Genomic DNA, 56,500 nt, shown 5'->3' on the forward strand with positions numbered 1-56,500 from the left:
CCCGGCGGAACCTGATGACCGCGGACTCCGGCGTCCCAGTGGTTCTGGTCGACGCCCCGGACCGTTCGGCCGGGGTCGCCGCAGGCGCGGTGCGGACCGCCGTCCTGCCCGGCCCGTTCGAATCCGCCGACCGAACCACGTCGTCCTGGCCGGTGGACGCGGACGCGCCGGCCTACGTCATCTACACGTCCGGCTCGACCGGTACGCCCAAAGGCGTGCCGGTCCGGCACCGCCAGATCCTGGACCTGTTCGACGCGTCGGCCCGCCACTTCACCTTCCTGGCGTCTGACGCGTGGACCCTGTTCCACTCGCACAGTTTCGACTTCTCGGTATGGGAGATGTGGGGCGCGCTGCTGCACGGCGCCCGCCTCGTGTGCGTGCCCGACTCCGCGCGCGTCGTTCCGGCCGGGTTCGTCGAACTGCTGGTCCGGGAACGGATCACGGTACTCAACGCCGTGCCGTCCGTATTCGGCCACCTCCTCCGCGGGACCGACCATGCCATGTTGGCCCTGCGGTACGTCGTCTTCGGCGGGGAGTCCGTCGACCCGGCCGCGCTGGCCGGCTGGCTGGTCCCGGGCGCACCCGAACTGGTCAACATGTACGGCATCACCGAGACGACCGTGCACGTCACCCACCGCCGGATGACGACGGAGGACCTGCGGTTCACGGGGCCCGGCACCCTGATCGGCGTCCCCCTGCCCCACCTGGACGTGCTCCTGCTCGACGTGGAAGGCCGGCCGGTCCCGGCGGGCGCGCGCGGCGAACTGCACGTGGGCGGGTCGGGAGTGGCCGACGGCTACCTGGGCCGACCGGAACTCACGGCGAGCCGCTTCCCCGTGCTGCCGGGCCTGGACGGCGAGCCGTGCCGGTACTTCCGGTCCGGGGACATGGCGAGCTGGTCGGCAGAGCACGGCAGCCTCGTCTACCACGGCCGCCTGGACGACCAGGTGCAGATCCGCGGATTCCGGATCGAACTCGGCGAGGTCGAGGCCGCGTTGCGGGCCGGCACGGGGGTGGCCGGCACGGGGGTGGCCGACGCGGTGGTGGCGGTGGAGCGCAACGACCATGGCGAGGATGTCCTCGTCGCGTGCGTGGTGCCTGCGGGCATGGCACGTCCGTCGGCGCGGGCACTGCGCCGCGAGGTCGCGTTGACGCTCCCCCGGCACATGGTGCCAGAGCGGATTCGCGTGATCGACGAACTGCCCCGCACCGCGTCGGGCAAGGTCGACCGGCGCAACACGGGTTGACATCGACCGGCCCACGACGAGGGAAGGCGGCGCCGCGTTCAGTAAGGGCCCGTGACGGGATCGCTCAGGACACCGGCGGGTCCGTGCGGAGCCGCGCGTGCAGATGTTCGTCGTGTAGTCGCCCGTCCGCGTACCGGTACGAGGACCGGGTCACCCCTTCCAGCGCGAACCCGGATCTCTCCGCCACCCGGCATGACGCCGTGTTGTGGGTCGAGTGCAGCAGACCGATCCGGACCAGGTCCAGCGCGTCATATCCCCAGCGGCAGATCGAGTTCACCGCGGCCACCGCGATGCCCCGTCCACGAGCCCAGGGCGCGACGGTGTAGCCGACCTCAGCCGACTGCTGCGCGGAGTCGATGTGGTGCAGGACGACAATCCCCAGAAGTCTGTCCTCGGTCGCGTTCGACACGATGAACGTCGCCCTCGTGCCGTCGCTCCAGTCAGCCATCCGCTCGCACCACTCGCGGGCCGCGGCCTCGTGCGGGAGTCCACCGATCTGCATGTTCCAGCGCAGGATCGCCGGATCGTCGGCCATCGACCACAGGTCGGCCGCGTCACGGGTCGACGGTGGACGTAGTTGGTAACGACCGGTTGCGATCTCGACGAGGTCTATCGGTGGGTTCGCGCTCATGGATGATCATTGTGCCGGGCGATGAAGCCGGCCGCACCGGCTTTTGACGCGGTCGGAGGCGGCTTGGTCGACTGGGCCGAATGGACGGCCTACGGGTGGATCTCGGCGGCGACGTCGTAGGTGCCCGGCACGAAGCCGTCCACGTGCGCTCTGAGGCGCCCGACGTGCTCGCCGAACTGCGGGCTGGACCGCCACCGGGCGAGCGTGTCGGCGTCGGGCCAGCCGCCGAAGCTGATGTAGTGCTGCGGATCAGCCTGGTCGCGCAGCAGGTGGGCGACGTCGCCCTGCCCCGCGAACTCGACAGCCGTCCAGTCGGCGAACGCCTGCCACGTGGCCACGAACTCTTCCTCATGACCAGGCTTCACTGTCCAGATTCCCACGGAATACACCATCTCATGAGTATTCCAGTCGATCCCGCTCCCAGAAGCCGGTTCTGAGATGCGCTTCTCAGAGGCGCTCACCATGCACGGGGTGGGACTCTTCGCGTGGATGCCACCCCGCGTTCCAGGCCGGGTCACCCGCCCACCGACCGGGCAACGCCGACCTGACGAACAGGCCCGTGTGACAGTGGGTCATTGCCAGTCGGCCCGGTCCGGGTAGAGGGTGAGTCCGCTGAACACCGCTGCCGCCGTGCCCTCCGCCGGCATCTGGCCCGGTTCGCGAGCGGTCGCGAGCACGGTGACGCTCAGACCCCGCACGTCGAACACGGTCACCTGGTCGTGGCCGACGGTCTTGTCCACGGCGCGGTCGGCGCTGGCCGGGTGTCCGTCGACGGTGGTGTTGACCGTGGCACCGCCGTGGCCGGTTCCCGGCTTGACCGTGACGCTGGTGTAGTCCCTGCCGAGCGTTCCGGCCCGGCGGTACAGGACGGTGGCCTGCCACGGGTCGCCCGTGTCGAGTTCCACGGACTCGATCCTCTGATCGGCGAGGGCGGCTGTCACGGGCAGCCGGATCAGCCCGCCGGTGGCGAACCGCGCTCCGTCGGCGATCCGGTGCGCCACCTCCCTGGGGTCGCCGGCCTGTCGGACCTCCACCTGCGCCCAGGCGTGTGGCGCGTACTGCCAGCGCAACCGGGCGGTGTCGCCGCTGTCGTTCGACCGGGTGGCCCAGTGCGCGGCCGCACCGTGCACGGCGGGCGCCGGGGTGGTGACCGGCTCGCCCGCCAGGACGTCCATGGCGTCGCCTGCGCCGGCCGCGAACGCCGTGAACGACATCCGGCCGGCCGGATCGGGGTCAGTGGCAGGCCCGCCGCAGGTCAGTGGACATGTCGGGGGCCGGGAAGCCAGGTGGAAGCTACTGATGGACGCGCCGATGTAGCGGACGGGCAGGAGGTCAGGAGTCCAGTCGAGCTGGGCGAACTGGACCCGGGGATTGAACTCGCCGGGCGCCTCCCGCAGGCTGCGGCCCTCCGCGAACGGCGGGGCGGGAGCGTGGGAGCCAGGCAACCCCCATACCGCGACGGTGGCTGCGACGACCAGGCACAGAGAGGCCGCGACAGTGGCTAGGACGCGTCGGGTTCGTCTCGTGTGGCGGGCGTCATTGACGGCGCGGTCGAGGTCCACGGCGGAAGGTGGCAGGTCGGCCAGTCGGGCCGCGAAGATCTCTCGGATGTCCATTCAGCTCTCCTGGTGGGTCAGATGTGCGCGCAAGGTGGCCAGACCGCAGGCGGTCTGACTCTTGACGGTCCCTTCCGAGCAGCGCAAGGCATCGGCGGTCTCCGCGACGGACAGATCCAGGTAAAACCGCAAGACCAGCGTCGCCCGCTGCCGCGCGGGCACCGCGGCAAGGGCCGTGCGGACCGCCACCCCCGTGGTGGGGTCCGCCTCCCCGACCATCTCCGGCGGATCCGCCACGAGCAGGACCCGTTTGCGCCACCGGGCCCGGCGCTCGCCCAAAAACACCCGCAACATGATCGTGCGGACATAGGCGTCCACACTGTCGGCCTGCCGCGCCCGCCGCCAGTACAGATACAACCGGGTGATCGTCACCTGCACCAGATCATCGGCGTCGTGCCAGTCCGGACACAACAGATGAGCCACCCTCCGCAGCCAGTCCATCCGCTCCCGGACATAGCCCACAAACTCCGCGTCACTCACCGAATCCCCGCCTCTACGCTGCCTCTACTCACCCTGATGGACACGGAGCGCCCCCAGGTTGCACCGTGACAGCACAAGAAGTCACAGGGCTCTCACGCAGTTGACGGGCCCCGACATTCATCGGAGCCCGTCGACCGCGTTGACGTGCACGGCCACGCCTACCTGCTGAGCATGTCCGAAAGGACTTCACCAGCGGTTCGCCGTGGGGAACCTGAATATCACCAGGTCTTGACGTACATCGGATGAACATCAGGTCGTGCCGGGCATTGCCCGGAGTCCTTGGGCCCATCGCGACGCCGGCGCCGGTCTTCCACGTGGTGCTGCCCCAGTTCTGCAGGGCTCCATTTCCCTGCCCACCGCTGTGCGCTGCCGTGGTCACGTAGTCGTTGCCGTCGGCGCTCCAGTGGACTCCGAAACCGGCGGTGCAGTAGTGCGTGAACCCCTGGGTGTCCACTGTCCGGATCAACGCACCGCCGTGACGGATGGTCATGGGTGGGTCGGCTAGCGGCTCGGGAGCGATCTTGGCAGCCCGAACCAGGGGAACACGTCCTTCTCGAACCGGGTCATGGCGCGGATCCGGTCGCCGGACAGCGTGAGGACGAACAGGCCCGTCGCGTGAGAGACACCGCCCTGGCCGCGCACGTACGCCCCAAACGCGGGTTGGCCGTTGGCTCGTGTCGGCACGAGCTCGAACGCCCGGCCCGAGCCCAGGATCAGGGCGCAGAAGCCGGCCACCGCGTCACGACCCTCGTACTCGAACGGCATCGGCGGCATCGACATGAACACGTCGTCCGTCAGGAGCGCCACCAGCGCGTCGAGATCGGCGGACTGGTACGCGCGGACGAACTCTGCCACGACCGCCTCCTCCGCGGGCGAGCCGGAGGCCGGGGGCGGTTCGCGGTCGCCCGTCAACGGGTGGCGGTCCTGCAGGCTTCTGCGGGCACGTTTGAGGGCGCTCTTGACGGACTCCACGGTCGCGTCGAGCATGTCGGCCACCTCCTTGGCGTGGAATCCGAGGACGTCCCGCAGGATGAGGACGGCGAGCTGGCGGGCCGGAAGGACTTGAAGCGCGGTGACGAAGGCCAGGGAGATGGCTTCGGTCTGCTCGTAGCGGGCCTCCGGGCCGGGCGGTAAGTCGACCGCTCCCACCAGCACGGCGTCGGGATAGGGTTCCAGCCACACCACCTCGCCCAGGCGGGTCGGCTCGGGCGGTTCGACCGTGGGGATGTCCCACTCCTTGGCCAGGCGCCGGCCGGCCGCGCGGCGCGCGTTGAGGCACCGGGTGGTGGCGATGCGGTAGAGCCAGGTGCGGATCGAGGCGCGCTCCTGAAACCCGGCGATTCCCTGCCAGGCCGACAGCAACGTGTCCTGGAGAGCGTCCTCGGCGTCCTGTAAGGATCCGAGCATCCGGTAGCAGTGCGCTTGCAGCTCCCGACGATGCGGCTCGGTCAGCGTCCGGAACGCCTCGCCGTCCCCGGCCTGCGCCCTGGGAATGAGGTCGGTTCTCGCCAGCTCCACTGTCACGTCTCCTTCGCTTCGTGCCGGGCCGAGCTTTCATCCTGTATTGACACCGGACAGGGCGCGAAGGGGGCGGATGCCGGCGCGCCCCCTTTTCCGGTGCCGAGGTGTCTACATCGGTGGCAGGTGACAACGCCGACGAAGGAGTATCGGTATGGGAAAGATCGTGATCAGCACGAATGTGTCGCTCGACGGGGTGGTCCAGGACCCGGACGGCAAGGAGGACTTCCAGCACGGTGGCTGGTTCGGCGAGTTCGGCGGGACGGACCTGTCGGAGTGGTCTGAGATCTCCTTCGCCGAGTCGGTGCGCTCCGAGGCCATGCTGCTGGGTCGGCGGACCGACGAGTGGTTCGCGGCTCGGTGGAACGGCCGGACCGGCGCGTGGGCGGACCGGTTGAGCGCCATGCCCAAGTACATCGTGTCCTCGACCGCCGAGGATGTCCGTTGGGGCGGCAACGGGACGGTCCTGAGGGGCGACGCGGTGACGGAGGTGACGAAGCTGAAGCAGGACCTGGACGGGGAGATCATCGTGTACGCCAGCTATCAGCTCGGCCGCACGTTGTTGGAGAACGACCTGGTGGACGAGATCCGGCTGACCGTGTTCCCGGTCGTTCTCGGGTCAGGCGAGCGCCTGTTCGGCGGGACCCGCGACAAGAAGCCGATGCGGCTGCTGGACGTCACGACCGTCGGTCACGGCCTCACCCACCTCACCTACGAGCTCGTCCGGGTCGCACCACGGTGACAGACCCTTGTCACCGGGCCGGCGTGCCTGTCGGCTGGCGCGCCTACTCGGCGAGTTCGGTCAGGATGTCGGCGGCGTCGCCGTTCCCGGTGGCGGCCAGGCGGCGAAGCTCGGTGACGTCGTCGCGCTCCCAGGCGAGTTCCACGAGCTGAGCCGCGGCGTCCCCGCTGCCCGCGCCGGCGAGGCGGCGCAGCTCCGCCGCGTCGCCGTGCTCGGCCGCGCGCTCGACGAGCAGGTCGATGGCGTCGCCGTCCCCGGTCGCGGCCCGGTGCCAGGTGAGCAGCTCCTCGATCGCGTCGGTGACGGCCTGTTCGCCCCGCAGGTGGAGGGTGACGTGCCCTCCGTCGACCGGGCGGACCTCGGCGCGGGGCAGCGAGGCGGCGAAGTCGGTGAAGAGCCGGAACTTGCCGTCGATCTCGCCCTGGAGCAGCGACGCGGGGGTGCCCTGCGAGACCGCGGCCTTGAACGGGTCGACCCTGGTGGACGACAGGATCAGCACCGGGACGTCGGGCAACGCACCCGCGGCGCGGACCTCGGCGTGGAGCTCGTTGACGTTGCTGGCCTCGAGGAGGCCGTTCCTGAGGCCGCGCGGGCTGACGTGGTAGTCGATGAGCGGTTCGCGCACCTCGGCAGGCCAGGCGGCCAGCTCGCGGGCGAACAGGTCCCGGTAGAACCCGATGATCTCGGCGGGCAGATCGTCGAAGGACGCCGCGACCTCGGCCGCGTCGAACCTGTCGTGGATCTCCCGGAGCGCCGCCGGGAGGTAGGCCCGGTAGTCCTCGTGCGCCGGGTCGAGCAGCAGCAGCGCGGCCACCTCGTCGGGGAACCGGATCGCGTAGTGCCGCGCGTAGAGCCCGCCGAGCGAGTGCCCGACGAACAGATAGGGCGCTTCGATCCCAGAGGCGCGCAGTAACGCCCGCAGCTCGTCGGTCACCTCGGTCGAGCTGCGGGGCAAGGGGGCGGGCGCGCCGTCGCCGGTGCCCGCCCGGTCGTAGATCACGCTGGTCGTCAGGTCCGAGGCCGCCCGGTGCACGTTCCAGTAGTCGCGGCCGATCGCTCCGGCGCCCGGCAGGAACACCACTGCGGGCTGGCCGTTCGTTAGCGTTTCCATATTTGGGAACGGTACCAGATGTGGGAAGGTAAGGCCATGGACACCGTCGATCTCCTCCTGCACCCCGTGCGTCTCCGCGTCGTGCACGCCTTCGCGGGCGGGCGCTCCCTCACCACCGCCGAGCTCGGCGAGCGACTGCCCGACGTGCCCAAGACCACGCTCTACCGTCACGTCGGGCTCCTCGCCGACGCCGGGCTGCTGGAGGTCACCGGCGAGCAGCGGGTTCACGGCGCGGTCGAACGGACCTACCGGCTCGACCGGGCCCGGACCAGGATCAGCCCACAGGACGCGGCCGCGATGACTCCCGACGACCACCGGCACGGCTTCGCCGCCGCCATGGCCGCGCTGCTCGCCGACTTCAACGCCTACCTCGACCGGCCCGACGCCGACCCCACCACCGACTCGGTTGGATACGTGCAGGTCCCGCTCTGGTTGAGCCGGGAAGAGCTGGACACCATGATCGAACAGGTCCGCGGCGCACTCCTCGCCACTGCGGACAACACGCCGGGGCCCGGCCGGCGGCTGTACCTGCTCAGTCCGATCCTGTTCCCGATCGACCGGCCCTAGGTGTACCACCCATGAAGGTTGGGGACTGTCAGCAACGCCAGGTTCCGGGACGCAGTCCCCCTTCTGACAGCACTTCCACCCACGGCCCACGCCATCGCCCAACGACCGCGAGCCCAGAGTGCCGACGGTCTCTCCGGTGATGGGAGGATGCGGGAGTGCGGGCACAGCGGTTCTTTGGCGTCCTGTCGGGCCGAGGGCGTGGCGGCGGTTTCATCACCGTTCCCTTCGATCCGGACGTGGTGTGGGGCGTCAAGCCCCGTCATCCAGTGACCGGCACGCTCAATGGGTGCGGGTTTCGTGGCGTGATCGAAGCCGATGCCGAAGGTGTCTGCGGGTTCCCCATCGGGGCGGCCTGGCTGCGTGATTGTGCTGTCAGCGTCGGCGATGCAGTCGACGTCGAACTGATTCCCGAAGGGCCGCAACGGACCGACCTTGACCCCGACGTCGCCGCTGCGCTGGTCGACAGCCCAGAGGCCGGCGCCTTCTTCGACGGGCTGGCACAGTTCTACCGCAAGGCCTATCTGCGCTGGATCGATGGCACCAAGCGGCGCCCCGACGAGCGGGCACGCAGGATCGCCGACATGGTCTCCCTGCTGGAAAGCCGGCACAAACAGCGTCCCCGATAACGTCGACACCATGGGTCCGGCGACGCAGCCGGCCTGAACACGTGTCGCGCGACAATCCCTACCTGACATGCGGCGACACCGCCTCCGGCCCGTGAGCTGCAGCGACCCGGCCGTGTGGCTGTGGTGGTTCTCCGAGCGGCTCGACGGCGCTCGGCCGGAACGCACCCGCACGTTTGCGCCGGACGACGACAGCGTCAGACGGGACGGTGGGAGTGCCTGGACGCTCGCCACGCGGGTATTGATCTTGGCTGGCCAGCCAGGAACGTATTTGGCATAGATGTGGATTAAGCTGGCCAATATGAGGTTGATCGACCGCGAGGCCGGGGGTCAGCCAGAGCGGGTCACTTCCGGGGACCCCGTGGCCATGTCGGGCCGCGGGCATGGAGGGGTCGGCCCGCCGAGCGGCTTCAGGGTCGCGGTCGTCGCCGCGCGGCAGCTCACGCCGACCGTGCACGCGATCGAGGTGGGCAAGCCGGCGACGTTCGGGTTCCGCGCCATCCAGTTCACCTTTCTCCAGGTCCGGACCGAGGTGGGCCTGGACGCGCGTCCGATGTCGCTCGCCACGAGCCCCACCCGCCCACACCTGGAATACGCCGCACGCACGTCCGACTCGCCCTTCAAACGCGCCTTCGTCGCCCTGCGGCCCGGGGACGAGGTGGGCGTCTTCGGCCCGATCGGCGACTTCGTCCTGGACGAGACGCGCCCCGCCGTCCTCGTCGCGGGCGGCATCGGGATCACCCCCCTCAAGGGCATGGCCGAATACGCGGCGGATCTGGCGCTCCCGATCCCGATCCGCCTCATCTACAGCAACCGTAGCGAGGACGAGGTCGCCTACCGGGATGAGTTGGCGACCTTGGAGAACCACAACCACCGATTTCGGGTACTCCATACGCTCACCGGCGCACCCGGCCCCGGTTGGCCGGGCACGGTCGGCCGGATCGACGACCACCTCCTTCAGCAAGCGGCTTTCGACCTGGAAGAGCCGGTCCACTACGTCAGCGGTACCCCCGGATTTGTGGTTTCCGTCTGGCGGCTGCTCCGCGCGGCCGGGATCGCGGCGGAGGACATCAGAGTCGAGGCGTTTCGTGGCTACGCGTCAGCGGGGGTGGGTCCATGATGGCCGGTGACGGCCCCGGGCATGCCGGTGCGTCCGCTTGAGCTCTCCTCACCGATCGCCCAGTTCACGGCTGCCAGCCCGGGAAACTCTGGGGTCCTGGACGATCCCGTGCGGCCCCGTCGGGGGCGGCACAGAACCCCGCTCAGGACGCCGCCCTCCCAGATTGCGGGCCTCGCCGGACACCCGGTCGGCGGTGGCGGTCCACCCGGCGTGCCAGCTGGCACGGCCTAGCCACGTGCCCGGGTCCGTACTCGGCTACACGCAGCCGGCGACCGACAGCACCTGGTACCGGTGATGATGGTTGCGGTGGAACCTGGTATCGGACTGCGGAACCGGGAACTCCTCGTCGTTGACCGCGGTGGACAGCCGGGGAGTGGCCGGATCGAAGTACAGCGTGGTGAACCCCGTGCGCAGGATCGCGTCCCGTTCGCCGTTGGGGTCGCTGTCCGACGCGGTCAGGGTGTTGCCCTGGTGACCGATCACCATCAGCGAGTGCTCGCCACCGGGGAACCCGCCGCCCTCGCCGCTCATCACCCGGACGTGCACCAGCCAACCGGCGTCCAGCGCCGCCGTGATCCTGCCGAACGCCGAGGCCAGGCCGGCGCCGTACCGGCAGACATCGCCCCTGATCACCGATTCGCCACGGACGGTGAACGGACGGGAGTCGTTCCGGAAGCTCTCGGCCACCATCAGTCCGCCGATCCTGGCCTTCGGGTCGGGCTCCGGATGCCCCGCCGCCCGGGCCTTCTTCCGGTACAGATTGGCCAGGAAGCCGGCCTGGAAGCCGCAGACCACGGCCTCGGCCTGGGCCAGGTAGTGCAGTTTGAAGACGTTCAGGTGGGAGGTGAGCAGCGGTTGGGCACCGGTGCCGAGGTAGAGGCCGGCGAGCATGTCGTACAGGCCCAGACCGCCGAGGAACTCCCTGGACCGGCCTTTGAAGATCTTGCGTTGTCCCTCGGGGACCGTCGCGGCCAGCGCGTCCGGTCCGACGAACGAGGCGAGCGCGATCAGCCTGTCGGCCGCCGGCGCGCCCGCGGCCCGGACCGCCGAGACGAAGCGGGTCGCGAGCTGCTGGACCTCCGACGTCGGCCTGTCCCGGTCCCCGGCGACCGACAGCAGCGTGTCGAGCTGTGTGGACAACGGGCGCAGCGCCGGGGTCGTCCGCAGGGCGGCGACGGCCGGCTCGGCCTGCACCGCGTCGAACAGTTCGCCACTCCAGAAGAACTGGCCGCCGACGAACAGTTTCGGATCCCCGAGGACCGCGTCCAGGTCCGCCACGCCGGAGCCGGACAGGAACGCCTTGATGTCGTTGCGTTCGAAATCGAGCAGCGCGGCGCTGTGCACAGCGGGCTGGGCGGCCACGAATTTGCCGAAGTCACCGCCGCCGAACCCGACCGCCTCGATCGCCAGCCGGAGGCGTTCGGTGTTCACGCCGACGGCACTGGTCAGGTGCGCGCCGAGGTCGGCCAGCGCGGTGCGGGCCGGCGCACCCGACGCCGTGCCGACGGGCCGCTCGACCGCCGCGCCTCGGGCGCTCAGCAGGGTGGTCAGGATCTCGGCCATGTTCAGGCCGTTGAGGAACGCGAACGCCTCCGGGTAGGCCCCGGCGCGCACCATGCCGATCAGGCCGCCGCCCATCACCGCGATCCGTCGGGCCGGCAGGCTCGCGCCCTTCTCGGTGCGCTCGGCACGCGCCATCAGCAGGGCCTGGTCGGTCGGGTCGAGGTGGCTCCAGGCGACGTAGAAGGTGGGGTCGATCGGGCCCAGGCAGGCACGCAGCGCGCAGGTGATCCGGTCCCGGCTGGTGGCGGGTAGCGCGCCGGGCGCCGCCAGCAGTCCCCGGGCACCGGTGGCGGCGGCCGGGTCGTCGAACGTGTCCACCAGATCGGCGGTGGGCATCGCCGACAGCGTGGCCATGGCGGCCGGATCGGTGTACGGGGCGGTGAGGTCGGCGGCCCTCGATCTGCGCTGCAGGAACACCGTGGCCGCCGCGTTGCCGACCTGTCGTTGCAGGTGGGTCAGGTGTTCGGCGGTTGTTGGACTGTGGATGCGAGCCGGCCGCGGGGCGGGGCGGGTCGCAGGGGGCGAGCTCCGCTGCCGGCCGGGCGACCCGGCGGCAGGACTGCGCTCGGTCATGGTGGAGATTGTGTGGTCCGGCACGGGACGGTCGCAAGGGTCATGGTGGACGGCGGGAGCGCAGTGGAAAGTGCGCGTTCGGGCAGGTGGTGGGGCCGGCGGCGGGGAGCGGGCGTGCTACGGAGGGTGCGCTGTGGTGCTGTCGGAGTTGTGGCTGCCGGCCCGGCGCGTACCGCCGGTTATGGTTGAATCATGAGTCTTTCGCCGCGGCAAGTCTTCGAACGCTACGCCTACCTCGGTGCCCACCACGACGCTGACGCCCAAGCTGATCTGTTCGCCCCCGATGGTGTGCTGGAGTTGCCGTTCGCCCCGGCCGGCGTGACGCGGAGGTTCGCCGGCCGCGAGGCGATCCGGGAGATGCTGCACCGCTACCATGCCCGCGCCGCCCAGTCACCGGACACGGTGGACTTCGCCGGCACCCGGCTGGCCTGGCACGAGACCACCGACCCCGGCACGGTGATCGCCGAGATCGACACCCGGCTGATCACACCGGATGGCCCGACGGAGCTGACCCTGGTCCAGATCTTCCGGGTCACCGACGGCGAGATCGTCTCGTTGCGTGACTTCTGGGACGGCACCCGCGACTTCGCCAACTGGTTCCGCGAATCCTGAGGGCCCGCTCCTCAGATCGGCTTCCTTGATCTCGCCGTCGAGGTGCCGGATCCGGCGGGCCAGCCGCCGCAGCGCTGTCCCGGTCGCCGCGACCGGGTGGACTACCTCGCAGCCCGGCCTGAGTCGGCCGGGCTGCGAGGGCCATCCGGACTCGGGTCCTCCCGTCTGGCTGGTCGGTCAGGACAGCGCTACGGCGTCAGTCCCGCCGCCTGGAAAGCGTTCTGGACCTGGTTGCGCTGGTTGAGTACCCCGTAGTAGTTAGGGTGCAGGAACGTGCAGGCCTCACCCTTCGGCAGGCCAGCCGGGACCAGGTCTCGGGCCGGGCACTGGTACTCCTTCGGGTTAGAGGGCTTGTCCACCCCCGGAGGCATGGTCAGGTTGGCGAAGACGCCGTACATCCAGCGGTCGGTGCTCGCCGCGCACACCCCGTGACTCTTGCTGGACGTGTAGGTGTCGATGTAGGTCGCCTGGGCTTCCTCGGCGGCGTCCGCGATCTTCTGGTTGACCTGCTGTTGCAAGGTGTTGAGGTAGGGCATGTCGTTGGTCAGCCGGATCGTCCCGAGTTGGTGGAAGTTGCCGTAGCTGCACCCCACCGAGGATGCCGCGATGTTGGGGTAACCGAGCAGGAACACCTTGGCTTCCGGCGCCCTGGCCTGAATGTCGGCGACCATGGTCCGCAGGTCGTGCTCGAGGATCTGCCAGCGCTCGTTCAGCCAGTGCTGCCCCTCCTCCGACTCGTAGTAGGTCTTGCAGTACTTGATCGGCAGAGTCTGGTCCGCGCCGATCTCGAGGCACCTGGTCATGACCTCCCCGAAACCGAAGTCGTTGCCACCGATGCCGACGGTGACGATGTCGGTGTCGGCGCCGACCGCGCCGATCTGCGCCGGCTTGGTCTTCCAGCCGCCATGGTCCCTGCCGTTGAACGGCGGTCCCGCGAGATGGGCTTCCGGCTGCGGCCCCAGGACACCCTCCGCGATCGTGGCGTTGCCACAGGTCTTGTCGTCCAGGTGTACCCAGTCCGGGTGTTCGGAGTTGAGGCTCTCGGCCAGCAGCACCTCCCAGTTGCGCCCCGAACGGCCGCACCCGTCGCTGTCGGCGGGCGCGTCCCACGGCGGGACGAGCACATCAGCACTGTACGAGTCGCCCATCGCCACCCAGTTCAGCGGCTCGCCGCGGCCCGGTTCAGCCCCGGCTGCCGCCGGCACCACCAACACGCAGATGGACAGCACGGCAACACTCGCGCCTCTCAGGACACGATTCATTGACACCCCCGTGAATGTGTGTGAGTTACAAATTGTAGTTTTACACCACAATTCTCATCAGAGTGGCAGGACGGGCCGATCCTCACGCCACCCCAAGATCACCCCACCCCGCCGACCTCGGAGACCGCGAGGGCCTCACCTCCGGCACCTCGGCATCCCGGGTAGAGGTGGCGGGGCCGGTTGGTGGGTGGCTGGCGCTGGGACCAGACTGCGTCCATGGGAAACGCACACATGTATCCGCTGCTGCACACCACCGATCTGGACGCGGCTTTCGACCTGGCCCAGCGACTGGTCGCGCTCGCCGATCGCGTGCAGGAGGTCAGCGTTTCGGCGGTGACCACTCCTCAGGGACTCCCGCGCTACCTGCCGCTGCCAGAATCCGCCGGACGGCCCATGAGCACCCACCTGCGCGTCCCTGCAGAGCGGGCGGAAGTGGTGTCACGCCTGTTCAAGGACCTCCCCGAGGACCGCTTCAGCTGGTATCCCAGCGGCACCGGCCGGGTCTGGGACCTCAAGTCCACTGAGGCGGAGCTCATCGAGGCGGTGCCAGATCTCCTGGTGGACATCGACATGGATGCCGTTGAGCCGGGCAGGGTCGAGGAGCTGTTCATCGCGACGGTGGGGCGCGACATCGGCGAACTGGGCTGGTCGGTGGTCTGGCCATCGGCTCCGGAGGAAGACCTGTGGTCGGTCCCGAAGTACGACGGTGTCGAGCTCGTGGTCCACGAGACAGGCTGGTGCAGCGAGGAGTGGTCTCCCACGCACTCCGTCTGGGTGTGTGGACGCAGCGAGGCTCGCGCGGCGTGGGCGGCCCGGGCCACCGGGCGCACCGTCGTCGGCGAGATGCAGCTCGGCCGGTAGCCCTCAGGCTCCTGTCAGTGATTCGGCGGCAGGGCGGCTCCCGGGCCGGACTCCTCGTACTCAACAACCTGGACGATTCCCTAGCCCGGCTCGACGAGCTATCGAACCCGTCCTGACCTGCGAACAAGAACGTACGACCCCACCGAGATGACAGAGCTCGCGTTCCGCGCGGATCGTGGCAGGGATGTGACCGGTCAGCCCGTCGAGGCGATGGCGTCCCTGATCGCTTGCGCGTCGCTGTCGAGGAGTGACCTGTCGCGTTCCGGCGAGGCGGCCTTGAGGGTCCAGCCGTCTTCCGCGTAGCGAGGGATGACGTGAAGGTGGAAATGAAAGACCGTCTGGAAGGCGGCCTCACCGTCACAGACGAGGATGTTATTCCCTCGCAGCCCATGCTTGAGTGTCGCAAGGCTCGTGCCATGTCATGACCGACCGACCAGACGTGAGCGCTCGTGGCCTCGTCGAGGTCCTCGAGGCCCACCGCGTGTTCGCGTGGCACGACGAGAAGGTGGCCGGGCGTGACGGGGTTGAGGTCCATGAAGACCGTGACGGTCTCGTCCTCGTGCACCACACTGGCCTCGGCCTGTCGGGCCACGATGGCGCAGAAGACGCACCCCCGCGCCACCGCTGTCGCGTTCTGTGTCATGCGCGCAATAGTCCCAGCGCGCACAGGTCGGCGCTACCCAGTTGATGCCGGCGCTGGACCTGGGGGGCCGGGCTGCGCGTGTCAGTCCGGCCCTGTCAGGTTCGGGGAGCGTCGTGCCTAGCTGACCGTGAGGGCCGCGTCGTCGACGACGAAGGACGTCTTCAGAGTGGAGTCCTCGACACCGGTGAGCTTCAGCGTGACGGTCTGGCCCGCGAACGCCTTCAGATCGAAGGTGCGCTGCGTGTAGCCGGTCGCCGCGTTGGTGTTGCTGTAGGTTGCCAGGGTCGTCGTGCCCGCCATGACCGTGAGGGTGTCATAGGCGACGCTCTCGGTCTCGTCGGTGTCGATGTGCAGCCAGAACGACAGCGTGTAGGACGCGCACCCGGCCGGCAGGGTCACCGACTGCGACAGGGTGTCGGTGTGTGCGGAGCCGTAGCCGTCCAGCCACGCCTTCCACGAGCCCGAGTGCGCTGGCTGGGTGGTGCCGTTGTCGAGCACGCCGGCGCTGGCGGTCCACGGCGCGGCGGTCCCGGTCTCGAAGCTGGGGTTGCCGAGCTTCTGGCCCGGGTTCGCGCACCCCGACGTGGAGGTCGGGGACGGGGTCGGGGTCTTCGTCGGGCCGGGCGTCGGGCTCGGTGAGCGGGTGGGGCTCGCGCTCGGGGTCGGCGACGGGGTCGTCGTCGACCAGATGTCGGTGATCGGGGTCGCGCTGGCGGCGTTGCCGAGCGCGGACAGCCCGTAGGCGTCCTCCAGGGTGCGGAGGACGTTGTAGTGGTTGATCTGCTCCGAGTAGGCGCCAGGAACGACCTTCTGGCCGACCATGATCGTGGCGATCTGGTTGACGGAGCTGAAGTTGTCCTCGTCGAACGTGGTGATCAGCAGGCTGTTGTGCGTCTTGGCCCACTGGGCGTAGCCGTCGAGATTGTCGCGCAGCCAGGTGTCCCCGGTCTGGATAGGGCAGTCGTGGATGTCGTTGCACATGTCCGGTACCACGTAGGACACCGTCGGCAGCGTGGTGTAGTCGGTCGGGAACGCGCTGAACCGCACGTTGCTGGCCGCCGGCACGTTGCTGAAGTCGACCCACGGGTTGTGCTTGCGGGCGTAGTTGCCGCTGGAGCAGCCGGTGTAGCCGTCCGACGGCATCGACTCGGAGTACCCCTTGAAGGTGAAGCCGGCGCCGATCAGCTGGCTGCCCAGGTTGGCGACGTTGCCGAGGTTGCGCGGGCAGGTGTCGTCGGTGACGCCCTGCTGGGAACCGGAGAACATCGCGACGTAGTTGCCCTGGCTGGGATGGGTGACCCCGAAGGACTGGGTGAAGCTCGCGCCCTGGCCGGCGAGGGAGTTGAAGTACGGGGCGCTGGGGTTGCCGATGATGTCGGCGTAGTCGGTGTTCTCGAACACCACGATGACGACGTGGTCGGGACGCGGGACCGCCGCGACAGCGGCGGCGGTGCCCGTAGGGGGCTGGGCCGCCATCGCCACGCCCGCGCCGACGGTGGCGAGGGCGGCGACGGCGGAGGCCACGAAGGCCACCTGTCTCCTGAACATGTGTACTCCTGAGGGGTGAGTGGTGCCGCCGCCCGACCACCCCGGGCGCGTGGAGGTGGCCCGGGGTGACACCGGACGAACGGCGGCCGGTGAGCCCGAGACTGGCCCTTCCGACCCCGTTCCGGGAAGCCCTGACGGCCCCCTGGATATTCAGAACCATGCGGTAACACCTCGCGACCACACCACCAGACACCCGGGCGGCCGAAAACGCGGATTCGCCCCACGGTCCCGACCTGCTCGACGACACTGGTCAGATGACGGTGCGGCGGGTGGCGCGCCGGCCTGACGATGTGTGCTCACGCATCCCGGAGGTCGGACCGTGAGATCTCTGGGATCGCGGTATGTGCTGCTGGGGATCATCGCCACCTACGTCCTGATCATCCTCGGCCCGGGCGAGAAGGCGTCAGCTCCCGCGCGGTTGGCGATCCTCGGCGTGCTGCTGGCGATCTCGCTGCGGGCACGCAAGGGGAACCGGGACTGGGCCGGGGTCGCGCTGGGACTGGGCATCGTGTTGTGCGGAGCGACCGTGCTCGTGGGCCTGTCGGGCAGTGGCCGGGCCGCGGCCGTGCTGTCGGGGGCTGCGACGATGGTGCTCGTCGCCGTCATGATCGTCACCATCGGACAGGCGGTCCTGGCGTCCAAGGCCATCGACGGCGTCGCCTTGCGCGGCGTGTTGTCCGTGTACCTACTGCTGGCGCTGCTATTCAGCGCCGCACACCAGGTCGGCGGCCAGTTCGTCGAGGGCTACCTCAACGGTGTCCACGGGCGCCCGGACTCCTCGACGGCGCTGTATTTCAGTGTCATCACCCTGACCACCATCGGGTACGGCGACATCTCGCCGGGGTGCGACATCGCCCGCGCGGTCGCCGTCACGGAGGCATTGGTGGGACAGCTGTACCTGGTGTCGGTCGTGGCCAGGGTGGTGTCGGGGTACCGGCCCACGGGCCACCATTGACAGGCTCGACCGAGGAGGATGGTGGGCATGCAGCGACGCGCGGGTGGCGTGATCGTCCTACTGGTTCTCCTGATCGTGCCCACCGCCGCGCTCGACCGACTCACGTCCTCCAGCGTCGCCGTCGCGTTCCTGCTGGGCGTTGTGCTCTTCGGACCCGTCCGGCTGCGGCACGGGCCCCGTGCGGCGCTGGTCACCGGCGGGGGCGCGGCGCTCGTCGTCACGGTCGCCAACCTCCTCGGCGGGCACCCCTGGGCGTTGGCGGCGCTGGTCGCGCTGGCCACGTTCGCCGCCGGGCTGTCGGCGCGCTGGGGACTGCACAGCGCTGTCGTGCTCGTACCCGTCGCGGGGGTGGTCCTGCACGCACCCACCTCGCCCCGGCACGCGGTGGGGCTGGGTGTGGCCCTGTTCGCCGGGGCCGTGTACGGCATCGTCCTGCTCGGCGGACTCCACCTCCCCGCGCCGGCACCCGACCAGGCGGTGACGCTACCGGGAGCCGCCGTGTTCGGTGTCGTCCTGGCGATGCTCACTGGCCCGGCCACGCTCGTGACGACGGCCGCTGGCGTGCCGCACGGCTACTGGGTCGCGTTGACGATCCTGATGGTCGTCCAACCCTCCCTCGAGGCCTCCAGGAGACGCGCTGTCGAACGCATCGTCGGCAACGTCCTCGGCGCCGTGGCCGCCGCGGTGACGACCACGGTGATCACGAACAACGAGGTGCTCCTCGGCCTCGGCCTGCTCCTCGGTGTGGCCTCCGCCGGGGTCGCCGGCAGCTACACCCTCCAGAGCACCCTGCTGACCATGTCCGTCGTACTCCTCGTCGGCGGCCACGACAGCGGCGAGTCCACCGCCCTCCTCCGCCTCGCACTCACCGTCACCGGCGGCGTCGCCGTTCTCGCCGCATGCTTCGTCCTCCCCAGGGTCCTGCGACTGGTCAGCCCCGGCCGGGCGCCCGACAACGAGACCGTGTGACACGCGTCCGCCACGGTTTCTCGCCTGGCGTTCGACGGCCGGCGCGTGGGGAGCACGCGCCGGCCGTCGGACCTTTCCGGGGTGGTGCCTAGTCGTCGCTGAGGTCGTCGTGGTTGCGGCCGTGGTGGCGGCCCAGCGTCCAGATGCCGCGGCCGTGGGTCGCCAGGAGCAGGTAGTCGCCGTCGGGTGCGACGGTCAGCTGCATGGACGCGGCGTTGGGCAGGAGGATGCCCAGCTGGTACCAGGATCCGGGTGCGCCGTCGAGGCTGGCGTACACGCCGGCGTCAGTGGCGGCGATCAGCTTGCCCTGCCAGTGCACCACGGAGATGGTGGGCAGGTCGGGCAGGTTGCCGGTGACGTCGATCCACGTCGCGCCCGAGTCGGTGGACGTGAACACGTGGCCCTTGCCGCCGCCGGCGGTGAAGGCGTCGGTGTAGCCGCCGTAGGTGACGGTGACGTTGGCCGGGTGGGCCGGGTCGATCAGGAAGGACGTGACGTAGCGGTTGGGCAGGTTCGGGGTGGCCAGCCGGTGCCAGATGCCGCCGGCGTTGGTGTCAATGCCGGACTTGTAGGGCGTGCCCTTGAGCTGCCAGCCGGCGTAGGTGACCCCGCCGGCCGTGGCGACCGCGGTGGTCTGCGCGCCGGTGTCGTGCACCATCGTCCAGTCACAGGCCGCAGCACCGCAGGTGCCGGTGAAGCCCTTGGTGTTGTCCCAGATGTAGCGGCCGCCGGCGACCCAGTGTTCGATGTTGCCGGGGTCGGCGGCGAACGGCGCGATGAACAGGGTGTTCGGGTCGCACAGCGCGGGCAGGTCACCCATCGGGTTGCCGCACGACGGGCTCATCGTCGTGAACGCCTCGCCACCGGTCGACTTGCCACCGGTGGTCGTGTAGTACGTCGTCAGGTTGACGTACTCGTTGACGGCCCGGTTGCCGTCGTGCGGGTCGACGATCACCTGGCCACCGTCGCCGCCGGATGGGGAGACCTGCTGGGCCGCGCCGGGCAGGAGGAGGGAGTTGCCGTTGTCCTGCAGGCCGCCCCAGACCGCGTCGCCGCCGGCGACCTTGCCGACGCCGACGGAGTAGTACTGCAGGGCGTGCAGGGTCTTGTTGTGGTTGTCCCACTTGACGACCCGGCGCAGCGAGGCGGGCCGGGAGTACACGCCGCCGTCGTTGCCGAAGTACGCGGTGCCGTCGGGGGCGACGGTGACGGCGTGCTGGTCGGCATGCGTGGTGGGCGGGCAGGTGTTGAGTGTGGGGTCGGCGTTCCAGCAGGGCAGGCCGAAGTTCCAGTACGGGCCGATCACCTGCCAGGTCGCGCCGCGGTCGGAGGACTCGTAGATGTCCTCCAGGCCCATGTACAGGTGGGCCGGGTCGGCCGGGTCGACGCCGATGTACTGGTCGTACCAGCCCTGGCAGCCCCCGCAGCCCTGCGCGCCGGCCGCGGTCAGCGACGCGGTGTCGGCGACCTTCGTCCACGGACCGGCCGGGTCGCCGGAGACGGAGCGGAACACGCCGGTCAGGGTGCCGGTGCTGGCCGGGTTCTGCACGACGGCGTAGAGCGAGACACCGGTGGCGTCCCAGGAGAATGTCGTGCGCCCGATGCCCGCGTTGGTGAGGTCACCGGTGGTGGTCTGCTGGACGAACGTCGCCCCGCTATCGGTGGACTGCCAGAAGCCGTTCTGCGGGCCGGTCCGCAGGCCGCGCGCCGCGATGGTCGCCACCACGGTCTTCCCAGAGGTGCCCGGGCGGACCCGGACGTCGGTGGTGAAGGAGGGCCGGTCGCCGGTGCCCGGGGCGAGCACGGTCGTCCACGGGGTGGCGTAGCCGGACAGGTCGTGGCGCAGCAGGCCGAAGCTGGTGCCGGCGTAGACGTGCCCGGCGCCGTCGAACACGATCCGCGAGGTGCGCAGCCCGAAGTAGGAGGCTCCGACCCGGTCCCAGGTGCGGCCGTAGTCGGCGGAGCGGTAGATGCCGTCGCCACCGTAGGTGTCGCCGCTGTTGTTGGCCTCGCCCGTGCCGACCCACACCGAGTGGTCGACCGGGTTGACGGCGACCGCGCCGATGGCGAGAACCGACTGCTTGTCGAAGATCGGAGTCCAGTTGTCCCCGTGGTCCCGCGAGCGCCACACGCCGCCGTCGGCGGCACCGGCGTACACGTAGGCACCGTCGGTCGCCAGGGCCGAGATCCGCCCGCCCACGAAGCCGGAACCGGCTCCGGAGTTCGACCAGTTCGGGTCGCGGTAGTCGGGGCTGTCGCTCTGGTAGGGCATGTCGGTCAGTTCGTTCCACACCCCGCGCAGGGACGGGAGCTTCTGCCCGGCGGCCTGGCCTGCGAACAGGGCCGCCTCGTTGACCGTGTCGCCGGGGGCGGCGCGCATCGTCTGGAACTGGTCGGCCGCCATCACCTTGTCGCCGGTGGCGTCCTCGGGGTGGTGAATGCCGCCCTCGTCGTCCTCGGCGTGGGCACCGGTGGCGCCCAGCATCGCGGCGGCGAGAGTGACGCCGAGTACCACGGCGAGACGGCGGCGTGAAAGTATCCGCATGTGTTGGTCTCCCTCCATCGGCGCACACTGCACCAGACGCGGGAACCACAGGACAAGGTCCCTTTCGGATGACGTTCCGCTTACGTTGTGGCGGCAGTCCCTGACCTGTACGGATAACAGGCTCCGTTAGCCGTTCGGCGGAGTGGTATATCAAATTGCAACGGTCGATGACACTCTCTTATGGAACCGGTAACGTGGGCCGGGAGCACGCTGGTGCCTGTGGAGGTCGCTGTGGGTGAGGTGCCCGGACAGGGGAACCGCCATGCGGACCGGGGAGTCCAAGGCGGTATGAGACGACTGCTCGCCCTCGCCGCCGCGACGCTCCTGCTCGCCGGATGCGCCAACAGCACGCCCGCCGGTGCCGGCAGCCCGCGAGCGGCGACACCGTCCGCCCAGGCGCACAGTGCCCCGAGCCCGTCCGGACCCACCTCGCACTCCAACGCGACGGAGGAGTCCCCAAAACCCGAGGCCGGCCGATCCGCGCCGGCGAATCCACCGGCCGACCAGCCGACGGGCGATCCTCAGCTCGTCGACCCGGTCGGACCGCCGCGTACCCTCACCGGAACCGTCTCCTCGATCGCCGGGTGCCGGGTCCTGGACGCCGACTCCGGCCGCTGGGCCCTCCTCGGAGCATCCGCCGGTGAACTGCGTGACGGTGACCGGGTGACCGTGCGCGGCCGGCCCGCCAAAATCCCGGCCGGGTGCATGGTGGATCACGCGCTGACCGTGCAACTCGTCACCCGCTGAGGCAATATCCGTGGCGGTGTCCCAAGGTGTCAGTCGGGCGCCCCGATGGGGCGGCGTGCGAGGTCCTTCGGGGCGGCAAGGTGGTGCACGCCGACCTGGAGCCTTTCGAGCGCACAGGATTCCGGTGGGGCAGGGACGTCTTCCCCTGCGCCCATGCCGCCGCCTGCAACGTGTGGAGGGGCAGCACCTGACCACACTTGAACGTCGTTTGCGCACGCCAGCTGACACCTCTTAATCGCTGGTGGGATCGGGGTGGCGCGACGAGGATGGTGGCATGGTGAGGATCTGGTTGTCGTGAGGTTGCCGCTCCAGGGCGGGATGCCGCCGGCCACTCCCCTGGTCGGGGACGTCGTGGAGATCGCGTGTGACGAGTCCGGGTTCTCCGGCACCAACCTGCTCGACCCGGGCAGCCCGGTGATCACGCACGCGAGCGTCGACCTGGCCACCGGTGAGGCCTCGGAGCTGATCGCGCGGCTGCGGTCGCGGTTCGACTTCTCCCCCACCGAGCTCAAGTCCGGACAGTTCCGCCGCGGCCCGGGAGCCCCGCAGGCACTGGACTGGCTGCTCACGGCGCTGGACGGCCGGGCCCGGGTACACCTGGTCGACAAGGAGTTCTTCCTCGTCACCCGGATCGTGGACCTGCTGCTGGTGAAGCCGACGTACGCGGCCGGTACCCGGCTGACCCAGCGGCATCGGCCGACCGCCGTCAGTCTCTACCGGGCCGGGCGATCGGCCGGCCCGGACTGGGCGGTGTTCCTCACGGCCTTCGTCGACCTGGCTCGGACCAAACGCCGGCGGCAGCAGCCGGCCGCCGAGGCCGTGGACGGGTTCCTCCGCGCCCGCGACGCGCTGGCCGGCACCGGACTCGAACCGCAGGCCGCCGCCGTCCTCGACCGGCTCAGCCGACCTCGGGTCCGGGCGATCGTGGACCGGTTGCGCGCCGGCGACCCGGCGATCCCACCGCCGCTGGAGCCGCTGCTGCCGGCGGTGGCCGAGACCGTCCTGACCTGGAGCGACGGACACCGGCGGGTGCTGGTCGTCCACGACGAGCAGAGCGCGCTCACCGCCGGCCGCCTCGGCCGGCTGCAACGGGTGCTGGCCGTCGGCGCCGGGCCGTCGCCGCTGGCCGGGCTGGTGATGGCGGACTCCCGGGACGATCCACGCGTCCAGGTCGCCGACCTGTTGGCCGGGATGGCGCGGCGGATGCCTGCGGACGGCCACGCCGGGCCACTGCGGCCGTTCTTGACCCCGACGTCGCTGCGCGACGCCGACGGCTGACGCGTCCGGCAGTCAGCCACAATGGTCAGCAGGCTGACCACCGCGCTCAACCCGATGCCGCCCCGTCGCGGGGCAGCTGCGTCAGCGGAGTCGCGGTCCGCCGGCTCGCCTCGCTGGCCGAGCCCGACGTGTGAACCTGCTCCGCCCACCGCCTCACACACCACTCGCCTGATACCTTGAGTAACAGAGCAGCCACGCTATGCGATGATCGGCGAGGTGGTCGGCAGCGGGCCGACTTCGGGGGAAGGTGTGTGTGATGCCCGAGTTCGACGAGTACGCCGACGATCAGCAGGATCTGGTCATCAATTCCGTCTCCGGCACGGAAGGCGAGGTCGCTGAGGGAGCGCCCGACACCGACGGGCCCACCGCCCAGCCGCGGGGGCTCATGGACGAAGGGCAGTCCTAACCGGCTCTGTGCGACCTATCCCCTTCGAGTAACAGAAGTTGCCAGCGTTCACCATCGGCGCCACTCGGCACGCCGGGTTCGTGGGTTGCCCTCGGGCCCGGCGAAACGACAGGCGATCGCAGACCATGAGCGTCGCCCGCGAAGGTTGGACTGCGCTGGGCATCGGGATCGGCACGCCTAATGCGATGTCAGACCCTCGGATTAGGGTCGGCTCATGAACGATCCGATGGCGAACGTGCCCCTGCCCGGCGGAATGGACGAGTCGACAGACCCCGAGACGCCGTCATTTCCGGAGATCGTCGTCACCGACGCGCCCGACGCGGGCGATGTCGCGCTCATCGCGGACTCGCTCACCGAATTCAACGCGCAAGTGACTGGATTCAACGATCACCGCCCATTGGCCGTCCTGGTCCGGGACCCGCAGACGCACCGCGTGCTCGGAGGCCTGACCGGGCGGACCTCACTGGGCCTGCTTTTCGTCGACCTGTTCCACCTGCCGCGAGAGCTTCGCGGCTCCGGACTGGGTGGCGAGATCCTGCGGCGTGCCGAAGCCGAAGGTCGCCGGCGCGGCTGCCGGTCCGCCGTGCTCTACACCATCAGCTTCCAGGCACCCGACTTCTACAAGCGGCACGGCTGGCAGGTGTTCGGCGAAATCCCCTGCGACCCACCCGGCACGACCCGCGTGTTCATGACCAAAGACCTGAGGTAGCCGAAAACCGGGCCGCCGCCAGCCTCACAACGCGCGGCCTCCCCGCATCCGATATCGAGCCTGACAGGTCATCCCCCCGCGCGGTGATGACCACACACCCAGCGACCCCGCGGTGGCGTCCAGTGCGACGCGAGTGGCAACGGAGGCGTGCCGCAGTACGGCATCACCTGGAGCCTGGGCGCGGCCTACAACAACCGGGGGCCGACTCGGCCCCCGGCCCCACCAGGCTCCGGGCTAACGGCTCGTGGCCCGACGGGCCGGGAGGCTCAGGGCCAGGTCACCCGCTGTCGCCAGCAGGGACAGGTGATCCAGGATCGGTAACACATGGTCGCCGAGCGCGCGCAGCTCCGCGATCGGCGCGGGCTCCCGGGCCAGCCGGAGTGCGGCGAGCAGCGGCAGGTCGGTGATCCGATGGTTGCGGGCGGGCGCCGCTCGGGCGTCGTGCACCAGGGCGAAGTCGGGTCCGTGCCGGAGGTCCAGTCCCTCCGGAACCCACGCCCACATCGGCCGGCCGCCCGCGTCCAGCGGGGGCGACAGGTGACGCAGCGGCGCCACGTGAAGATCGCCGGCGATCGCGCCGTGCCACCGGACCACGACCCGCCATGCGGCACAGTCGCGGAGCAGGCGCAGCACACGGAGGTACCCGTCGGGCTCGGCGCGATCGAGCACCACCGACCCGGTCAGGGTGATCTCCCGCAACCCGGCGAGTACCCAGTCGCGCAGCTCGTGCTCTGTCGGCGGCCGGTCGGAGGAGCAGACCCGGGCCGAGGCCGGCACCGGTGGCGGGTCCGCGGGCTCGGCCCGCGCCACGGTGATCACGGCTGGCCGCCCAGGGCTTCGACCTTGGGCCGGCCGCCCGGGGTCCCGCCGGCCTGCCGGTGGTCGTACACCCCGGTGGCCAGGGCCACGTGCCGGCCGCCCTCGGTGAACACCAGTCCGAGCTCGGCGAGCCGGTGCCAGACGGCGTCGTCGGCGGGCACGGCCGCCCGGGACCGGGGCCGGCCCAGCGCCTCGTAGCACCGCGACTCCGCGATGGACAGGACGTACTCCTCGTTCCGGCCGGCGCGGGTGTCCACGATCAGGGTGCGGTCCCCGGCGGCGTACTTGCGCAGGCTCGCCGTGTCGTGCCCGGCCCGCCAGGCGCTGACGGCGGCGCCGAGAGCCGTCACCGGCTCGCCGGAGATGCCGGCCGGGACGCTGGCGAAGTGGTAGACCATGCGGGCGAGCTCGTCGGCCGGTACCGTCGGATAGATCTGGCGGAAGATCCGGCTCGGGCCGAGGTTGACCAGGCCGAGTTCGGGATCCGTGAAGTAGGGGCTGAACCGTTCGAGCTGGACCCTGGCCGCGCTGATCGGCGGTTCGAGGTGGTGCAGGTCGGTCAGCCGCTCCACGATGGGCACGTAGTCGTCGTCGGACTCGCCGGGGAAGCCGAAGAGGTAGTTCCACCGGACGGTCAGCCCGAGGGTCCGGCAGTCGCGGAGCAGGGCGACGTTCTGCGCGCCGGTCACGCCCTTGCGCATCAGACCAAGGACCCGGGAGCTCAGGTTCTCGATGCCGGGCTGGATCTCGTGTACGCCGGCGCGGAGCAGCCCGTGCAGCTCCGCGTACCGCAGATTGGCTTTGACCTCGAAGAACATCCGCAGGTCCCAGCCGAGCTCGGCGATCTCGGGCAACGCGGCCCGCAGCTGCGCCACGTCGAGGATGTTGTCGACGAAGGTCACGTCGAGGACCTTGTGCCTGCCGACGGCCCGGGTCAGCTCGGCTACCACCCGGTGCGGCGACTTGGCCCGGTACGCCATCGTGCTGCCGTTGAGGCCGCAGAACGTGCAGTGGTGTTTCGCGCCCCACCAACAGCCCCGCGAGCCCTCCAGGACCAGAGTCGGCCGGATCTCCCCGGCCAGCGGCGAGCGGGCCAGCCGGTCGAAGTAGGCGGACTGGTCGGCTTCGGGCAGCTCCGAGATCGGCAGTACCGGGCCGGGCGGGTTCTCGACCAGGGTGCCGTTGGCTGCACGCCAGCACAGGCCGTCCACCTGGGACAACGCCTCGGGTTGGCCGAGGGCGCGCAGGATGGCGGGCAGGGCCCGCTCGCCTTCGCCGCGCACGACGAGGTCGAGGAAGTCGAACGCCCGCGCCAGGGCCGCGCCCTGCTCGCCGTCGCAGTTGGCGCCGCCGAGCGCGACCACGATGTGCGGGGCGGCGCGTTTGACGGCCCTGGCCAGGGCGAGCGAGGCGGTGTTCTGCATGAATGTGCTGGTCAGTCCGAGGAACACGGGATCGGCGCTGACGATCTCTGCGGCGAGTTCGTCGATGAACTCTGTCGCGGTCGCGAACAACGCCTCCGGATCGACCCCGTCGGCGGCGGGCGCGGGCAGGAACCGTTCGACGGTGCCGTGCAGCGCGCCGGCGAACACCCAGTCGCCGAGGCCGGCGAAATAGGAGTCCGCGATCGTGTTGTACTCCGCCGCCGACAGTCCGACCCGCTCGGCCCAGTCCAGGTTGGCGTACCGGACGGTCACGTCGTGTCCGTCGACCAGCGGCGCCAGGGTGCTCAGCGCCATCGACGGCGCGCTGAGCGCCGCCCACGGCATGCTGACCAGCAGCACGCCGCCGGTCATGCCGGGTCGCCGATCGCGCGCAGCAGCTCCAGGGCGTCCTCGCGCTTGGTGTCCGGGGCGCGGGTCCTCAGGTGCTCGGCGAGGGCGGTGTGCTCGGCGGGGGCGAGCTCGTCCGCGAGCAGTGCCAGGACGGTGCCGGTGCGGCGTTGCGGAAAGTACAGTTCCTTCGCGACGGCGAGGAACCGGTCAGCGACGATCCGGGTGGTGGTGCCCGCGGCTACCGCGTCGGCGACCGCGAACCGCAGGTTGACCAGCGGCTCCGACACCGGGCGGCCTGTGTCGGGGTCGTAGGCGATGGCCACCTCGTCGTCGGCCTCGATCCGGCCGGCGGCGTACTCGGCGTAGATCCGGCCCACGCCGACCATGCCATACGGCGCGCACTCCACGGCCCGCAGTGCGCCCATGCTCGCCGCGCCCCACACCCGCACGCCCCGGTCGAGGGCGCACAGCACCTCCTTCGGCGAGATCGACAACCGCTGGAAGAACGCCCCGTCGACGATCCCGATCCGATCCGGCGGCCGTTCGCGACCCAGCAGGGCGTCGATGTCGCCCCGGCCGACGGGCGGCAGGTACTCCGCGTCGCACAACCCCGCCGCCTCCGCCGGGTCGAGGCTGGGGCCGAGGAACACCACGGGCCTCATCGCGCCGCCTCGTTCCACGCCCGGGTGGCGCGCGTCCCGATCTTCGACCGGTCCACGCTCCACGATTCCAGCCCGGGCACGATCACCCTGGCCACGTGCACGGGCAGCTCCGGCGGGGACAGGTCGACAGCGACCGCCCGGTCCAGCCCGCACGCCGCCAGCCGGTCGAGCATGAACCGGGTCTGTCCGGCCAGGTCGGTCACCGGCCCCCGGGGCAGGTCCGCGAAGTCGACCACACGGCCGGCCGGCCGCCAGGCCCAGCCGGTGCGGTCGATCGTGGCGGCGCGCCTGGTCGCGGCCCGGTGCGCGGGCACGTCCTCGTCCGGCAGCGCCAGGTCCTCGCGCATCGCCTGGATGTCGACGGCGCGGCCCTGGGCGCACTCGGTGAGCGCGCGCAGCAGGGCCAGCTCCGGGTCCGGGTCGGTGCCGAAGCCGCCGTGCGCCTTCGCCGCCGACGGGCCGTTGTCCTCGGCGCAGGAGGCCATGATGGTGGGTACTCGCAGGTCCGAGTCGAGGTACACGAGCGTCACCCGCAGTCCGGCGGCGGCGAACCGGTCGAGCAGGGTCTTCGCCGACGCCGGCACCGTCGCGGCGTCGATGTGCGGGTTGCGGGCCCGCAGCTGCGTGGCGCGGTCCGGCAGCCGCGCCGCCAGCCGGCTGCTGACCAGTTCGGAGATGGTCATGCAGTCGCGTTCGATCACCTCGCGCAGCGCGTGCCCGACCGCCTCATCGAGCGTGTTGCCGGAGGCCAGCCCGGTGGTGTGGGTCAGCCGCAGGCACGGCGGCGCGCCAGGGTCGCGCCCGTAGACGGCGGCGCCATGTGGCACGAGGACGTCGGCGCCGGTCACCAGGTCGCGGCCGGTCACCCACCAGATCGGCCGGTCATCGCGGTACTGCGACCGCAGCGCGATGCTCAGTTCCCCTGGCCGGATCACCGCCCGCCCCTCGGCGACGAGGTCGTCGTGGCTTGCCACGGTGGTCGGGCGCAGCGGCAGCCAGGCCGCGTACCGCTCGACGGCCTCCATCACCGCCGACGTCCGGGCCGCCTCGGGCGTGCCGCCCTTGCCGCTGTACACCGACAGGACGTCGCGGGACCGGGGCATGATCGCGTTGTACACGGGGATGCCGATCCGGTCGAGGCCGGTGATGTCGGCGACCCGGGTGATGCCGATGCGCCCGAAATGGGGCCGCACCCGAGCGAACGTGTCCTCGGGCCGGCACACCCGGGTCGGATGCACGAACTACTCCGCGGTGTCGGCGGTCGCCGCGATGAAGGTCGTCAGACCGGTGTCGCCACCGGCGGACGTGACCCGACTTTCCAGTAATGACTGCAGCTCAGCGGCCGTCAACTCCGTGTCCTGGTTCATGGTGGAACCTCCTTCGCCCCGGCCACCGTGGCCGGTTGGCCGGAGCGTAGCCACCCGTCACCGGGCGGTGTAGCCCCCCGAATTGGGGGCAGCGAGATTACTTGACAGCGGCGACCTGGATGCGAGCAGAACGAGTTCACACGCCGCGCGGACCACCGGCCATAATGGACGTATGGCCGATCCCGTGAAGCGTTTGGGCTCACGCCGGCTCCTGTCCGACGTCTACGGACCGGGAGCTCAGGCCGGCAACAACGGGGCACCCGACGCCTACGTCGGGCAGCTGCGCTTTGACGCGCTGCTCGCCGAGACGCTGGTGCTGCCAGACAGCTGGATCCTCGATGGGAGATTCTTCCTGGGAACCGCGCCGGCGGTGTTGCTGGATCTGGTTGGGCGGGGCGCGCACCTTCGACGCCTGCCGCTGGAGGTGCGCACCCGGTCCACGGCGCGTCCCGGGGGTCGGTTGGCCGATGCGCTCCGCGCCAACCTGCTGCCCTCCGAAGGCAAGACCACCCTGAATCCCTGCCAGCAATGGGGGATCAGCGACACCGGTCTGCGGACCGGCATCGCGGCGGCTCTGGGGCGCACTCCGGAGCGGTTGCTGCGCCCGCGCCTGGACCGCGCTTCAGATCTTGAGGTGCCCGGCGTGCTTCGCACGTTTCTGTCCGAGCTGTCCGGCGGCGCGGCGGACGAAGACCTGGGGCTGATGGAGACTGGCTGGCGGCGGTGGATCGAGGCGGAGCGTGCCGGCGTGCTGCGGGTCGTGCCGTGGGAGGGGCGGCTGCGCATCGGGCATCCCGACCTGTCGCTGCCGGCTGAACGCCTCGTTTCGCATGAGGGTCGTGAGCTCCTGCGGCGGATCGAGGATAGTGGGAGCCGGGACCTGCGTACCTCCGCCATCGCCAGGATGATCGCCGCCACCGAGCTTCCGTCCACGGATGCCGACACTCTGGGCCGCTGGCTGCATGCCGCCTGGCACACGGCTTCGGCCCGCCAGCACCATGCGGATGTCGCCTACACGGTGCCCGCAGGTGGTCGGGCCCTGAATCCGTTGGAACACGCCCTCGACCACGACGAGCCAGACATAGTGCTCATCGACGACCTCCTGCCGGCGCTCAGCGCGCTGGACGGCGCCGGGTACGGGCGCTTTACCCACCTACACGCCCGCCGACTGGCCCGGATCTGGAACGACGGCGACGTTGGCGACGTGCGCAGGCTCGTCGCCGACCTGACCGAGACGCTCACCAGCGTGCGGAACCCACGCCGGACGGGCAGCCGCGCCTGGGCCGCCATCAGCCTCGCGGCGGGCAGCTCGGCCGTGGCGACCGCGCCACTGGCCGCCCAGGGCCCCGTGGCGGTGATCGCCACGACAGCCCTGGCCACGGTCGCGTCCCTCAGCGCCGGCGTCCTCAGCTACTCCCAGCAGGCCCATGGCGGTGCCGGCCGCCGGCGGGTGCTGCGTTACCTGCGCCGACGCGCGCACCCGTAGGAAATCTTGGTGAGGCCGATTTCGTGACGGCAGACGAATCAGCTCGACGACTCCGGCAGGCCGGCTCCGGACATCACCGATCCCGCTACCGGCTGTGCCCGCCAGCTCGGCGCGATGGCCTCCCGCCGGTGAAGCGCCCCGGCACGCCAGGTCGCCGCCTGCCCCGAGCACAGCTCGCTGACCGCGAGCTGCGGGCGGCGTCCTGGCGTACCGCGAACATGGCCCCGCGATCGGCACCCGGAGTTCGGCTGGCTCCGCCCCGAACTGATCCGGCTGGTCGCCGGACACCTTCCGTGGGCTGCGGGTCGCGCGCGATGCCGGGGACCGCGTTGGGCAGGCTCGCGACTACGTGTAGTTCCTCAACCATCCGTCGGCACCGGTGCACCCGTTGACGATCGTCATGTGGTATCTGCCGTGCAGCCCGTAGATGGTGCCGGCCGCCGTGGCGTTCTGCGGGACGGAGCCGGAGGCGACCACCGCGCCGTTGTCCCCGTCCACGATCCGCCAGTCCGCGCCACACAGCGAGCCGGAACCCATCCAGTACCGGATCCAGTGCTGCGAACTGTGCGAGGTGATGTCGCCGGACCGGCAGCTGGTGAAGTGGACCCGGCAGTAGGCGGTGTCGAAAGCCGCCTGAGCCGGACTCGCGGTGAGGCCGAGGGTGGCGACCGTAGCCGTCGCCGTATCGAATCCCCTGCCCACTGTGCTCTTCATCGAGTGTTCCTCACTTTCTTCGATGGGTGCGGTCCCCGCCGGCGCCGCGCGCGACCGCATCCGGTTCGCGGCGCCGATGCGCGCCTCACCCGGACAGCGTGCGGGCCGCCGGTAGCAGTCTGGTAGCGGGCGCTGTTCCTAGGGCCAGGTCAGCTCGGGCAGCCAGGTCACCGGGTGGGGTGCGGCACGGTGGCCGGTTTCGGAGAGAGTCGCTCGCGCTCGCTCGGCCAGCGTCCGGTCGTCGCGGACGGCGGCCAGAACCAGGCCCGCCTGCCCCTCCAGGAGGAGGAGTCCGTCAGCCACGGCGCGGTCGTGGGCCCGCTGCGCGTACAGCCCAGCGGACGCACGATCGTCCATTCCGAAGAAGATGATGGCGTGGCACAGTTCGCATTCCGTGATGTAGTTGGAGTTCTGTAGCCGGGTCGCGACGTCCAGCGCCGTGCCGAGTCGACGCAACGCCGCCTCGGGTCGACCGGTTTCGGCGAGGATCGTGGCCTCGGTGAGCCAGGCATGGACGCCGGACAGGTCGTCGCCGGCGTTCTCGAGCGCCTCGGCCGAGGCCGCGGCGATCGGCAACGCCCCGGCGTAGTCGCCGAGATCTCGCAGCGCCTTGGCCACCTGGATGTCGACGATCGCCCGCGCGTGCGTGGCGTGGACGGAAACCAGCAGGTCGTGGGCCTCGCGGGCGTGGCTCAGGGCCGCGGCGGCATCCCCCCGCAGCCGCCTCGCCCAGGCGAGCAGGCTCAGGTCGACGCTGACCGGGTACGCGCCGGCGTTCGCGTCCACGGTGCCCGCCAGCGCCTGCTCCAGGTACTCGGTGCCACCGACCAGGTTGCCCCTCAGCAGGCACACCGTGCCCAGCCGGTTGAGGATGGTGGACTTTCGCATCGCCACCGGCTCCTGGTCGTACACCGTGAGCGCCTCGACGAGGTGGTCTTCCGCCTCCGCGAGCCGGCCGAGGAAGAAGCACGCGGCCCCCAGGTTCGACAGGAACCCGACCCGGGCCTCCGCCCAACTCGCCTGCTGGGCGAGGCGGCTTCCGCAGGTGCCCGGCCCCAGGACGTCCCGTGGACGCCCGGCGAACAACGCGGCATTGGCCAGACCGTAGTGCAGGGCCGCCTGGGCGCGGACATCGCCGGCGGCCTCGGCCAGGGGAAGCGCCATCCGGGACAGCCGGCTCAGGTCGCCGAGTTCCCGCTCGCCACAGAGATGGGCGCGGATGGCCACGGTCAACAGCCAGGCCATGGACCGCGGGCCTGTGGCAGCGGCGTACTCTGCCGCGGCGATGACGTTGAGCCGTTCCGCCACCAGCCACTGGCGGGCCGTCACGGCGTCGGGGAACGACGCCGGCGTGCCGGCCGCCGGGAGGCTCAGCGTCTGCGGGTGGGTCAGCTCCGTCGCGGCCTCGACATGCCCGAGATAGAACGCCATCAGCCGGTGCACGGCCGGGTCGACGTCGCCGGCCAACTCGGACGCGTACTCGCGCAGCAGGTCGTGCAGCGTGAAGCGACCGGGGGCCGGTTCTATGACGAGGTTCGCCGCGACCAGCCGGTGCAGGGTGGCCGCGACCAGTTCCGGGGCGAGTCCGGTCAGAGCGGCCACCGCCGGGACGGTGAAGTCGGCGCCGGGAGCGGGACCGAGCATGCCGAACACCCGCCGGTCACCGGGGTTCAGCGACGCGTAGGACATGTCGAACGCTGCCCGTAGTGTGCTGGCCGGGTCCTCCGCGATCTCCAACCGGGAGAGCCGGCCGGGGCCGGCGAGCAGGGCGAGCTGCTCGGCGACCGTCCGGTGCGGGTTGTCCGCCAGAACGGCGGCCGTGATCCGCAACGCCAGCGGGAGGTACCCGCACGCGCGCACCAGGTCGGCGGTGGCCTGCGGCTCGGCGGCGACCCGCGTGTGGCCGGCGATGCTCGCGACCAGCTCGACGCTGTCGGCCGCCGACAGGACGTCGAGGGTCAGGCGGCGTGCGCCGTCACGGACGATGAGCCCGGTCAGCGTGTCCCGGCTGGTGACCACCACGAGACATGTGCGGCTGCCCGGCAGCAGGGGCCGGACCTGTTCGGCCGAGCGCGCGTTGTCCAGAACCACGAGGACACTACGGTCCGCCAGGAGCGTCCGGTAAATGTCCGCAGCGGATTCCTCGTCGTCCGGGATCCTGTCGGCGGGTACCCCCAGCGAGCGCAGGAACCGTCGGAGCACCGCGACGGGGGCTGCCGGCTCCCGCCGGTCGAATCCCCGCAGGTCGGCGAAGAGCTGGCCACCGGGAAACCGGTGCCGCACCCGGTGCCCCCAGCGCACGGTCAGGGCCGTCTTCCCCACCCCGGCGATGCCGGTCACGGAGTGGATGACCACCGGCGGGTTGGCCGCGCCCGGCTGCGGGAGGTACGCGTCGAGCTCGCGCAACTGCCCGTGCCGGCCAGCGAACGGTGCGATGTCAGCCGGCAGTAGTGCCGGTGCCGTCCCTCCCGCGACGCTGTCGGCTTCACCGTGCAGGACGACATGATGCGCCTGTTGGAGGCCGGCACCGGGCTCGACGCCCAGCTCATCGGTGAGGAGGACGTAGGCGGCCCGGTAGGCGGCCAGCGCGTCGGACTGCCGCCCGGAACGGTACAGCGCGAGGATCAGTCGCTCCCGCAGCGGTTCGCGGTACGGATGCCGCTCGATGAGGTGCGGGAGCTCCGCGACCAGTTCGGCGTACCGGCCGAGTCCCAGGTCCGCCCCTGATTTCTCCTCCGCCGCGGCGATCCGCAGTTCCTCGAGCCCGGACGCGGCTGACGCGGCCAGCGGCATGTCGAGGACGTCGGCGTACGCCGCCCCGCGCCACAGCGCCAGCGCCCGCGCGTACCCGGTACTCGCCGACACCAGGTCCCCGGCCCGGAGGTCGGCCAGCGCGGCGAGGCGCAGCTCGGTGAACCTGTGCGCATCGAGCACGCCCAGGCCGAGGTCGACCACGTAGCCGGCCGGGGTGTGCCGCACGAGCTGCGGCACGCCGAGGGCGCGCCGCAGCCGCATGACGTAGACCTGGAGGGTCTTTCGGGCCGTGGGCGGTGGCTTCCCGTCCCAGATGGCATCGGCGACGACGGCGGCGGGCACCGCGCGCCCCTCGTGGCACAGCAGCACGGCGAGTGTCCGCCGCACCATCGGGGTGCCCAGCTCGAGTCGCGTCTGTCCGCGCGTCGCCATCAGGGGACCCAACACCCCGAACTCGATCACCGGTCAAGCCTAGTCCACTACGGACGGTGCCGGGACTGGCCGTTTGATCTCGTCGGCCACCAGATGCGGGATCATCACCTCGCGCAGATTGCCCAGATGTACCGGCCCAGACGGGCTCAACCCCGACGCGCACACGATCGGCCCCGCCACGCCGCGCTGTGCCGCCTCGGCGATCACCTCATCCGCGAACCGTGAGACCCAGTCACCCTCGCTATCATGTGGTGCGACGCCCGCCGCGGCACCGAGTTCGGCACCACAACGCTGGACGCGGCCGAACTCGTCCGCTACCGCCACACCGGAACGGGCATGCGCGCTGAAACGCTGCACCGCTCAGTGCTCCGCGTCGTCTGACGGGGCGCGGGCGCGCCGGCGATCGCGACGATGGAGACGCCCTGCCCTCCGGCCAGCGTGACCACGGCCGTTGAGCGTGCCGGGGCGGCGGTCGGGAAGTGTTCGGCCCAGGTGGTTTGATGGTGGCGAGGTTGTCCCAGGATGGCGTCGAAGATCTGGGCGAGATCGGCAAAAGCGGCGGTGCGGACGGCGACGGGCGGGGAGGCGACGTGAGTGCCGGGTTCGCGGCGGGTGAGGACCGGTGGCGGGCCCGTCTGGGCACGCTCCGTCAGGTTGTCCGCCAGGAGCTGGTGACACGACAGCTCGCGGTTCACCTGCCGGATCTGCCGCTTCGGCGAGTCCTTGACGTCGGATGCGGCCAGGGCACCCAGGCCCTCGCTCTGGCACGTCGGGGTCACCTGGTGACCGGGCTGGACTCCTCGCCCCAGCTCCTGGACGACTTCGCCGCCGCCGTGGGCGCGCAGGCTCCTGAGGTACGCGCGCGGGTGCGGATCGTGCTGGGGGATGCCGAGCGGCTCGGTGAGCTGTTCGGGCCGGCGAGCTTCGATGCCGTTTTGTGCCACGGCGTACTCATGTACTTCGCCGATCCGGGGCCGCTGCTGAGCGCGATCGCGTGGCTGCTGGTTCCAGGCGGGACCGTGTCACTGCTGGTGCGCAACGGCGACGCCCTGGCGATGCGGCCCGGACTGCTGGGCGACTGGGCGAGCGCCGAACGAGCGTTCGAGGGGACCTCCTACCTCAACCGGCTCGGAGTGAACGCCAGAGCCGACCGCCTGGAGGACCTGGTAGCAGAGCTTGCTCGTAGGCAACTGTCCACGCAGGAGTGGTACGGGGTCCGGGTGTTCACCGACGCCGCCTCCGCCGAGGCCCCGCTGCCCGATCCCCAACAACTCGATGCTCTCCTCGACGCCGAAGAACGCGCGGGAAGAACCGACCCCTACCGCCACGTCGCGTCGCTCCTTCATGTGATCGCCTTGCGCGGTGAAGGGTGAAGGCTACGCCGGCTATTCGGGGCGAGGCGGCGGGGGAGCAACCTGCGCCGCCTCGCCCCGACCGCCGTTACGGCTTGGTGAGCAGGCAGCCGCTGACCGTCAGGTTGATCCGCCGGCTGGCGTCGAGGCAGGTGGTGAACCAGTAGGTCTCCTGGCCGTAGCTCTGCCCCAGGTACGCGTGCGTGGTCCCGTCCGCGTCGACCTCGCACGGGTTGTTGAGCGTGCACATCGCGCCGTCGTCGTTGCCGGTGTTGTTGATCCCGACGACCTGCCCGCTGGCCGTGTCCACGATCGGCGAGCCGGACGTGCCGTGGATCGTGTTGCAGCCCGTGTTGTAGCGGATCGAGTCGTGCCAGGTCCACTCGCCCTCGCGCAGGGTGGGCACGAACCCGTTGACGGAGCAGGTCCAGACCTGCTTCCAGTACCCGGACGGGATGAACATGCTCGAACCGTTGGCCGGGTGGCCGGCCGACAGGGTCATCGCGGTCACGCCGAAGGAGCTGCGCAGCTGGGCGTAGGTGCGCGACAGCCGGTACAGCGAGACGTCGGTGCCGGTCATCGTCGCGTACAGCAGGGTGTCCGCGCGCACCGTGCCGAGGTTCGCGCCGGTCGAGCTGAGCAGGGTGCCCGACCGGGTGCTCTTCTTGTTCTGCAGCACCACGCCCGCGCTGAGGAAGCCGCCCTCGTAGCAGTGGCCGTTGGTCAACATCAGCGCCCTGTCGGAGTCGACCGAGCTGGGGTAGCGCACGAGCGAGGCGGAGCAGTTGTTCAACGCGATGGTCGCGTTGAGGCTGGGCGTCACGGCGAGGCCGGGGGCCGCAGCGGCTGGGGACGCGGTGCCGGCGAGCGCGGCGGCGAGCGCCACGGCCGCCAGGACGAGGGGGGTCCGTCGGAACATGAACTCTCCATTGAGTCAGGGGACAGCGCGCCCGAGGGGCCGGGTGCGCGGCCGGCCGCCGCGGCGGTCTGGCGACTGGTGAGGAGCAGTATGGTCGATGACGAACGCTATCGACAGCGCCGAATGTTCGGTACCGGTGAAGGTCTATCGAACTCGCCGTCGCCTATTGCGCCACAGTAATGATCGCGGTCATGCGCGCTGTCGCGGCAGGAGGTCGTGGTGGCGGAGATGATCGTGTTCCTGGTGATCGCATTGGTGGCGGCGTTCGTGCCGGCGGTCGCCGACCCCTGATTACAGGAGAGGGCCGGTGGCTCTCGGCACGGCCGTGCCACGCGCCGTTGTGCCCGACAGGGCAGCAGACCTGCCCTGATGGCTGCCCGCCGTAGGGCTGTCCGGGCCGGCTGGGCCGGGAAGGGTGGATCTCACTGTACGGAGTGGAGGGACTCGCCGTGCGCGGAATCAGGATCATCATCGGGGTACTGTGTCTCGGCCTGGTCATCGCCACCTCGGGGGAAGCGGGGCCGGCCCCCAGCCTGATCGCGCACCGCCCGCTCGACCCGCGCGCGCCCGCGCCCTGGCAGATCGGCTTCACCTCCGCCGACTGCCTGCGGCTGTACGACGTCGGCGTGCCCGACGGCGGCCCGGTCCGCCCCTCTGCGCTGCCCGACGCCGATCCGGGGTGCGAGTCCGAACCTGACTGGGGCGGCTGGCCGGATAATCCCGGGATGGTCTGGATCAGCACCGCCATGGCCCGGCCCGGCGGTGCGGACCCGCGGCCGGCGGCCGAACGCGACGGCGAGATCTGGTACGGGCCCGACACGTCGACCGCACCGGTCCGGCTCACCGATGACGACCTGCCGCAGCGGCACCCGGTGCTGTCCCCGGACGGGCAGTGGGTGGCTTACGGGCAGACCACCGGGGCCGCGACGGACCTCTGGGTGCTCAACGTGCACGGCGGACCGGCGCGTCGGCTCACCACGGACGGGGTCAGCGGCTGGCCGACGTGGAACCCGGACGGGACCCGGCTCGCGTTCAGCAGCACCCGGGAGGACCCGGCCGGGCGGATCTACACGGTGCCGGTGGCCGGTGGCCCGCCGACGCCGTTGACGGGTGCCCCGGTGGTCGGCACCGAACCGGCCTGGTCCCCGGACGGCCGGACCATCGCCTTCACCACGGTGCGGGCCGGGGTGCCCGAACTGATGCTCTGCCCGGTCGCCGGCGGCGGCCCGGTGCGGCTGCTGCCCGCCGGCTGGACCGGCGACTCCGACCAGGCTTCCTGGTCGCCGGCCGGGGACCGGATCGCGTTCACCACCCGGCGCGGCGACGATCCGACGACGGTCGCGCGCGGCCAGGGCGGCGACGTGTACGTCGTCACCGTGGACCAGGCCCGCACGACCCGCGCGATCGCCACCCGGCGCGGCGCGGCGGAGATCCAGCCGACCTGGCGCCTCAACGGCAACTCCGAGCCAGGCGTCGTGTACGCCGTCACCAGCACCACGACCAGGACAGACATCTCCCGCGTCGACGGCCACGGCCTGGCACGCACCGGCCTGACCGCCAGCACGGACGTGTCCGAGGTCGAGCCGGCCTTCTCCCCGGACGGCACCAAGGTGGCCTACACCGAATGGCGCACGACCGACCACACCGGTAGCGGCGACCGGATCATGGTGGCCGACGCCGACGGCGGCAATCCCCGGGAGCTCCGCCCGCCCAACGCCTACTTCCGGGTGGGCGAACCGGCCTGGTCCCCGGACTCGACCCGGATCGCGTACGTGTCCGTGCCCGCCGAGTCCCGCCCGGCGGCGCTGTCCGCGGCGTTCGACGGCGGGACCAATGACGGTTCCCGCAGTCCCTCGATCGAGATCGTCCGGGTCGCCGACCGGGTGGTGCTCGGCAACCTGTTCGTGCCGTTCCCGTACACCGGGTCCGACCGGTCCCCGGTCTGGTCGCCGGACGGCACCACGGTCGCGGTGTCGCGGACCAGCACCCTGTCCCGCCAGCCCACCGGGTCCGGCGGCGCGGTCAGCCCGGGGTCGCCGACGCTGCGGGTCCGGCCCGGCGAGGTGCGTCTCACCCCGACCGTGGTCGGGCCGGTACACCCAGGCGAGCAGGTCTCGGTCCTGCTGTCGAAGTGCTTCGACGACTGGCTCACCATCGATCCGAACCGGACCGTGCCGCCGGGCGAACCAGGTCTGGCCGCGGACCGGTACGTCACCTACTCGCCAAGGATCACCGTGGCAGCGACCGCCCCGACCGGGTACGACCGGTCCAGCTGCACCGTCGCGTACATGATCACGTCCGCGTCCGGGGTGGTCCGCTACGAGGACCAGTACTTTGACATCCGGCTGTACCCGGCCGGCACGCCGATCGTGGTCCTCGGGGACCGCTACGGCCAGATCTGGGTGCCCGCCACCAGCTCCGAGGGCGTCACCCAGCGCGTCACCGCCCGGGCCACCTGGGTCGACGGCAGTGTGCACGACGCCACGTGTGTACTGCCGGCCGACGACCATTACCCAGTCGGCGCGACCCCGGTGCGCTGCTCCTCCGAGGACCACGGCCGCACCGACACGGCGACCGGGACCGTCGTGGTGTACCGCGAGGTGGATGTGCAGTCCACCCGGATCTGGACCATCGCGCTGGTCGAGGGCCCCGGCGGCGGCCTGGTCGCTGGCGTGCAGGCCGACCTGAGTACCCGGATGACCGGGTCCTGCGCGCAGGGCAATCGCGACGAGGCACCCGACTACGCGCCGTCGGGCACCGCACTCGCCTTCACCGCGAATGGCGGGGCCAGCGGCGACTACGGCCGACTGTGCGTGGCTGACCTGACCGGTGTCCCGGCCGTCCGCAAGATCGGCCCCGACGGCATGCCCGTCGGGCCACGGGACCCGGTCTGGACCCCGGACGGGAAGCTGATCGCGTTCACCCGACCCGGCGAGGGGTGCGACACCAGCGGTTGTCCGGACCCGGACCCGGACACGATCTGGGAGGTGTCCCCTACCACCGGCGAGGTCGGACCGGTGGTCGTGGCCTACGGCGGCGCCACCCAGGCGACGTTCCGCCGGCTGTCGGATCTGCGGGTCACCGCGACGTCCGCGCTCTCCAGCATCCCGGTCACCACCGGCACCACGGTCACGGCCACAGTCACCAACGCCGGCTCCCTGGACGCCCGGGATGTCACGCTCGACCTGGCCCTGCCGGCCGGGCTGCGCGCCGGGCAACCGGTGCCGTCCCGGGGCGGCTGCGCCCGACCTGCGGACCCGCCGCCGCCCCCGGCCGCGGGCACCCTGCGCTGCGACCTGGGCACCCTGCGGGTCGGCGAGACAGTCACGGTACTGCTGCCGGTCACCGGCGTGCTGGTCGGCCGGCAGGACCTCCGGGCGGGCGCGACCGGCCCGGTCCCGGAACTGGACCCGGCGGACAACGCTGCCGGGCTGACGATCACTGTGGAGCGGCCCCGGGACCTGTTCCTCGGGGTGGCGGTCAACCCGCTTCCCGGGTACGTGGGCGGCGACGACATCGTGGTCACCTACACCGTGACCAACGGCGCGCAGATCCCGGTCAGCGACATCCACCTGCGGACCACGCTGCCCGCCGCCCTGCTGCCGGCCGCCTCCGTCACGCCGACCCGGTGCACCGTCGACGGCTGTGACCTGGGCACCCTGCCCCCGGACGGCACCGCGACCGTCACGGTCACCCTGCCGGCCCGCGTCGTCCTCACCGGCGAGGCCAGCGGGGTGGTCACCAGCTCCACCCAGGAACAGCCGCCCGACCGGGCGAACAACACCGCCACCATGCCGGTACTGGTCCGCCAGCCGACCCTGACCGTCAACCCGCACGTACTGTCGACCGGCCGGGTGGTCACAGCCCAGGGCGGCCAGCTGCCACCGGGCGCCCGGCTGACCCTGACCTGGAGCCGGGGCGTTCCGCAGCCCCCGCTGCCCGTCACGGTCGGCGCGGACGGCACGTTCACCGCGCAGGTACCTGTGCTGTACTTCGACGCGCTCGGCACCCGGACGCTGCGGGCCGAGTACGCCGCAGGGGTTCGGTTCGGCCCACTGACCAGCGTATCGATCCTCGTCGAGCCGCCACAACCGGCACCGCCGTTGAGCCCGTGGCAACGGTGACCGCCGGCCGGACCCGAACCCCACCGGCGCGCACCGCCCCGGCCGGTGGGCCCGGCCGCCTGCGGGGTGGCGCACCACCACCATGACCTGGCCTCACATTGTGTACTCCCACCACATGGTCACCCATGAGCGGATTGCCTACCGTGACTGCACGGCTAGTCCCGCATATGGACGAGGAGACACCGATGCGAGATCTGATGCGGGGCCTGGCGGTGGGCGCGGTGCTCGCGGTCGCCGTGGCCGGTTGTAGCAGCCCGACCGCCGCGCCCCGGGACGACGCGGCCAAGGGCCCGGTCAAGGTCGGCCTGGTGTACTCCAAGACCGGCGCCCTGGCCTCCTACGGCAAGCTCTACGCGGAAGGGTTCCGGGCCGGCCTGGACTACGCGACGAAGGGCACCGGCAAGGTCAACGGCCGCGCGGTCGACGTCACCGAGGCCGACGACGCCGGCGATCCGGCGAAGGCCGTGTCCGCCGCGACGGACCTGATCGGCAAGGGCACCCAGATCCTCGCGGGCTCGACGGCGTCGGGCGTCGCCCTGCAGGTCGCCCCGGTCGCGGAGCAGAACAAGGTACTGTTCGTCTCCGGCCCGGCCGCCACCGACGCGGTCACCGGGATCAACAAGCACACGTTCCGCTCCGGGCGGCAGACCACGCAGGACGTGCGGACGGCGGCCCAGTTCATCGGGGACGCCAAGGGCAAGAAGATCGTGGTGTTCGCGCAGGACAACGCGTTCGGCAAAGCCAACGTCGACGGCGTGCGGGCCGTCCTCGGCCCGGAGGGCGCGACGGTCGAGGGCCTGCTCGTGCCGGCGGCAGCGACGGACCTCACCCCGTTCGCGGTGCAGGCCAAGGCGGCGAAGGCCGATCTGCTGTACGTGGCGTGGGCCGGGGCCACCGCCAACGCGATGTGGAGCGCACTCGGCCAGCAGGGTGTCCTCGACACGACCACGGTGGTCACGGGGCTGGACATCAGGGCCTCGTACGCCGCCTACGGGCCGATCGTGGGGAAGGTCAACCTGCTGTCGCACTACTTCGCCGGGGCAGCCGGAACCGACGTGGAAAAGGCCATGACGGACCGGGTCACGAAGGCCGGCGGCGAGGTGGACCTGTTCACCGTGGACGGCTTCACGGCCGCCCAGTTGGTCGTGCACGCGGTCGAGGCCGGTGGCGATGACGTGGCCGCGATGGTCAAGGCCCTGGAGGGCTGGAGCTTCGACGGGGTGAAAGGCAGGCTCACCGTCCGCGCGGGTGACCACGCGCTGCTCCAGCCGATGTTCCAGGCGAAGCTGGACGCGTCGGGGCCGGTCCTCGTGAAGAGGATCGACGCCGGGACCGTCGCCCCGCCGGAGAAGAAGTGACCGTACTGCGGACCCGGGGACTGGGCTGGTCCGTGGGCGGGGCCGTGATCGTCTCCGACATCGACCTGTGCGTGGCGGAGGGTGAGTTCCTCGCGGTGATCGGGCCCAACGGCGCCGGGAAGACGTCGTTGTTCAACCTGCTCTCCGGGGTGCTCACCGCGACGTCGGGCAGCATCTGGCTCGATGGTCGCGACGTCACCGGTCTCGCGCCGCACCGCCGGACCCGGCTCGGGCTGGGCCGGACGTTCCAGACCGCGAGCCTGTTCCCCGCGCTGAGCGTGGCCGAAAACGTCCGGCTGGCCGCGCAGGCGCACGCCGGTGCGCACCTGCGGCTGTGGAGTCGCGCCGACCGGCTGCCCGGCGTCTCGGCCGTGGCCGGCGAGGCGATCGGCCGGGTCGGACTCACGGCCCGGTCCGGGGACCCGGCCGGCGGCCTGTCCCATGGCGACAAGCGCAAACTCGAGTTGGCGGTACTGCTGGCCCAGAGCCCCCGGATCCTCCTCCTCGACGAGCCCATGGCCGGCGTGAGCGCCGAGGAGGTGCCGGCACTCGTGGAACTGATCGGCGAGCTGCACCGGGCGGAGGGGCGGACCGTGCTCATGGTCGAACACCACATGGACGTCCTGCTCGGCCTGGCCGACCGGGTGGCCGTCATGCACGGCGGCCGCCTGCTGGCCTGCGACACCCCGCAGGCCGTCATGGCCGACCCGACCGTCCAGGAGTCCTACCTCGGGGAACCGCTGTGATCCTCGACGTGATCGACGTGCATGTCCGGATCGGCGGCTCGCACATCCTGCAGGGCGTCACCTTCGGTGTGCGCGCCGACGGGGTGACCGCCCTACTCGGCCGCAACGGCGCCGGCAAGACCACCACGGTCCGGGCGGTCCTCGGGCTCGTGCCGGGCACCGGGCGGGTCGTGTTCGACGGGGCCGACATCACCGGCCGCCCGACGCACACGATCGTCCGGCACGGCGTCGGATACGCCCCCGAGGACCGCGGGATTTTCGGCGCGCTCACCGTCGCGGAGAACCTGCGCCTCGCCGAGCGCGATCCGCTTCCGCGCTACGACCTGGTGTTCGACCTGTTTCCGGAGCTTCGGTCCCGCGCCCGGCAACCGGCGGGCACGCTGTCCGGCGGGCAACAGCAGATGGTCGCGATCGGCCGGGCCCTGCTCAACGACAACCGCCTCCTGATCGTGGACGAGCCGACCAAGGGCCTCGCCCCTCTGGTGGTCGGCGAGGTCGCCGAGGCGCTGACGCGCGCGGGTACAGCGACCACGGTGCTGCTGGTTGAGCAGAATCTGCCGCTGGTCCGCCGGCTTGCCACCGACGTGGTCGTCCTCGACCAGGGGCGCGTCGTGCACACCGGACCGGCGGCCGAGCTGCTCGGGGATCCCGAGCGCGCCCGGGCGCTGCTGGGTGTGGCGACCCGAGGTGGCCGTCGTGCGTGACCTGATCCTGATCGCGCTGACCGGCCTGGGCCTGGGCGCCCTGTACTACCTGGTCGCCGCCGGCCTGTCCCTGATCTTCGGGCTGATGGACGTTCTGAACTTCGCGCACGGGGCGTTCCTGGCGGCGGGCGCGTACGGCACATGGTGGGCCACGGGGCACCTGCCGGGTGGCGGTACCCAAGGATGGGGTTTCGTCCTTTCCGTGGTCTTCGGCGTCGCACTGGGCGCGATCCTCGGAGCCCTGACCGAGCTGACCCTGATCCGGCCGCTGTACGCCCGCCCGATCCGGCAGGTCCTCGTCACGGTCGGGCTCTCCCTGGCGGCGACCGCGCTGCTGCGGGCGGTGGCCGGCGCCGACCCGTTGCGGTTCCCGAAGCCGGGCTGGACGGCGCGCACCACCCGGGTCGTCGGCGCCACCGTCCCCAACGACCGGCTGTTGCTCATCGGGGCGGCGGTGACGGTGTTCGCGGCGCTGTCCCTGTTCCTGCGGACCACCCGTTACGGGCTGATCGTGCGCGCCGGGGTGCAGGACCGCGCCATGGTGACCGCGCTGGGCATCGACGTGCGGCGGGCGTTCACCCTGGTCTTCGCGATCGGCGGCGGCGCGGCGGCCCTGGCCGGCGCGCTGGGCGGGGTGTATTTCGAGTCCATCAACCCGGCGCAGGGCGGCTCGCTGCTCATCTTCGCGTTCATCGTCGTGGTGATCGGCCGGATGGGTTCGGTGACCGGTACCGCGGTCGCGGCGGTGGCTGTGGGACTCGTCCAGCAGTTCGCCAACTTCTACGCCGCCAGCGGGCTCGGCGACCTGTCCGTCGTGCTGCTGCTGGCCGCCGTTCTGCTCACCCGACGCGCCACCCTGACCGGGAGCCTCGCATGAAACGGCTCGTACCCCTCGCGGTCGTCGTCGTCCTGGCCACCGTGCCGTTCTCGGCGGCCAGCGTCCCGGGCCTGCTGCCGGGCCCGGTGAACAGCCCCGGGTCGCTGAGGATTCTCGCCCTGTGCCTGGTGTTCGCCGCCCTCGCGGCGGGCTATGACCTGCTGTTCGGCCGGACGGGGCTGCTCTCCTTCGGGCACGCCCTGCACGTCGCCGCCGGCAGCTACACGGTCAACATCGCCGTGACGAAGCTCGGCTGGTCGCTGCCGGCCGGGTTGGCCCTGGCCGCTGCGGTCGGCGTCGCCCTGCCTCTGCTCATCGGCGCGGTGTCGGTGCGGGTCACCGGGATCGCCTTCGCCATGGTGACCCTGGCCTTCGCGCAGGCCGGCTCGATCCTCGCGCAGCGCGACCCGGGCGGCTGGACCGGAGGTGAGGAGGGCTTGTCGCTGCGCGCTTCCGGTGTGCCCGACCTGTTCCTGGGCGTGACGAACACCGTTAACCTGTACTGGCTCGCCCTGGCCTTCCTGATCGCCACCGTCCTGGTCATCCGGTGGGCCAACGACACGCCCGCCGGCCGGCTGTGGGCGGCGATCCGGGAGAACGAGCGCAGGGTGGCGGTCCTCGGCGTCCACCCCTACCGGGCGAAGCTGCTCGCCTACGTCCTGGCCGGGTTCCTCGGCACCGCCGGCGGCGTCGTGCACCTGCTCGTCTCCGGCGGCTCCAACCCCGAACTGACCACGTCGGCGCTCACCCTGTCCCTGCTGGTCATGGTCGTTCTCGGCGGCACCGGCAGCCGGTGGGGCGCGATCGTCGGCGGCGCCCTCTACACCTTCCTGGACCTGCGACTCGGCGAACTGTCCACCTCCGAGACCCTGCACGGACTCCCGGCGGTCCTGCGGGTCCCGCTGACCGAGCCGCTGTTCGTCCTCGGCACGCTGTTCATCATCATGGTGTACGCCCTCCCCCACGGCCTGGCCGGCATCAAGCTGCCCCGGCGCGCCGCATGACGCCCGAGCTCGTTAGCGTCCCGGTCGCCGGCGGTCACCTGGCCGTGCACCGCTGGCCGGGCGACGGCCCGGTCGTCATGGCAGCGCACGGCATCACCGCAAACGGCCTGGCCTGGCAGCGCGTCGCCGACCACCTCGCCGGCCGGGTCACGCTCCTCGCCCCCGACCTGCGCGGCCGGGCCGCCAGTCGCGACCTGCCCGGTCCGTTCGGCCTGGAAACGCACGCCGACGACCTCGTCGCCACGCTCGACCACCTCGGCGTGGACCGGGCCGTGCTCGCCGGGCACTCGATGGGAGCGTTCGTGGCCACCACCACGGCGGTCCGGCACCCGGCGCGGATCCGAGAACTCGTGCTCGTCGACGGCGGGTTCGGCCTTCCCCTGCCGCCGGGTACCGACACCGACGCGCTGCTGGCGGCCGTCCTCGGGCCGGCGTTCACCCGGCTGGGGATGACCTTCCCCGACAGGGCCGGCTACCTGGAATTCTGGGCGCGGCACCCGGCGTTCGCCGAGCTGCTCGACGGCGGATCGGCGGCCTCGGGTCCTCAGCTGCCCCCGACGGTGATGGGTCATCTGGCCCACGACCTGATTGGCGAGCCACCCCACCTGCGGTCCTCGTGCGTGCCGGAAGCCGTGCGGGTCGACGGCCTGGCCGTGCTCACCGAGAGCGGCGCGGCGCTTCGTCTGCTGACCGTGCCGGCGGTGCTGTTGTGGGCCCGTCGCGGGCTGCTCAACGAGGACCAGGGCCTCTACGATGAGCACTGCCTCGCCGACGTGCCGATCCGCGCGGAACTGGTCGCCGGGTCCAACCACTACTCGATCCTGCTCGGCGAGGCGGGGGCCACGGCGGTCGCGGGAGCGATCGGGGCCGCGGTGTCGCGCTGAACGGGGCCGTCGCCGGCATCGTGCGGGAAGGTGGCTCCCAGGATGATGAGCGCGGAGCTCTCGCTATCGCGGGTCCCGACGGGCGGCGCCGGATCACCCTCACGATTGTGCGTCCCGTCTGTGGTGACGGTCGGCGTGCTCCGGTCACGGTGGCAGGACGGTTCCTGCGGGAAGGTGGGTGTGCTGGTCGTGAATCACGCCGGTGAGGTTGGTTGTGCCGAGGGTCGCGGTGGAGAGGTTGGTCCCGCTGATGTTGGCGTGATCGAGGTCGGCGTGCTCGAGGTGAGCGCCGAGTAGCTGGGCACCGGACAGGTCAGCTCGGACGAGGACGGCGTGTGTGAGGCTGATATCGCCCGCTTGTGCGTGACTCAAGTCGATGTAACTCAGCGTCGCGTAGGTGGCGGTCGCGTCGTTGAGGTTCGCGTAGGCGGCGATGGCCTGGCTGGCGATCGCGCCGTCGAGGTGCGCCTGACTGAGGTTCGCTCTGGTCAGGTCAGCGCCCCTCAGGTGCGTACCGATGAGGTGGGCCTGGTTGAGGTTGGCAAGGGTCAGGTCGGCGTAGTCCAGGGTGGCTTGGTCGAGGATGGCGTGGGCCAAGGCGGCGTGGGCCAGGCTGCTGCCCGCCAACTGGGCGTGCGACAAATCGGCGCCCTGAAGGTCGGCGCCATCGAGATGGGCGTGGGCGAGGTCGATGAGCGGACCCGTGGCGGCGGCGTAGGGTCGGCGACTGATCACCGTGAGGGCGGCCTGCACGTCGATGGCAGGCGTGACGGTAGCCGGGTCAGGCTGGACTCCGGAGGGATGGCTGCTGGTCTTCTCGCGGACGAACGCGCACAGCACCCCGATGACGGCGGGCTCATCACCGTCGGAGCTTCTTGCCGCTCTCATGATGCGTTCCAGCCCGTAGATGCCGCCGAGCCGCACGCCGAGGATATCGGAGGCCAGTTGCTCGACGGACTTGCTGAACCGCTCTGAGACCTGGCCCTCCTCGGCAAGGTCGTGCTGAGCCTGGTTGGACGCATTCGTGGACAGAAGCGCGAAGATGCTAACCACGACGGCGACCCCCGTGCACAGGGTTCCGGCCGCTTGAAGCCATTCCCACCGCGGTTGGCGTTTCTTTTTCGGTTGGTCGCGGTCCGCGCCGCGATGGCGGCGGGCCAGCCGCCGGGCCAGCGGGCTCACGGCACGGCGGCGGCCACTCGGCCGGCCGGGTGTCAACGCACGTTCACGATCTCGCCGAGCCAACGGTCACACCGGCGCGGTGATAGTCACCGGGGTGTCGTAGTCCAGCACGAGCACCCTGGCCGACAGCTCACCGTCCTTACCGCTCGCCTCGAAGGCGAACTCCCCCTTGACGATGCGTTTGGAGGCGACGTCCAGCCAGACCCTGCTGGGCCGGACTCGACCGGTGCCCGGAATCAGCGCCGACAAGCCGACCGACGTCGGCTCCAGTCCCACCCGGTAGGTCTGGTGCCCGTCGACAATCTCGCGTGCCTCGAACGCCGGATGGCCGGCCGTCCGCAAGAGTTCGGCCAGACCCCGGTGTGGATCGATCAGGCGACGCGGGTCGTAGACGCCCTCTCGTGGATCGGACAACGGTTTCGGGTCCCACGGACCCGATGGGCCCAAACGCGTGTACCCGTCTCGCTGACGATCACGAAGTTGATGTCGATTGGCACGTCCAGCTTCCGGGCCACACCCGTTGCTGAACCGTCATGGGTCACTACACCCTCCGCGTGCTGCAGCGACGCCGACGGCGTGGCTCCCGTCACGTCCACCGTGAAGCGAAACGACTTCACGCCAGCCATCGCGTCAGCTGCCGCGACCAAGAGATCCACTCCGGTCGGGACCTTGTCCACAGGCGCGTTGGAGCACCCGGAGCCGACGCAGACCATCACGGCCAAACACGCGGCGACGCGCGAGAAGGAAGACATATTCGCACCGTAGCGAAAGAACTACATGGATGAATGGATAGGTTTATTAACGCATTTCAGCTATCACGGCAAATTGCGCGAATCAATCCTCTTCGTCTGCACGCTGTCCTTGATCTGACTACGCCTCGATGCCGATCCGCGTGTTCGCCGGGCGCGAGAAGGTGAACAGTGCTGGCGAGGTTCGTACGAGGCCTGGCAAGTCGTGCGACCCTGACAATTCGGTGGGTAGCGTTCGCTTGTTCTTCACCACGGTTTCGCTGCCGAGTCCACCGTGGCCCTCCTAGTGTTACCGGCGCTCCACCTCCCGCTCGCCAACCCGCACGGAGGAAGCCCGTCATGACGAAGACACCCCGTCGCAAGCTCATCGCCCTCGCCGCCTCTCTGGGCCTGGCCGCCGTCTCGCTCGGCCTCTGGGCCGGCAACGCCCAGGCCGTCGTCGGTCTGCCCACCCCGGACCACGTGGTCGTCGTGGTGATGGAGAACCACGCCTACTCCCAGGTGATCGGCAGCTCCAGCGCCCCGTACATCAACAACACGCTGAAGGCGGGCGGTGCCAACCTCACCCAGTCCTTCGGCATCACCCACCCGAGTGAGCCCAACTACTACCAGCTGTTCTCCGGTAGCAACCAGGGCCGCACGGACGACAGCTGTGTGAGCGTCGGCTCCATCTCCGCCGCCAACCTCGGCTCCGAGCTGATCGCCGCCGGCAAGACCTGGGGCAGCTACAACGAGGGCCTGCCGAGCCAGGGCTCGACCGTCTGCAGCAACAGCGCCGGCAAGTACGCGCAGAAGCACAACCCGTGGTTCGGCTTCAACAACGTGCCGACCAACACCGCCTACACGATGACGCAGTTCCCGACCGACTACACCACGCTGCCGAAGGTCTCCTTCGTCGTCCCGAACCTCTGCAACGACATGCACGACTGCTCGGTCTCCACCGGCGACACCTGGATCCAGAGCCACGTCGGCGCGTACGCCACCTGGGCCCAGACGCACAACAGCATCCTCGTCGTCACGTTCGACGAGGACAACAAGTCGTCCGGCAACAAGATCCCGACCGTGTTCTACGGCCAGCACGTCACCCCGGGCAGCAGCTCGGGCACCACGTACAACCACTACAACATGCTGCGCACCCTGGAGGACCTCGCGGGTCTGAGCGCCCACGCGGGCAACGCCGCCTCGGCCTCCGACATCACCGGCATCTGGAACTGACGCCCGTGTACCTCGCGGACTCGCGTGGTACCAAGGCTCCCGTCGCCCCGGGCACCCACCCGGGGCGGCGCGGGGCCGCCGTACCCGGCACCGTCATCGCCCTCGGGGCGGTCAGCCTGATCACCGACATCTCCTCCGAGATGGTCACCGCCGTGCTCCCGCTGTACGTCGTGGCCGCCCTCGGCCTGTCCCCGCTCGGCTTCGGCCTGCTGGACGGCCTCAACAACGGTGTCGGCGCCCTGGTCCGCCTCGTCGGTGGCCACCTGGCCGACCGTGGCGGACGCGGCCACAAGGCCGTCGCGGCCGTCGGCTACGGACTGTCCGCCGTCTGCAAGCCGTTGCTGTTGCTGGCCCACACGATTCCCCTGATCGCCGCCGTGATCGCGGTCGACCGTACCGGGAAAGGGCTACGCACCGCGCCCCGGGACGCGATGATCTCTCTCGCGACCGAGCCCGAGCACCGGGGCCGAGCATTCGGGGTACACCGGGCCATGGACACCACCGGCGCGCTCCTCGGGCCGCTGGTCGCCTTCGCCGTGCTGCGGGCGACGATCGACGGCTACGACGCGGTGTTCGCGGTCAGCGGCTGCGTCGCGGCGCTCGGGGTCCTCGTCCTCGTACTCTTCGTCCCGACCCCCGCCCGCACCGCTGACGCGCCGCCGAGGCCCTCGCTGCGCGACTCACTGACCCTGCTGCGGCTCCCCGCCCTGCGCCGGCTCGCGCTCTGCGCCGTGCTGCTGGGCCTGACCACCGTCAGCGACTCCTTCCTCTACCTGCTGCTCCAGCGCCAGCTCGGCCTGTCCGCCCACCTGTTCCCGCTGCTGCCGCTCGGCACCGCCGCCGCGTTCCTGCTGCTCGCCGTCCCGTTGGGCGCCCTCGCCGACCGGATCGGGCGCCGTACGCTCTTCCTCGCCGGACACGGGGCACTCCTGCTCGCCTACGTCCTGGTGCTGGCCCGGGTCCAGGGCGGCACGGCGGTGGTGGGCGTCCTCGCCCTGCACGGCGCGTTCTACGCGGCAACCGACGGCGTCCTCGCCGCCGCCGCGGCCAACGCCACGCCGGCCGCCCAGCAGGGCGCGGGCCTCGCCCTGGTCGGCACCGGACAGGCGTTGGCCCGCTTCACCTGCTCGCTCGCCTTCGGCGCCGCCTGGAGCGCCTGGAGCGGTCACACCGCCCTCGCCGTCACCGCCACCGCCCTGGCCCTCAGCGCGGTCGCCGCCTCCCTGCTGCTGCGCACCCCCACCGAGGTCACCGCATGACGCGCACAACCCGCCTGCTGACCCTGCTGATCGCCGTCCTGCTGCTCGGCGGCATCGGCACGGGCGCGGTGCTGTACTCCGCGGACCGGTCCGGCAAGCGCGGCGTGGAGCAGCAGGGCGGGCCCCCCGTCCGGGTCGGGAGCGTCTCGCTGCAGTCGGCCGGACGGCAGTTGGTGTTCCGCAACATGGCCTGGGGCCCGCACCGCGACGAGCTCGCCACCGTCCCGGCCGACCAGCCGGACAGCGAGCGCACCGCCTCCGGCGTCAAGTGTCTGCGCTTCCACGCGGCCGCGGGCACCGGCGTCTGCCTGCAGGCCGTGCACGGCGCGTTGGAGGACTCCTACCGCGCCGTCATCCTGGACGACCGGCTGCACGAGCTGCGTACCTTCCCCGCAGCCGGCATCCCCACCCGCGCACGGGTCTCCCCCTCCGGGCACCTCGCCGCCTGGACGGTGTTCGTCAGCGGGGACTCGTACGCGGGGACCGACTTCTCCACCCGCACCGCCATCGTGGACACCCGCACCTGGACCCTGCACGACAACCTGGAGGCGTACGCCGTCATCAAGGACGGCCACCCGTTCCAGTCCCATGACACCAACATCTGGGGCGTCACCTTCGCCGACGACAGCCGCTTCTACGCGACCCTGGCCACCGGCGGCCACACCTACCTCGTCCAGGGCGACGTCACGGCCCGCACCCTCACCACGCTGCACCAGAACGTCGAGTGCCCGTCCCTGTCGCCGGACGGCACCCGGATCGCCTACAAAAAGCGTGCCCCCGGCGCCCCCGCCGAAGCCCCCTGGCGGCTGTACGTCCTCGACCTGGGCACTATGACCGAGACGGCCACCGCCGAGCAGCGCAACATCGACGACCAGGCGCTCTGGGCCGACGGCTCCACCCTGGTCTACGCCATACCCGGCGACTTCGGCGCCGACCTGTGGACCACGCCCGCCGACGGCACCGGCAGCCCCCGACGGATGGTCACCTCCGCCCTCGCCCCGGCCTACCTCGGCTGACCGCCCCGCGGAGGGACAGCCTAGTCGCCGAGGATCCGCTCCCACAGCAGCCCGTCCCGCCAGCTCCCGTCGAGCAGGATCGAGGAGTGTGCGACGCCGTACGGGCTGAACCCGTTGCGGCGCAGCACCCGCTGCGACGGCAGATTCTCCAGATTGGTGGACGCCTCGGCGCGGTGCAACCCGAGTTCGTCCGTCATCACCCGGAGCGCGAGCTCGACGGCGCGCCCGGCGTGCCCCTGGTTCTGGGCGACGCTGCCGATCCAGTATCCGACGGAGCCGCGGCGCAGATGCGCCTGCGGCAGGATGCCTCCGATCGTGACCTCTCCGATCACCTGGTCGTCGGCGAGGACCACGCCCGGCCAGACCGTGCCGGTCCGGTACCCGGCCAGCAGACTGTCGATCCGCTCCGCCTGGCCTTCCGGGGTGAAGAACTCGGTCGGCCGGGCCGGTTCCCACCGCCGGAATGCCTCGATGTCGCGCGCCCGATGCGCGGCGATCGGGGCGGCGTCGGTCGGCTCGATCACGCGGATCCTGGTGCCGCCGTGCATGGGCTGATCCTCGTCACGGTGTCTCTGGATGGGATGACCAGCCTACGCAACGGGACGCACGTGGTGCGCCACGAACCAGGTCACGAGCGCCGCCAGTCCCGAGAAGACAGCGGCCCACACGCACGGTGCGACCCAGGCCGTGGTGTTCGAGGCCGCGAACACGTGCTCCGGCGTTCCGGCGACGATGGCCGGTACCGACCGGCCGACGTCGATCCCGTCGACGGTGTGGAACAACGCGACGTCGGGCTGCGCCGGGCCGTCGCCGTCGGGGACGAACACCCCGTACCAGGTTGTTCCGGGCCCCTTGGCCGCGTGGTGCAGGCTGGTCGCCGTCCACTGCCCGTGCACGCCGTGCCCCTGCTGGGCCGCGACCGCGGCGGCGACCTGGAGGAGGAACAGCGCCGCCACGCCGAACGGCACCACGATCGCCACCGCGCAGCCCACCAGGTCCCTGACCGCCTCCCGCCGGGAGAGCCAGCCCCGTCGCACCCACCAGTCCCGCACAGCCGGGAGACTACGCCCCGCCGGCGACGCCCGCAGGCCGGCTTCCCGACCGATCGGCACCCCACACCCGCGATCGCCGGACTCTACACCGCGTCGCCGCCGACGCCATGCCTGAACCCGGCGAGCAGCATCACAACGTGCCCGCCCGATCGGGCTCCCGTCGAGGTTCCGCCAGGAGTAGCGTCCCCGCCATGCGTTGGTTCTTCCGGTACGCGCTGCTCAGCGCCGCCTACGGCTCGGGCGTCCTCCTGTGGACGTTGATCCCTCGCGACCACCCGGTGCCGACCGCGGCGTGGACCGCGGCTTTCGTGAGCGCTTTCGTCTCCTTCGGCCCCGGGGTGATCTTGACGGCGGTCCGGCAGCACAGCATGGTGCCACCGCCACCGCCGCCCGGGATCGTCAACCGCACCCACACCACCCTCGCCTGGTGCGTCTCAGCGCTCGCGGTCGTGGCTGTCCTTGCCGTCGTGGTCACCGGCGGGATGCTCGTGCCGAACGGTCAACCCGAGATCGTCACGGGCCAGTACGTGCTCAACAACCACGGCAGCACCACCCCGATCACCGAGGCGCAGTACACGGCCGGACTCGCCGCGGGCCAGCGCCTGTTCACCATCGGAGCAACCGCGTTCTCCCTGGCCGGCATGTGGCTGCTCCTGGTGACGACCCGGCTGCTCGCAGAAGACCAGGCTCGCAACGGATCGACTGGGCGGGTCTAGTCCGACCAGGAGTTCAGCACCTCACAACACGCGGTGGGACTCTTCGCGTGGCCGCCGGTCCACGTTCGTCGAACGGTCGTCTGGCGGCCGACTTCTGCCCCCGATGCCGCAGCCCAGGTGGCGATACTCGGTGGATGACTGATCGCCCGCCGCTTACCCGGACCACGGCCTCCCAGGAGACGGCCCGCCGTATCGACGCGGGACTGCGGGGGGCCGCGGTCGGGTTGCTCGCGATGGTCACGTCCGGTGCCGGGACGTTCGGGGTCATCTACCTGGCGGCACACACATTCGATCGATGCCTCCCGCACGAGTACTTCTGCTTCGCGCCAGGACTCGTGCCGGGCCTGGTGGCCGCGCCGATCCTCCTCGTGATCACCGGGCCGCTCGCCGCCCGGGCATTGCGGCTACGGCCACCGATGCTGTTCGCCCTGCCGGTCGTGGCCATCCCCGTTCTGGAGTTCTGCGCAGGGGCCATCATTCGTAGCGAGGCGACGCTGATCGCCAGCTGGGTGGTCACGGTCGCGGGAAGCCTCGCGGCCTACGCGGCGACCGGCGTGTGGTCGGCCACTCGGGGACGGAGCACCCCGGGTCACCAGCCCCAACGACCGGGCACCGCCGACGGGGCGGACAGGCCCGCCTGAGCAACGGAACCGTGCACGCACAGCCCTGTGACGGACCCGGCTCGCCGGCGGCGGTCCACTCGTCCACCCGCCGCCGACACGCCGCACCTGACACTCCGAACGCTTAGCCCACGGCGCCGCTGCCATCCGTCCACCGGCTGGGCCGATCACGCCAGCTTGTCGATGCGTGCCGCCATGCGTTTGTACTTGGCCTGGAGCTGCGGATATCCGAGGCTTCCTTCCTCGGGGAAAACCTCCCGCCACCGGGTGAGGTTCTCCCTGGCGGCCGGTACGTCGCCGCCGAGGGCCCGCAGCGCCGCGATGAGCGGAAGTCGCCTCCCGGCGTTGTCGGGATCGACGTGGATCTTCCCGTACCGGCTCTCGTAGGTCCCGAGAAAGTCGGCGAGCGCCAGGTGGTCGGTCAACGGCCGCAGGACCTCCAGCAGTTCGGCCGTCCATTCCCGTACCCGGTTCGTCAGCACGCCGGCCGCCTCGGGACGCACGCCGCGCAGGAAGCGCGTGCCGAGCCCCACGGACCCGCTCTCGACGCACAGCAGCCCCATGGCGATTCGTCGCCGGGCCAGGCTACCGACGTCGCCGCCGACCGTCGCGTGCTCCACTCCGGGCAGATCCTCCAGCTCGAGAATCTCGGCGACCCCGGGCACGCGGACGCCCCAGCCGAGCCGGAACACGCCTTCCCCGTACCCGGGCTCGTGCACGACCTCGAGCTCCCACCGGAGCTGACCGGCGGGGCACGCCCAAAAACCGGTCCGCTCGCGGTGGAATCCCGCTCCGGTCAGCGCCGCGGAGCCGTCGCCGACAATCGTGTCGATCTCGCGCTTGATGGCTGCCTTCATGTCAACGGATCCTTCGAATTCGCCACTTCCACCACTGGCCAGCCTTCTCAGGGTACGTCAACAGATAGTTACGCCCTGATTGCCCCAATGCCGTCCGGTATCTCGCCAGGGCGGCCTTGCCCGCGGCGATGCCGGCCTCGGAGCCACGCTTCATCTCGACGATGTGTCTGCCGAACTGCCAGTCCGGCCGCAGCTTGGTGCCCCGGATCGTCCGGTCCACCTTCGCGCCGAACCGTTCCAGCGGGCGGGTGAAGCCCCTGGCGATGGTGTGGATGCGACCACCCCGGCCGATGAGTCCCGCTCCGAACGAGGAGACCCCCTTGGCTCGCATTCCGGCAACGACCGCGGTTTCCGTCGCTCGCGCCGCCCGCACGATGGTGGCGGCCCGCGCGGCGACCACCGCCGCACCGGCTCCCACGGCGGACAGTGCGATGCCGGCGGTCATGACCGCGGCCATCTTCCAGTTGCCGGTGGCCGCGTAGCACACGGCGGACACGCCCGCGGCGGCCATACCGATCGGGCCGGGGATGATCGCGGCGATCGACGCGACGACCGCGACCTTGCCGAGCACCTTCTTCCACGACCAGGTGCCCGCCAGGTCTGTGCAGTTGACCGGGTCGGCGTTGCAGTAGTCGTACGCGGTGGCCGAGCCGCCCGGGACCGGGTCGGACTGGAGGAAGCGGCCCAGCGTCGGCTGGTAGAGCCGGACGCCCATGAGGACGACCCCGCCCTGGGCCTCACTGGAGCGCTGCTTGCCACCGAGCCAGCCGTACCGCTGGTCGGACTGCCCGGCGCTCGGCACCCCGAACTCGTCGTAGTTGTGGAACTCCGGCGAGGTCAGGGCCGTGTCGATCGTCAACGCGACGTCGCCGTGCAGGTTCGTCAGGGACAGCTTGACGTTGCCGGTCGCCGAGGTGGTCGCCACCAGGTCGGAGTCCGGTCCGGACACGTTGCGTGTGACGGCACCGGTGGTGGTGTCCTCGACGATCCAGCGGGCCTCGTCCGAGTCGTCGCCGTAGTGGTTCAGCTTCGACGACGCCGGGCTCCACGTGTCACCGACGAGCTTGGTGGTGGTGAACCCCCGGAACCGGTGCTTCGGGTCCAGTGTCCAGGCCTGCCGGGTGTCCGGTGTCTCCTGGCCGGCGACGAGGTCGTTGGCATAGTAGGAGTTCTTCAGGCCGCCCGGCAGGTCGGTCGTGCGACCGAACTCGTCGTAGCGGTACCCGGCGTCCGTCAGCCGGTCGGCGGAGTCGTAGGTATGCGCCCCCTCCGAGTCGGCGGTGTCGGACTGGCAACCGCCGCCGGCCGCCGGCCGGAATGCCCGCTGCCCCGTCCGGTTGGTCCGCGCGTCGTAGCTGTAGGTGCGGGTGACGCACGAGCCGACCGCGTCGATCTGCCGCACGCTCGTGAGCCGGCCGACCTTGTCGTAGCCGTACGTGCGCGACCCGCCCGTGTAGCTGTGCGCCACCTTGTGGCCCTGGGTGTTGTCGACGACCGACTCGGCGTAGAGCACCGTGCTGTCGGAGTCGCG

General features: G+C 70.9%; 53 protein-coding genes and 1 pseudogene (2 of these 54 running past the window's edge). 27 read left to right on the forward strand and 27 right to left on the reverse strand.

All coding sequences use genetic code 11. The features are described 5' to 3' along the window. A protein-coding gene (locus tag IW245_RS09625; protein ID WP_197002827.1) for an amino acid adenylation domain-containing protein crosses the window boundary here: on the forward strand, positions 1 to 1,247 show its 3' portion. The gene continues 265 nt to the left of window position 1, outside the view; the window shows 1,247 of its 1,512 coding nt (coding positions 266-1,512); the start codon falls outside the window, past its left edge; its stop codon occupies positions 1,245 to 1,247. 64 nt (positions 1,248 to 1,311) lie between these two features. Here IW245_RS09625 and IW245_RS09630 read toward each other — a convergent pair whose 3' ends face one another. The 5 genes from IW245_RS09630 to IW245_RS09650 form a co-directional block, all read right to left on the reverse strand. Further along, positions 1,312 to 1,878 carry a GNAT family N-acetyltransferase gene (locus IW245_RS09630; protein WP_231398732.1) on the reverse strand — a complete coding sequence of 189 codons (567 nt, stop codon included), beginning with the start codon at positions 1,876 to 1,878 and terminating at the stop codon, positions 1,312 to 1,314. 89 nt (positions 1,879 to 1,967) lie between these two features. Next, positions 1,968 to 2,342: a putative quinol monooxygenase gene (locus IW245_RS09635; RefSeq protein ID WP_307788875.1), complete on the reverse strand. Its 375-nt coding sequence runs from the start codon at positions 2,340 to 2,342 to the stop codon at positions 1,968 to 1,970. Between the two features lie 108 nt (positions 2,343 to 2,450). Continuing rightward, complete coding sequence (locus tag IW245_RS09640) at positions 2,451 to 3,494, reverse strand: hypothetical protein (RefSeq protein ID WP_197002829.1); 1,044 nt, start codon at positions 3,492 to 3,494, stop codon at positions 2,451 to 2,453. Next, complete coding sequence (locus IW245_RS09645; RefSeq protein ID WP_233472417.1) at positions 3,495 to 3,974, reverse strand: SigE family RNA polymerase sigma factor; 480 nt, start codon at positions 3,972 to 3,974, stop codon at positions 3,495 to 3,497. A 501-nt stretch (positions 3,975 to 4,475) separates the two neighbouring features. Next, entirely contained in the window at positions 4,476 to 5,492 is a 1,017-nt protein-coding gene (locus IW245_RS09650; protein WP_233472415.1) for a sigma-70 family RNA polymerase sigma factor, read from the reverse strand. Positions 5,493 to 5,646: 154 nt separating this feature from the next. Between IW245_RS09650 and IW245_RS09655 the strand changes: the two genes are divergently transcribed. Next, positions 5,647 to 6,234 carry a dihydrofolate reductase family protein gene (locus IW245_RS09655; RefSeq protein ID WP_197002831.1) on the forward strand — a complete coding sequence of 196 codons (588 nt, stop codon included), beginning with the start codon at positions 5,647 to 5,649 and terminating at the stop codon, positions 6,232 to 6,234. A 43-nt stretch (positions 6,235 to 6,277) separates the two neighbouring features. Here IW245_RS09655 and IW245_RS09660 read toward each other — a convergent pair whose 3' ends face one another. Beyond that, positions 6,278 to 7,345, reverse strand: a complete 1,068-nt coding sequence (locus tag IW245_RS09660) for an alpha/beta fold hydrolase (protein WP_197002832.1) — start codon at positions 7,343 to 7,345, stop codon at positions 6,278 to 6,280. A gap of 36 nt (positions 7,346 to 7,381) precedes the next feature. Between IW245_RS09660 and IW245_RS09665 the strand changes: the two genes are divergently transcribed. The 3 genes from IW245_RS09665 to IW245_RS09675 all read left to right on the forward strand — a co-directional run bounded on the left by IW245_RS09665 (position 7,382) and on the right by IW245_RS09675 (position 9,655). Beyond that, positions 7,382 to 7,912, forward strand: coding sequence for a helix-turn-helix domain-containing protein (locus IW245_RS09665; protein ID WP_197002833.1), 531 nt, complete (start codon positions 7,382 to 7,384; stop codon positions 7,910 to 7,912). Between the two features lie 155 nt (positions 7,913 to 8,067). Next, positions 8,068 to 8,538, forward strand: a complete 471-nt coding sequence (locus IW245_RS09670; RefSeq protein ID WP_233472407.1) for a YdeI/OmpD-associated family protein — start codon at positions 8,068 to 8,070, stop codon at positions 8,536 to 8,538. 298 nt (positions 8,539 to 8,836) lie between these two features. Further along, positions 8,837 to 9,655 (forward strand): ferredoxin--NADP reductase, encoded by an 819-nt coding sequence (locus IW245_RS09675; protein ID WP_197002834.1) that lies wholly within the window; start codon positions 8,837 to 8,839, stop codon positions 9,653 to 9,655. A gap of 255 nt (positions 9,656 to 9,910) precedes the next feature. Here the strand turns inward: IW245_RS09675 and IW245_RS09680 are convergent, their stop codons facing one another. Then, positions 9,911 to 11,791 carry a hypothetical protein gene (locus tag IW245_RS09680; RefSeq protein ID WP_197002835.1) on the reverse strand — a complete coding sequence of 627 codons (1,881 nt, stop codon included), beginning with the start codon at positions 11,789 to 11,791 and terminating at the stop codon, positions 9,911 to 9,913. Positions 11,792 to 11,983: 192 nt separating this feature from the next. On the opposite strand from IW245_RS09680, the gene IW245_RS09685 reads away from it, so the two are divergent. Beyond that, complete coding sequence (locus IW245_RS09685; protein ID WP_197002836.1) at positions 11,984 to 12,403, forward strand: nuclear transport factor 2 family protein; 420 nt, start codon at positions 11,984 to 11,986, stop codon at positions 12,401 to 12,403. Positions 12,404 to 12,591: 188 nt separating this feature from the next. Here IW245_RS09685 and IW245_RS09690 read toward each other — a convergent pair whose 3' ends face one another. Beyond that, positions 12,592 to 13,665 carry an SGNH/GDSL hydrolase family protein gene (locus IW245_RS09690; RefSeq protein ID WP_197002837.1) on the reverse strand — a complete coding sequence of 358 codons (1,074 nt, stop codon included), beginning with the start codon at positions 13,663 to 13,665 and terminating at the stop codon, positions 12,592 to 12,594. Positions 13,666 to 13,896: 231 nt separating this feature from the next. Between IW245_RS09690 and IW245_RS09695 the strand changes: the two genes are divergently transcribed. Then, on the forward strand, positions 13,897 to 14,526 hold the full coding sequence (locus tag IW245_RS09695; RefSeq protein ID WP_197002838.1) for a hypothetical protein: 630 nt from the start codon (positions 13,897 to 13,899) through the stop codon (positions 14,524 to 14,526). Positions 14,527 to 14,720: 194 nt separating this feature from the next. Here IW245_RS09695 and IW245_RS42615 read toward each other — a convergent pair whose 3' ends face one another. From IW245_RS42615 to IW245_RS09710, 3 genes and pseudogenes are all read right to left on the reverse strand, one after another. Next, positions 14,721 to 14,912 carry an HIT family protein gene (locus IW245_RS42615; RefSeq protein ID WP_197008426.1) on the reverse strand — a complete coding sequence of 64 codons (192 nt, stop codon included), beginning with the start codon at positions 14,910 to 14,912 and terminating at the stop codon, positions 14,721 to 14,723. Between the two features lie 20 nt (positions 14,913 to 14,932). Further along, positions 14,933 to 15,169: pseudogene (locus IW245_RS42620) on the reverse strand (HIT family protein); the annotation flags it as partial. 117 nt (positions 15,170 to 15,286) lie between these two features. Beyond that, the gene (locus tag IW245_RS09710; RefSeq protein WP_197002839.1) at positions 15,287 to 16,717 is read right to left on the reverse strand and encodes an alkaline phosphatase family protein; all 1,431 of its coding nucleotides are present in this window, start codon (positions 16,715 to 16,717) and stop codon (positions 15,287 to 15,289) included. A 319-nt stretch (positions 16,718 to 17,036) separates the two neighbouring features. Between IW245_RS09710 and IW245_RS09715 the strand changes: the two genes are divergently transcribed. Together IW245_RS09715 and IW245_RS09720 are read left to right on the forward strand one after the other, a co-directional pair. Beyond that, positions 17,037 to 17,672, forward strand: a complete 636-nt coding sequence (locus tag IW245_RS09715; RefSeq protein WP_197002840.1) for a potassium channel family protein — start codon at positions 17,037 to 17,039, stop codon at positions 17,670 to 17,672. 27 nt (positions 17,673 to 17,699) lie between these two features. After that, complete coding sequence (locus IW245_RS09720) at positions 17,700 to 18,641, forward strand: FUSC family protein (protein WP_197002841.1); 942 nt, start codon at positions 17,700 to 17,702, stop codon at positions 18,639 to 18,641. Positions 18,642 to 18,729: 88 nt separating this feature from the next. Here IW245_RS09720 and IW245_RS09725 read toward each other — a convergent pair whose 3' ends face one another. Further along, a complete protein-coding gene (locus tag IW245_RS09725) occupies positions 18,730 to 21,186 on the reverse strand; it encodes a beta propeller repeat protein (protein WP_197002842.1) in 2,457 nt (818 codons plus the stop codon). A 288-nt stretch (positions 21,187 to 21,474) separates the two neighbouring features. On the opposite strand from IW245_RS09725, the gene IW245_RS09730 reads away from it, so the two are divergent. The 4 genes from IW245_RS09730 (at position 21,475) to IW245_RS09745 (ending at position 24,326) form a co-directional block, all read left to right on the forward strand. After that, positions 21,475 to 21,933, forward strand: a complete 459-nt coding sequence (locus IW245_RS09730) for a hypothetical protein (RefSeq protein WP_197002843.1) — start codon at positions 21,475 to 21,477, stop codon at positions 21,931 to 21,933. 294 nt (positions 21,934 to 22,227) lie between these two features. After that, complete coding sequence (locus IW245_RS09735; protein WP_197002844.1) at positions 22,228 to 23,211, forward strand: DUF3800 domain-containing protein; 984 nt, start codon at positions 22,228 to 22,230, stop codon at positions 23,209 to 23,211. A 256-nt stretch (positions 23,212 to 23,467) separates the two neighbouring features. Then, positions 23,468 to 23,617, forward strand: a complete 150-nt coding sequence (locus IW245_RS09740) for a hypothetical protein (protein ID WP_197002845.1) — start codon at positions 23,468 to 23,470, stop codon at positions 23,615 to 23,617. 214 nt (positions 23,618 to 23,831) lie between these two features. Beyond that, on the forward strand, positions 23,832 to 24,326 hold the full coding sequence (locus tag IW245_RS09745) for a GNAT family N-acetyltransferase (RefSeq protein ID WP_197002846.1): 495 nt from the start codon (positions 23,832 to 23,834) through the stop codon (positions 24,324 to 24,326). Positions 24,327 to 24,560: 234 nt separating this feature from the next. On the opposite strand, the gene IW245_RS09750 is transcribed toward IW245_RS09745, so the two are convergent. The 5 genes from IW245_RS09750 to IW245_RS41545 are packed head-to-tail and all read right to left on the reverse strand — an operon-like array spanning position 24,561 to position 28,949. Then, positions 24,561 to 25,145 (reverse strand): DUF5825 family protein, encoded by a 585-nt coding sequence (locus IW245_RS09750; protein WP_197002847.1) that lies wholly within the window; start codon positions 25,143 to 25,145, stop codon positions 24,561 to 24,563. Then, complete coding sequence (locus IW245_RS09755; protein ID WP_197002848.1) at positions 25,142 to 26,941, reverse strand: RiPP maturation radical SAM C-methyltransferase; 1,800 nt, start codon at positions 26,939 to 26,941, stop codon at positions 25,142 to 25,144. The genes IW245_RS09750 and IW245_RS09755 overlap by 4 nt, the downstream gene beginning before the upstream one ends. Then, entirely contained in the window at positions 26,938 to 27,582 is a 645-nt protein-coding gene (locus IW245_RS09760) for a TfuA-like protein (RefSeq protein WP_197002849.1), read from the reverse strand. The genes IW245_RS09755 and IW245_RS09760 overlap by 4 nt, the downstream gene beginning before the upstream one ends. Then, positions 27,579 to 28,820, reverse strand: a complete 1,242-nt coding sequence (locus tag IW245_RS09765) for a YcaO-like family protein (RefSeq protein ID WP_307788876.1) — start codon at positions 28,818 to 28,820, stop codon at positions 27,579 to 27,581. The genes IW245_RS09760 and IW245_RS09765 overlap by 4 nt, the downstream gene beginning before the upstream one ends. Positions 28,821 to 28,823: 3 nt before the next feature. Further along, positions 28,824 to 28,949, reverse strand: a complete 126-nt coding sequence (locus tag IW245_RS41545) for a hypothetical protein (RefSeq protein ID WP_267919863.1) — start codon at positions 28,947 to 28,949, stop codon at positions 28,824 to 28,826. Positions 28,950 to 29,121: 172 nt separating this feature from the next. Here IW245_RS41545 and IW245_RS09770 point away from each other — a divergent pair, with 172 nt between their 5' ends. Then, positions 29,122 to 30,435: a hypothetical protein gene (locus IW245_RS09770; RefSeq protein WP_197002851.1), complete on the forward strand. Its 1,314-nt coding sequence runs from the start codon at positions 29,122 to 29,124 to the stop codon at positions 30,433 to 30,435. A gap of 345 nt (positions 30,436 to 30,780) precedes the next feature. Here the strand turns inward: IW245_RS09770 and IW245_RS09775 are convergent, their stop codons facing one another. The 3 genes from IW245_RS09775 to IW245_RS42130 form a co-directional block, all read right to left on the reverse strand. Next, entirely contained in the window at positions 30,781 to 31,149 is a 369-nt protein-coding gene (locus IW245_RS09775; protein WP_197002852.1) for a hypothetical protein, read from the reverse strand. 138 nt (positions 31,150 to 31,287) lie between these two features. Continuing rightward, positions 31,288 to 34,365, reverse strand: coding sequence for an AfsR/SARP family transcriptional regulator (locus tag IW245_RS09780; protein ID WP_197002853.1), 3,078 nt, complete (start codon positions 34,363 to 34,365; stop codon positions 31,288 to 31,290). Positions 34,366 to 34,374: 9 nt separating this feature from the next. Then, positions 34,375 to 34,692 (reverse strand): hypothetical protein, encoded by a 318-nt coding sequence (locus IW245_RS42130; RefSeq protein WP_233472405.1) that lies wholly within the window; start codon positions 34,690 to 34,692, stop codon positions 34,375 to 34,377. A 143-nt stretch (positions 34,693 to 34,835) separates the two neighbouring features. On the opposite strand from IW245_RS42130, the gene IW245_RS09790 reads away from it, so the two are divergent. After that, positions 34,836 to 35,708 carry a class I SAM-dependent methyltransferase gene (locus IW245_RS09790; protein ID WP_231398735.1) on the forward strand — a complete coding sequence of 291 codons (873 nt, stop codon included), beginning with the start codon at positions 34,836 to 34,838 and terminating at the stop codon, positions 35,706 to 35,708. 67 nt (positions 35,709 to 35,775) lie between these two features. Here IW245_RS09790 and IW245_RS09795 read toward each other — a convergent pair whose 3' ends face one another. Then, positions 35,776 to 36,606 carry a S1 family peptidase gene (locus IW245_RS09795; protein WP_197002854.1) on the reverse strand — a complete coding sequence of 277 codons (831 nt, stop codon included), beginning with the start codon at positions 36,604 to 36,606 and terminating at the stop codon, positions 35,776 to 35,778. Positions 36,607 to 37,055: 449 nt separating this feature from the next. Between IW245_RS09795 and IW245_RS42135 the strand changes: the two genes are divergently transcribed. The 7 genes from IW245_RS42135 to IW245_RS09830 all read left to right on the forward strand — a co-directional run bounded on the left by IW245_RS42135 (position 37,056) and on the right by IW245_RS09830 (position 46,303). Beyond that, complete coding sequence (locus IW245_RS42135; RefSeq protein WP_197002855.1) at positions 37,056 to 40,730, forward strand: DUF11 domain-containing protein; 3,675 nt, start codon at positions 37,056 to 37,058, stop codon at positions 40,728 to 40,730. Between the two features lie 185 nt (positions 40,731 to 40,915). Next, positions 40,916 to 42,088, forward strand: coding sequence for a substrate-binding domain-containing protein (locus IW245_RS09805; protein ID WP_231398737.1), 1,173 nt, complete (start codon positions 40,916 to 40,918; stop codon positions 42,086 to 42,088). Next, positions 42,085 to 42,834 carry an ABC transporter ATP-binding protein gene (locus IW245_RS09810; protein ID WP_197002856.1) on the forward strand — a complete coding sequence of 250 codons (750 nt, stop codon included), beginning with the start codon at positions 42,085 to 42,087 and terminating at the stop codon, positions 42,832 to 42,834. The genes IW245_RS09805 and IW245_RS09810 overlap by 4 nt, the downstream gene beginning before the upstream one ends. Then, positions 42,831 to 43,538 (forward strand): ABC transporter ATP-binding protein, encoded by a 708-nt coding sequence (locus IW245_RS09815; protein ID WP_197002857.1) that lies wholly within the window; start codon positions 42,831 to 42,833, stop codon positions 43,536 to 43,538. Before IW245_RS09810 ends, IW245_RS09815 begins: the two co-directional genes overlap by 4 nt. Then, on the forward strand, positions 43,531 to 44,415 hold the full coding sequence (locus tag IW245_RS09820; RefSeq protein WP_197002858.1) for a branched-chain amino acid ABC transporter permease: 885 nt from the start codon (positions 43,531 to 43,533) through the stop codon (positions 44,413 to 44,415). The genes IW245_RS09815 and IW245_RS09820 overlap by 8 nt, the downstream gene beginning before the upstream one ends. Beyond that, entirely contained in the window at positions 44,412 to 45,419 is a 1,008-nt protein-coding gene (locus IW245_RS09825; RefSeq protein ID WP_197002859.1) for a branched-chain amino acid ABC transporter permease, read from the forward strand. The genes IW245_RS09820 and IW245_RS09825 overlap by 4 nt, the downstream gene beginning before the upstream one ends. After that, positions 45,416 to 46,303: an alpha/beta fold hydrolase gene (locus IW245_RS09830; RefSeq protein WP_197002860.1), complete on the forward strand. Its 888-nt coding sequence runs from the start codon at positions 45,416 to 45,418 to the stop codon at positions 46,301 to 46,303. The genes IW245_RS09825 and IW245_RS09830 overlap by 4 nt, the downstream gene beginning before the upstream one ends. Before the next feature lie 144 nt (positions 46,304 to 46,447). On the opposite strand, the gene IW245_RS09835 is transcribed toward IW245_RS09830, so the two are convergent. Together IW245_RS09835 and IW245_RS09840 are read right to left on the reverse strand one after the other, a co-directional pair. After that, on the reverse strand, positions 46,448 to 47,356 hold the full coding sequence (locus tag IW245_RS09835; RefSeq protein WP_197002861.1) for a pentapeptide repeat-containing protein: 909 nt from the start codon (positions 47,354 to 47,356) through the stop codon (positions 46,448 to 46,450). 195 nt (positions 47,357 to 47,551) lie between these two features. Continuing rightward, complete coding sequence (locus IW245_RS09840) at positions 47,552 to 47,899, reverse strand: LppX_LprAFG lipoprotein (protein ID WP_231398738.1); 348 nt, start codon at positions 47,897 to 47,899, stop codon at positions 47,552 to 47,554. 674 nt (positions 47,900 to 48,573) lie between these two features. Here IW245_RS09840 and IW245_RS09845 point away from each other — a divergent pair. Genes IW245_RS09845 through IW245_RS09855 form a run of 3 tightly spaced genes read left to right on the forward strand, consistent with a single transcriptional unit; the run spans position 48,574 to position 51,724 of the window. Continuing rightward, on the forward strand, positions 48,574 to 49,449 hold the full coding sequence (locus IW245_RS09845) for an alkaline phosphatase family protein (RefSeq protein WP_197002863.1): 876 nt from the start codon (positions 48,574 to 48,576) through the stop codon (positions 49,447 to 49,449). Between the two features lie 5 nt (positions 49,450 to 49,454). Beyond that, the gene (locus IW245_RS09850; protein ID WP_197002864.1) at positions 49,455 to 50,708 is read left to right on the forward strand and encodes an MFS transporter; all 1,254 of its coding nucleotides are present in this window, start codon (positions 49,455 to 49,457) and stop codon (positions 50,706 to 50,708) included. Beyond that, entirely contained in the window at positions 50,705 to 51,724 is a 1,020-nt protein-coding gene (locus IW245_RS09855) for a TolB family protein (RefSeq protein ID WP_197002865.1), read from the forward strand. The genes IW245_RS09850 and IW245_RS09855 overlap by 4 nt, the downstream gene beginning before the upstream one ends. A gap of 20 nt (positions 51,725 to 51,744) precedes the next feature. Here the strand turns inward: IW245_RS09855 and IW245_RS09860 are convergent, their stop codons facing one another. Together IW245_RS09860 and IW245_RS09865 are read right to left on the reverse strand one after the other, a co-directional pair. Next, entirely contained in the window at positions 51,745 to 52,272 is a 528-nt protein-coding gene (locus IW245_RS09860) for a GNAT family N-acetyltransferase (protein ID WP_197002866.1), read from the reverse strand. Between the two features lie 42 nt (positions 52,273 to 52,314). After that, positions 52,315 to 52,776 (reverse strand): hypothetical protein, encoded by a 462-nt coding sequence (locus IW245_RS09865; protein WP_197002867.1) that lies wholly within the window; start codon positions 52,774 to 52,776, stop codon positions 52,315 to 52,317. A 191-nt stretch (positions 52,777 to 52,967) separates the two neighbouring features. Here IW245_RS09865 and IW245_RS09870 point away from each other — a divergent pair, with 191 nt between their 5' ends. After that, the gene (locus tag IW245_RS09870) at positions 52,968 to 53,492 is read left to right on the forward strand and encodes a hypothetical protein (protein ID WP_197002868.1); all 525 of its coding nucleotides are present in this window, start codon (positions 52,968 to 52,970) and stop codon (positions 53,490 to 53,492) included. A gap of 134 nt (positions 53,493 to 53,626) precedes the next feature. Then, complete coding sequence (locus IW245_RS09875) at positions 53,627 to 54,133, forward strand: hypothetical protein (protein WP_197002869.1); 507 nt, start codon at positions 53,627 to 53,629, stop codon at positions 54,131 to 54,133. Positions 54,134 to 54,279: 146 nt separating this feature from the next. Here the strand turns inward: IW245_RS09875 and IW245_RS09880 are convergent, their stop codons facing one another. Together IW245_RS09880 and IW245_RS09885 are read right to left on the reverse strand one after the other, a co-directional pair. Further along, positions 54,280 to 54,969, reverse strand: coding sequence for a hypothetical protein (locus tag IW245_RS09880; protein WP_197002870.1), 690 nt, complete (start codon positions 54,967 to 54,969; stop codon positions 54,280 to 54,282). Between the two features lies 1 nt (position 54,970). After that, on the reverse strand, positions 54,971 to 56,500 hold the final stretch of the coding sequence (locus IW245_RS09885; RefSeq protein WP_197002871.1) for a discoidin domain-containing protein. 6,588 nt of this gene lie beyond the right edge of the window; only the last 1,530 of its 8,118 coding nucleotides appear in the window; the start codon falls outside the window, past its right edge — the gene reads right to left on this strand; its stop codon occupies positions 54,971 to 54,973.

Source organism: Longispora fulva, from assembly GCF_015751905.1.
Classification (GTDB): Bacteria; Actinomycetota; Actinomycetes; order Mycobacteriales; family Micromonosporaceae; genus Longispora; species Longispora fulva.

Excerpts from the sequence above, each read along its gene's own strand:
- IW245_RS09790 (WP_231398735.1), top strand. The coding sequence starts at position 34,836 with ATGGTGGCGAGGTTGTCCCAGGATGGCGTCGAAGATCTGGGCGAGATC.
- IW245_RS09675 (WP_197002834.1), top strand. The coding sequence starts at position 8,837 with ATGAGGTTGATCGACCGCGAGGCCGGGGGTCAGCCAGAGCGGGTCACT.
- IW245_RS09655 (WP_197002831.1), top strand. The coding sequence starts at position 5,647 with ATGGGAAAGATCGTGATCAGCACGAATGTGTCGCTCGACGGGGTGGTC.
- IW245_RS09745 (WP_197002846.1), top strand. The coding sequence starts at position 23,832 with ATGAACGATCCGATGGCGAACGTGCCCCTGCCCGGCGGAATGGACGAG.
- IW245_RS09635 (WP_307788875.1), bottom strand. The coding sequence starts at position 2,342 with ATGGTGAGCGCCTCTGAGAAGCGCATCTCAGAACCGGCTTCTGGGAGC.
- IW245_RS09685 (WP_197002836.1), top strand. The coding sequence starts at position 11,984 with ATGAGTCTTTCGCCGCGGCAAGTCTTCGAACGCTACGCCTACCTCGGT.
- IW245_RS09630 (WP_231398732.1), bottom strand. The coding sequence starts at position 1,878 with ATGAGCGCGAACCCACCGATAGACCTCGTCGAGATCGCAACCGGTCGT.
- IW245_RS09860 (WP_197002866.1), bottom strand. The coding sequence starts at position 52,272 with ATGCACGGCGGCACCAGGATCCGCGTGATCGAGCCGACCGACGCCGCC.
- IW245_RS09690 (WP_197002837.1), bottom strand. The coding sequence starts at position 13,665 with ATGAATCGTGTCCTGAGAGGCGCGAGTGTTGCCGTGCTGTCCATCTGC.
- IW245_RS09775 (WP_197002852.1), bottom strand. The coding sequence starts at position 31,149 with ATGAAGAGCACAGTGGGCAGGGGATTCGATACGGCGACGGCTACGGTC.
- IW245_RS09720 (WP_197002841.1), top strand. The coding sequence starts at position 17,700 with ATGCAGCGACGCGCGGGTGGCGTGATCGTCCTACTGGTTCTCCTGATC.
- IW245_RS09755 (WP_197002848.1), bottom strand. The coding sequence starts at position 26,941 with ATGACCGGCGGCGTGCTGCTGGTCAGCATGCCGTGGGCGGCGCTCAGC.
- IW245_RS09760 (WP_197002849.1), bottom strand. The coding sequence starts at position 27,582 with ATGAGGCCCGTGGTGTTCCTCGGCCCCAGCCTCGACCCGGCGGAGGCG.
- IW245_RS09660 (WP_197002832.1), bottom strand. The coding sequence starts at position 7,345 with ATGGAAACGCTAACGAACGGCCAGCCCGCAGTGGTGTTCCTGCCGGGC.
- IW245_RS09640 (WP_197002829.1), bottom strand. The coding sequence starts at position 3,494 with ATGGACATCCGAGAGATCTTCGCGGCCCGACTGGCCGACCTGCCACCT.
- IW245_RS41545 (WP_267919863.1), bottom strand. The coding sequence starts at position 28,949 with ATGAACCAGGACACGGAGTTGACGGCCGCTGAGCTGCAGTCATTACTG.
- IW245_RS09725 (WP_197002842.1), bottom strand. The coding sequence starts at position 21,186 with ATGCGGATACTTTCACGCCGCCGTCTCGCCGTGGTACTCGGCGTCACT.
- IW245_RS09830 (WP_197002860.1), top strand. The coding sequence starts at position 45,416 with ATGACGCCCGAGCTCGTTAGCGTCCCGGTCGCCGGCGGTCACCTGGCC.
- IW245_RS09730 (WP_197002843.1), top strand. The coding sequence starts at position 21,475 with ATGAGACGACTGCTCGCCCTCGCCGCCGCGACGCTCCTGCTCGCCGGA.
- IW245_RS09770 (WP_197002851.1), top strand. The coding sequence starts at position 29,122 with ATGGCCGATCCCGTGAAGCGTTTGGGCTCACGCCGGCTCCTGTCCGAC.
- IW245_RS09855 (WP_197002865.1), top strand. The coding sequence starts at position 50,705 with ATGACGCGCACAACCCGCCTGCTGACCCTGCTGATCGCCGTCCTGCTG.
- IW245_RS09845 (WP_197002863.1), top strand. The coding sequence starts at position 48,574 with ATGACGAAGACACCCCGTCGCAAGCTCATCGCCCTCGCCGCCTCTCTG.
- IW245_RS09805 (WP_231398737.1), top strand. The coding sequence starts at position 40,916 with ATGCGAGATCTGATGCGGGGCCTGGCGGTGGGCGCGGTGCTCGCGGTC.
- IW245_RS09870 (WP_197002868.1), top strand. The coding sequence starts at position 52,968 with ATGCGTTGGTTCTTCCGGTACGCGCTGCTCAGCGCCGCCTACGGCTCG.
- IW245_RS09795 (WP_197002854.1), bottom strand. The coding sequence starts at position 36,606 with ATGTTCCGACGGACCCCCCTCGTCCTGGCGGCCGTGGCGCTCGCCGCC.
- IW245_RS09710 (WP_197002839.1), bottom strand. The coding sequence starts at position 16,717 with ATGTTCAGGAGACAGGTGGCCTTCGTGGCCTCCGCCGTCGCCGCCCTC.
- IW245_RS09880 (WP_197002870.1), bottom strand. The coding sequence starts at position 54,969 with ATGAAGGCAGCCATCAAGCGCGAGATCGACACGATTGTCGGCGACGGC.
- IW245_RS09680 (WP_197002835.1), bottom strand. The coding sequence starts at position 11,791 with ATGACCGAGCGCAGTCCTGCCGCCGGGTCGCCCGGCCGGCAGCGGAGC.
- IW245_RS09665 (WP_197002833.1), top strand. The coding sequence starts at position 7,382 with ATGGACACCGTCGATCTCCTCCTGCACCCCGTGCGTCTCCGCGTCGTG.
- IW245_RS09740 (WP_197002845.1), top strand. The coding sequence starts at position 23,468 with ATGCCCGAGTTCGACGAGTACGCCGACGATCAGCAGGATCTGGTCATC.
- IW245_RS09875 (WP_197002869.1), top strand. The coding sequence starts at position 53,627 with ATGACTGATCGCCCGCCGCTTACCCGGACCACGGCCTCCCAGGAGACG.
- IW245_RS09695 (WP_197002838.1), top strand. The coding sequence starts at position 13,897 with ATGTATCCGCTGCTGCACACCACCGATCTGGACGCGGCTTTCGACCTG.
- IW245_RS09825 (WP_197002859.1), top strand. The coding sequence starts at position 44,412 with ATGAAACGGCTCGTACCCCTCGCGGTCGTCGTCGTCCTGGCCACCGTG.